This window comes from Lysinibacillus sp. EB271-A1-10B, assembly GCF_058791335.1.
The window spans coordinates 57,672-115,342 of record NZ_JBYTDL010000005.1 but is presented as its reverse complement, the minus strand read 5'-3'; the positions used below and the strand labels follow the sequence as shown (position 1 = coordinate 115,342).

Below are 57,671 nucleotides of genomic sequence, written 5' to 3'. Positions count from 1 at the left end.
TAGTGTCAGATAGGAGAAAGAAGTTATAGGCTCAGACAGCTGTCATAGAATCGGAAAGGTGCTTGTTGGGACATGAGATGTATCAAACTACCCGAGCATATACCAAGTTGTTCGATCATGCTCGTAAGGAAAAGTATGATGATTGGATGGAAAATAACCTTTTATATGAAGAGGGAGAATTGTTTAAAGGAGGGTGTTTTCTCAAAGATTGTTGCTGTTAAAACTAAAAAGACAGATTTAATCTACGAAACGGTAGTGACCCCTTAAAGTTAGAGTTTTCATGAATCGAAAATTTAACTAAACTTCCGTTAGTTGAATAGGAAAAGAATACTTATTCCATAATCGCGCCCTTTTGTTGAACAACGTTATTGAAGTAAAGCGCCGTTAGTTTAATCCTCGCTTTTTATTCTTTCCAAAGCTTGTTCAATGGTTTCATACTTAATGTTATCGTATTCCCATTTCAAAACAGGAAATGTATTTTTTCGAAGCCTGAGGAATAAGTTTGATTATATCGTCTCGGAGAGGATGTTGTACGTGTTTTCTTATCATTCGGGAGAAAATCAAATTCCAAATTCTGATTACCAGTTTGTGCCGCAGGGACAATATTGTAATCCTTATTCCAAAGCAGGCTGGTTGTGGGAGCATTATCCCATAGAATCGGAAGGAAGTTTTAGGCATTCTCAACGGCTCACTTTTGTCCTCGTGCATGGTTCCTGGGCTGATGTTCACTTTTGGGATGGCGTAGCTACGGTACTGCGTAGTCAAGGGAACATAGTTTACACTCCAGAATACGCAGGCCATGGAACTGATCCAAATAAAAATGTCACTCATGCAATGATTACAAAATCAGTCGTTGATTATATTAGACACCTGAACTTGTACGATTTTATTCTCGTTGGGCACAGCTTTGGTGGAACAGTCATCCAAAAAGTTGCTGAACAGATACCTGATCGTATTAAACGTTTGGTCTTCTGGGATGCGTTTGTATTAAAAGACGGAGAATCGCTTGTTGATGAGTTACCGCCTCAAACGAGAAAAGGTTTTGAACAGCTTAGAGCCATGTCCAATGACGACACAATCATGCTTCCGTTTGATTTGTTTCGAGCTTTGTTCGTAAATACTGCCACCACCGAGGATGCTAAACTTTTTTATAAAAGTGTAGCTCCGGAGCCGGCTAAACCGCTTTTCGAGAAACTGGATCTTAAAGCGTTCTATGCGCTACAAACCCCAAAAAGCTACGTATACTTCTACCAAGATAATGTATTGCCTCAAGGGGAAGGCTACGGTTGGAATCCCCATATGTCAATACGACTGGGTCTGTTCCGCCTGATCGTTGGCGATGGGGACCACTTTACAGATACACGCACAAGACCGGCTTATTTGGCACAGAAGCTTTACGATGCAAGTCGGGATTGATTCACTCAAGCGTAAATATGCTTGAGTCTTTTTTTGCCAAGGAATATGCTATTCTGCCTCGTTAGCTCAATTAACTTAATGCAATAAAATGGCCCGATTGTTGAACACAAGTTAAACAACGCTATTCAACTAACCTGCTCAGTTTAGTTGAATAACAGTAAACCGCTAAATCTGTTTAAAAAGCATCTGATGAAAAGTTAACTCTTTCAAATCTCTAAATGCATCTTCTGGGAGATAATTTAAATATGTATAATATCTATTTCTTAGGCAATCGTAAAAAGAAAAAAAGCAGCTAGTTTATCTTTGCAAATAGATGTTACCTATACATTAAAAAAATAGCAGCACCGTCAAATGAATAAAATGTGTATGAAGGTTAAATTATGTATTAGCGGGATAGCGTAGTGCAATAGCAAATTGGGGCGATGCAATGCAACAGATTGCTATCCCAAAACTAATATATGTAATGGTATTTAAAATATTTATAACACTATAAAAATGTGAGAAAAGGATTAAAAAGAGAAAAAGAAATGGCTGAATAGTAATTTGGGTGTGATCGTAATAGAGAGACTGAAAAGCTTGTTTGCTAAACACGACTATAACTATGTTGAAATTATAGTTTTGTATAGTTGATGGACCTGGAAATTAAAATAAAAAAGCCGCATAAAATCGCCGTGTTCATACGGTAACGGCTAACTAACCAAAACGATGTCCTGTGGCATTACCGAAAGGAGAGACATCGTGACGGCCCTCATACAGGCCTAAGCACAATGTCGATTCAGGATGAAATTATATCGAGACATAATTGATAGAATCATTCAATTTGCCATTGGTTTTGGTAAAGGTATCGAAAAAGGCTGTCTCGAAAATATTCGGAGACAGCCTCTAATTGCTACTTTACGGTATTAATGATTTTAACATACTCTTTATTGATGTAGGCTGGTTGTGGGTGGGGTTTATCAGAAAGTACCTCATACCAACCATTAACATTCGTATCGGTTACAATAACGGGCATACCGCTTTTATTAAATGTGAAAAGTGGACTTTGACTTGTTGATGCGTCTGGACGAACATTCAGACCTGCTGTTGTCGTACGGGCAATTTTGTATGGATTCTTTGCATCTTTAAAGCCTAAAGCTTTTTCAGTACGGTAGTAGTGTCCAGCAATTTTAGCACCCCAAAATGGATCAGATGCATACTTCACGTTAAAACCGACTTCTTTAGAGCCAACCACTGCACCATTCGTGTAAGGACCACCTGGTGTAATGTAATTCGGCTGCAAGAACTTTTCAACAAGCTCATTAATATTGTCAGCAACACTATCAAACTTTTTATTTAGTGGATTCGTGTCATATACATATAAACCAAATAAGTTGTTGAGATTTTGAGCATGGTCACTCATACCATATGCACTCTCATGCTGGGCAAGCGATAAAATAAGCATGGCATTAATGCTAGAATTTGCTTCTACCTCTTTTAATACTTTCCCTAAACCGATTAACTTACTTTTCTTTGTCGCATTTTTATAAAGACTAGCCCCTGAACTTTCAATCTCAGCTAACTTTTGCATAATGTAATTATCTAGTTCTGCTGCAGTATATTGAGTTTGGGCACGTGCAGGTAAAAATTGATAGTAATTATAAGCTTCACCTTTTGAAGAGCCACTAGCATTTGTGAAATTAATGCCATTCCAGCTAAAGTACTTTTCGCCCTGCTTCATGAAGTCGGGAGCTTTTCCATACACATAGCTAGAAGAATATTTATTTGATTTATAATCATATAAAGTATGTTTTATTTCACCATTCTCGTTTGAATAGTAAGAACGACCCTTACTTAAAGCAGATGGGATTAATGTAACATCGGCATGTTTTAAATACCCAACCTGACCTGCTAAACTAACTTTTACTTGTGTCGCATCACTGCCTAAATACTGCATTTCTGTATTAGCAGCAACAGCGATTTGATCTTTAATTGTTTCAGATTTTAGGGCTACATAATTATTGGTTACAACATACCCAGATGACATTTTCATAATTTTATCATTTAGCGTAATGACAAGTGTATTTTTTGACAAAGCTTTTTCAGCAGCATCGAAACTAGAAAAGGCTTCATTTCCTACAAGATTGCCATTAGAAATTTCTTTTACGATGAACTTAGTAGAGTTACCATTACCAGTTTCACCATTGTTGTTACCGTTATTGCCGTTATTATTGTTGTTACCGTTGTTGCTGTTATTATTAGTATTACCACCATTATTTTCAACATCGTCCGCTAGAAGTATTAAGCGAAGTACAAATGTTGAGGCCTCGCCAATTGTGGCATTATCTTTTGGTAAAAACATTCCATTGGAGCTACCTTTAATAAGTCCTAAATCTGCTCCGATAGCGATGTCTTGGCGGAAGTCTTTAAAAATAGCTGCATTATCCATAAAAGTAGTGGATGGCGTACCTTTTGGGATTTTTAAATAATCAACAGCTCTAATTAGCATGACTGCCATATGCTCTCTTGAAATACGGGCATTTGGTTTAAACGAACCATCTGTATAACCTGTGATAATCCCAGCAGTAGCAGCAAGCTTAATATCCGTTGCAAATAAATATGTATCTGGGACATCTGTGAAACTAATATTATCTTTTTTCTCAAGGTTTAAAGCCTTTGCTATGTAAGTAGCAAATTCACCGCGCGTGACAGTGTCGTTTGGACGATAGCTTCCATTTGCATCTTGCAGTAATGCATCTTTGGAAATTAAATAGCGTAAACCACTTTCATGCATATGTCCTGAGAGCTCATCAGCATATGCCATGTTCGGTTGCCAAATAAGCAAGCTAACAAGTGCCATTAACACCACCGTTAACATTGATAGTTTTTTCATATTTATAACCCTCCTAAGCTTCTATTATTTTACCAAAGTTGGAGAATTAAGATAAGGGTCAAATGTTAGAAATAACATAAAATATGCCAACCTAAATTTACCAACGTTATACTTTTGAGCTATGTTAACTTCCTTCAGCAATTGTTTTTCGTACCGTAGCGAAACTACAGGTACAGATTCTTAAGCTATTTTCCAGCGGATGTCCAAATATCTGCTGAAAGAAGTTAAGCCTCCGGCGGATGTCACGGAATCAGAAAGGAGTTCTTTGTGCGGGCACAAAGCAGATTCCGGACGCAATTATGCCGAGGCATAATTGATTGAAATAGTTGGATAGACAGTAAGGTGAAGGACATTTGCGTATTGAGGATTGGTAAAGTATTTGAAGAGTGAGACGTTAGTGTGTATATCTTCAGGCAGTAATTTTAATGCAAGAATAGAAAAAAACCTCCCACCGACATTAAGTAATGAAACTACTTAAATGGTGAGAGGAATTTTTTATTTTTTCATTATTATACGCTGATAAAAACCTTGCTGCGCTTTGTTAGCATTTTGTGTTTTTGGATGTACAAGGATCATATATTCTCGCCCAGCAGATAAAGGTTTTGATGGGGTTACGATTAATGAACGACCCTCTACTTTTGCTGTCATAGGCACTTCATTACCACCTAAAGCAATTAGCTGAACCTTATCCTCAGCCATTTGTGAAGAAAGTGCAGAAGGAACTTTCACTGTTAAACTTTTAGGATCCGCAACATTTTTTAAGCTTGCCAGCTCTTTATATTTTGTATATTGAGCTTTTATAGCATCATAATGTGCCTGAAAAATAGGGGCAGTCTTTGTTTGAATGTCTGGTTTTACACCGACCTCATTAATTGTTTTCCCTAAAGGACCTGTAAAATTACCGATCGTAAGCTTTAAATAGCTACCATCCTGCAGTTCAAAAAAGCCCTGCATACAGCCTTTTCCGTACGTAGTTTCTCCATATAAAATAGCAGCTTGCTGATCTTGCAATGTTGCTGCTAACATTTCAGAGGCGCTAGCACTATAGCGGTTTACAAGAATACGTGTATCAGCAGGTAATTTTTCGTCTTGATAGACTGCACGCACTTTATAATTGGCATGCGCTTCTTCCAGTAAAAAGGCGATTTTTGCTTTTGGGAAAAACCCTGTAATCTCCTGAGCCGTTGTTACATAGCCTCCACCGTTGTTTTGCAAATCCAAGATAAAAGAAGTTGCACCACGCTGTTTTAACTGAATTAGTGCTTTCTTTACAAGCTCTGCACCGTCTTCAGAGAAGGATGACATAGAAATGTATCCAACATTCCCAAATAGTAGTGCAGATTCTACATTCGGTAATGTGAATTTTTTTCGTGTAATCGTTGTCGTAGTAGTTGTACCATCTGCATGTTGGAGTGTCACGCCTAATTTAGTATTTTCATCACCAGTTAATAGGGATGAGACTTCTTGCGTGGAGCTTCCTACAACGGATTGTCCGTTAATGGCAGTAATAATGTCTCCAGCAACGACACCTGCATCTGATGCGCCGCTACCCTCAAACACTTGTAAAATATGAATGCCATCTTCATGTTCTTCGAGAATCACACCAACCCCAATTGTTGATAGATCGATGCTATTGATAAATTCCTCGAATTCCTTTTTCGTAAAATATGTAGAATAAGGATCTAGCATTTCAATGATTTCAGGAATCGTTTTAGCCTTTTGCAAATTTCCATGGATAGTTCCCACATAATTTTCCGTAATAATTTCCTTGATTTCCTTTACAAGCTGTTGTTCATTGCTTGCAGCAGAAGCATTTGTTAACGGAAAGATGAAAAAGCTTAAAACGAATACAAATGACCACAATATTCTTTTCATAGGACACCTCTTTTCAAATATATAGTATACATGATTTTCCATATAACTGTAATAGGGCTTATCACCAAAGTTGTAGGTGACATTTTTCCTTCTTCGCGCAATGGACGGGATTTCCTACAAAAAAAGAATCTGCTAGCTTTTTGCGAAAAAGTAAAGGATACAAGATTCTTAGACAGTCATTGTCTAAAATCTTATTCGCAAAAAAAGCAAGCAGATTCTAGTTATCTTATAGATGAAGATATTTTATTTTTTTGTTAGCTTATGAATAATAAAGCCGAGAAGCGCACCGACTATTGCAGGTACAAGCCATGCCAGACTTTGTTCATATAATGGTAAAGTTTTCAAAATGTTCACATACGGTGTAATAGTAATCTCCATTTGCTTAAAACCATCATTCAGACTAACGAAGAATGTAGGAATTAATGCTAAAATGTAAACGATTTTTCCACCTTTAAAGAAGTTATCGAAAAGTGACAGAACCATTAACACCATCGCTAGCGGATAGATAATTAATAATACAGGTAGTGATGCACTAATAATTGTTTCAAGACCAACGTTTGTAATTGCTGCACTGAATATTGTGAAAATTACTAAAAACGTTTTATACGAAACACTAGGAAATAGTTTATTGAAAAATTGAGCATTGGCAGTCAATAAACCTACAGCAGTAGATATACACGCTAGTAAAATTGTGGCAGATAATATAATAGTCCCAAGTGTACCAAAAAGAGCTTCAGCTGACTTCGCTATAATAGTACCGCCATTATCAAAAGCGCCTATTGCATTAATACTAGTGTTACCAATTTGTCCAAGTGCGATATAGACAAATGATAAGCCAATAGCGGCAACAATTCCAGCGAAAATTGTCGTTTTGACTTGCTTCTTAGTATCTGACATACCCATGTCGCGTAATGCTTGCAAAATAACGATTCCGAATACTAATGCACTAAGTACATCCATTGTTAAATAGCCTTGAACAAAGCCTTCAGTCAATGGTGACGAAGTGTATTTTCCTATAGCTGCCCCTGGTTCACCCATTGGGGAAATAAAGCTTTTAATAGCTAGTAATAGAATAACACCTAATAGAACAGGCGTTAAAATTTTCCCAACGCGATCAACAAGCTTTGAAGGGTTAATTGCTAAGACTAGTATTAAGGCGAAAAATATAACAGAAGTAATCAAAAGTGGTGCCCAATGATCTGCTGCTCCCTCTGGAAGAAATGGGACAATCCCGATTTCATAGGAAACAGAACCCGTACGCGGCACTGCAAAAAATGGACCAATTGCTAAATAAACAATTGATGTAAAAATAATACCAAAGGTAGCACCAACACGGTTTGCTAGTATTTGTAGATCGCCACCCGCCTTCGCAATCGCAACGATGGCTAATAGTGGTAACCCAACACCTGTTATTAAGAAACCAATCATTGCTGACGTTATATGCTCACCAGCTTGTTGACCTAATAATGGGGGGAAGATAATATTTCCGGCGCCTAAAAACAAGGCAAATAATAGTAAACCTACTGCTAAATTCTCTTTGATGAAAAGCAAAATGTTTTTCATAAAAATTAAAACTCCTTTAAATTTGAAAAGATTAAACTTTCTAAAAATTTTAAATACAGAAGTGTATGTTATCATACGAATACTATTCTTGCAATCAATAATCTCTTATTATTTGTCAGAATATGTCGGATTCATTAAGATTCATAAATTGTTTGAAAAATAGTCAGTTTTTCCGATTTCTGATTACTAAAATATCTAGTATGATAGACACACAAGGAAATATTTTAGCACGAATGGAGGCAAATTGGTATGAAAAAAACAAAAAAATTAAGAATCCTTGCTTTAACTACTATTGCTACTTCTTTTTTAGCATTACAGACCGCAGAAGCAGCTACTTATACCGTACAAAAAGGAGATACTTTATCTAAAATCGCTACAAACCATAAAGTTACAGTACAAGACATAAAAACATGGAACAATTTAAAGAATGATATGATTTATGTCGCACAAAAGCTTGAAGTTTCAAAACAAACGACTAACGAAACGGTAAAACCTTCAAATCCATCAACAACAACACCATCAAAACCTACAACTACTTCCCATACAGTAGTTAAAGGCGATTCCTTATCCAAAATCGCTAATCAATATAATTTATCAGTAAAGGAAATCAAAGACTGGAATGGGCTTGCGACAGACACGATCTACATTGGACAAGTGTTAAAATTATCTGCGGGAGCTTCAGTACCTGGGAATGAAACAGTACATAATAACGGATCTTCAGGTGCAGGAACATCAAAAGATCCTACTGCAAATGGACAAGCTATCAATAAGAAAACAGTAGAAGTAGCTAATTCATTAGTAGGGACACCATATCTCTACGGTGGCAACACACCTGATGGTCTAGATTGCAGTGGCCTTATTTACTATGCCTTTAATCAAGGTGGATTAAAAATAGGCAGACACAGTAGCGAAGGCTATTTCGGTAATTCAACACAAGTTAATAATCCGGTATCAGGCGATTTAGTATTCTTCGAAAATACGTATAAACAGGGTATCTCTCATATGGGTATTTATATAGGCAACAATAAATTTATCCATGCAGGGGCAGACGGTGTTGAAGTCTCAGACGTTACATACTCTTACTGGTCTACAAGATTAGTAGCTTATAAACGTTTCGACGCTATAAAATAAAAATAAAGCGATTTTTTGCATATACAGCAGAAATCGCTTTTTTTTTATGCGCGGAAGGAAGGGGAATACCCGCGGAAGGAAGGGGAATACCCGCGGGAGGAGGGGAATACCCGCGGAAGGGAAGCGAATACCCGCGGAAGGGAGGCGAATACCCGCGGAAGGGAGGCGAATACCCGCGGAAGGGAGGCGAATACCCGCGGAAGAGAGGCAAATACCCGCGAGACGAGCGAGCACCCACACGAAGCAGAAACACCTGCACAAGGCAGATCAAAAAAATCCCTTCTTTTTTAAAAAAGAAGGGATTTCGATAGTTTATTGTGTTACGCGTGCTGTCCAACGAGATAGGTCGGCGTCTTTTGCATCAACAAGTTCTGCAGGGAAGACGAATGTCCAAGGTTTCGTTGAGTTTGGTTGTACAGTTAATACTGGATCCATGTTGAATGAACCATTAGCAATTTGTTTACCTGTAGCATCTACAATTTCTAGTGGTAATTGTTCTAGATTAATAGCTTTATTGTGTCCGTTTCGGATGAAAATCGATACATTTAGGTTGCCGTTATCAGCTAGTTTTGCTTGTAGGCCGGTGAAGTTTACTTCAGTTTCACCTAGTTTTGGTAAAGTCTCGACGATTTTTGCTAGCTCTTCTTTTTGAGCTGCTGGTAGTTGTTTTTCCCATGATGGGTCAAGTTCTAATTGGTGGCCGCGAAGGGACACGAGGTTGAAGGCAATTTTCCAGCCATCTTCAGGGATTTCGTCTACTTTAATTGCAGATTTATCGAATTCAAATACCCATGGGCGAGCGCTTTCTGCTGGAATTGTGCCAAGTGCTTTGAAATCGAATTTTTTAGATGCTACTAGCTCGTCATTTTTATCCATGATGAAAAGCTCGATTTCTCCTAGCTCGATTGCTTGTGGTAAAGATGAGCGGAAAAATGCGCGAACATGCCATTTACGTTTGTTTTCTTCAATACTAATAGAAGAAAGAGATAATTGATTTGGTTTTAATGGTTCGAGTTCGTTTGCTAGGAAGTTGAAAATGTATTTTTGCTCCTGTGGTACATCCCAATCTGGATGGAATGAAAGCTTTGTTTCAACATCGCGATTATCGCCTGTATTTGTAGAAGCTTTTCCTAGTAAGTCTTTTGAGTCAATTGTGTTTTCTTGAACGATTTTGTCTGATTTTTTAAAGAATGAGAATAAGCCCATTATTGTACCTCCTGTTGTGCGTCAATTTTTTTCATGAAGCCGGTAATTTCTATAATAATCGAACGACGTAATTCTTGGAAATTTTTACCGAACAACTCAAGTCCCTCGCGTTGGTAAATTCGCATTGGATCTTCTTGCTGGTAATGACGTAAGCCAATACCTTCTTTTAAATGAGCCATTACTTCCAAGTGTTTCACCCAGCCACTATCGATGAAACTAAGCATGATTTGTGGCAGAACTTCTAGTACTTGTTCATTTTCAGCGAATTTCTCTATATGATTGAGCAGTTCTTGTTCAGAAGGTTTAATGTCTTCTAAAATTTGTTTTACTCTGCCCACTTCTCGGTTAATTGTGACAGGTGTAATGAATAGTGAGTTAAGAGAACTCTCCATTTGATCATAATTCCATTCAACAGAATTTACTTCTTCTGGTGCAGCGTCAAGAACAGCAAATTCAATCGTTTCACGAAGCATTTTTTTAAGCTCGCCCATCAAGTCATTTTCAGCTAAGATTTTGTTACGTAGACCATAAATAACTGTACGTTGGTCATTGATAACATCATCTAATTTTAGGTTGTATTCACGCATACCGTATTGGGAACCTTCAACAATTCGTTGTGTACGGTCAATGAGTTCTTGAGCATCTTTATTTTGAATAATGCCTTGATCGTTGACAACCATTTTTGCAGAGAATTTTTCAACTTCTTCTTTTGCGTAGCGACGGAACATATCATCTTCAATAGAGAGAATGAAGCGACTTTCACCTACGTCGCCTTGACGACCTGAACGACCACGAAGCTGATTATCTACACGACGGCTTTCATGCTTTTCGGTACCGATAACATATAGACCTCCAAGTGCATGAACTTCTTCGCCTAACACAATATCTGTACCACGGCCAGCCATATTGGTAGCTACTGTAACACGCCCTTTTTGACCTGCTTGAGAAATCAGCTCAACTTCTTGCTCAACTGTTTTAGCGTTTAGCAATTGGAATTTTAAGCCTGCTTTTTTCAAGCTATCGGCAACTGTTTCAGATTGCAGTATGGACGTTGTTCCGATTAAGACGGGTTGTCCTTTTTCGTGACGACGTTTCGCTTCAGCGGCTACATACTTATATTTATCTTCTTGCTTGTTGAAAATAACATCAGGCTGATCGACACGTTGACGTGGACGATTGGTTGGAATTTGAATAACTTCCATGCCGTACACTTCTCGAATTTCTTTTTCCTGTGTTTTCGCAGTACCTGTCATCCCTGAAAGCTTCGGATACATACGGAAATAGTTCTGAATTGTAATTTGTGCCTGTGCTTTATTTTCATCGGTAATCGTTACATTTTCTTTTGCTTCAATCGCTTGATGTAAGCCATTAGATAGTGAACGACCTTCTAAAATACGACCTGTGAACATATCAACAAGCTCGATTTTGTCATCCTTTACGATGTAATCAACATCACGTTCAAACATGACATGAGCACGAACGGCTTGGATAACATAATGGAAAAGTGATTGGTGCTCTAAGTCATACAGATTATCTATATTGAATGCAGCCTCAACTTTTTCAATACCTTTATCTGTTAGAGAAGTAGCTTTTGTTTCATCATCAAAATCATAATCTTCATCTACTTTGAAACGTTTTGCTAACATAGATGAGATGCGATGTAATTCATCGTTAGATGGCATTTTACCAGCGATAATCAGTGGTGTTTTTGCCTCATCGATTAGTACACTATCTACTTCATCAATAATGGCGAAGTGATAAGGACGCTGTACTTTATCAGCTAAGCTGTATGCCATATTATCACGCAAGTAATCGAAACCGAATTCAGTTCCAACACCATATGTAATATCTGCATTGTAGGCTTCCTTTTTCTCGTCTGCTTCCATCATTGGTAAATTCAAACCAACTGTTAAACCAAGGAAACGGTGAATCTGTCCAACTAGTTCAAAGTCACGTTTCGCTAAGTAATCATTGACGGTAATAACATGAACACCTTTGCCTTCTAATGCACGTACATAAGAGGGAAGGGAAGCAACTAGCGTTTTACCTTCACCTGTAGGCATTTCAGAGATATTGCCTTCAGTTAAAACAAGACCACCAATAAGCTGTACATCAAAATGACGCATTCCTAATACACGTTTTGAGGCTTCGCGTACAACCGCAAATGCATCTGGGATGATGGATACAATAGGCTCACCTTGTTGTAAGCGATCTTTGAAAATAAAAGTCATTTCTCTTAATTCTGCATCTGACTTATTAACATATTTTTCTTCGAGACTATTAATTTGTTCTACTATTTTATAGTAGCGTTTTAATTGACGAGCACTCGTTTGCTCTTTATTACTTTTGAAAATTGAGAACATGAAATATACGCTCCTTTAATGTTGTCTAACTGCTAGACACTACATTATTCTATCAAATTTTACGTATGGTGACTACATTTGGCATACAGCATTCTTCCAATCTGCAAAAGATGGAAAATATTTGTGAAATGGTGGAAAATAAATAGAAAAAGTATATTTCGGCGCCGGTTCGTGCTATAATCAATTTGGATTTAATGTAGATTATTTTTTGAGGAGGAGAGACATGCTCTACGTGTCTATAATAGCAGCATTTGTTGCTTCAATATTGTTAACTCCACTAGTTAAACGATTAGCGTTCAAAATAGGTGCTGTCGACGCACCAAACTACCGAAAAGTACATGCACGAATTATGCCAAGACTCGGGGGATTGGCGATCTTCCTTTCTTTTTTAATAGCTGTGGCTATATTTCAGCCGATTTTGATAATCAATGAAAATGGTAGTAACTTTTTACTGGCAATTATTATTGGTGCTTGCATTATCGTAGCAACAGGTGTCGTAGATGATATGCGTGAAATTTCCGCAAAGGCCAAATTAGTTGGCCAGCTTATTGCGGCACTTATCGTTATCTTTGTAGGTGGCATTCAAATTGATATGATTACCCTACCATTTGTAGGTGAATTAAACTTTGGATTGCTAAGTATTCCTTTAACAATTATTTGGATTGTTGGTATTACCAATGCCATTAATTTAATCGATGGCTTAGATGGTCTAGCGGCAGGCGTTTCAACGATCGCCCTTATAACTTTAGCTGTCATGGCAATTATTATGAACAATATGTTCGTATTAGCGATCGCAGCCATTTTAGCAGCAGCAACATTCGGATTTTTATTTTACAATTTCCACCCAGCGAAAATCTTCATGGGAGATACAGGAGCCTTATTCCTTGGCTTCATGATATCGGTGCTCGCATTGCTTGGATTTAAAAATGTTACAGTCGTTTCATTAATTATCCCAGTTATCATCCTAGGTGTGCCGATTTCTGATACATTCTTTGCGATTGTTCGTCGTGTACGCATGAAGAAAAAATGGTCTGATCCTGATAAATCACATTTACATCACCGTTTACTAGATATGGGCTTTACACATCGACAAACAGTGCTCATTATTTATGGGATTGCAATAATGTTTGGTTTAGCAGCAGTTATTTTCTCTATGGCAAAAGTATGGGGTGCAATTTTACTCGTAGCAGTTATTTTAACAGCAATTGAAATATTGGTTGAAGTCATTGGACTCGCGGGTAAAAACTATAAACCATTATTGAATTTTGTACGGATATTTAATAAATAATAAATTGAAAGCAATCATACATTTTGTGTGATTGCTTTTTTTGTCGACTTTTTTGGCACGATTTTACGTGAATACCCGCGAAAGGGAAGCGGATCCTGGGGCGAGGAAGAGATGCTCGCGGAAGAGAAATAAATCCTTGGATGAGGAAGAGATACCCGCGGAAGGGAAGTAAATTCCCGCGGGGGAAGGTGAATACCCGCGGGAGGAAGGTGAATACCCGCGGAAGGGAAGTAAATACCCGCGGAAGGAAGGTGAATACCCGGGGAAGAGAGGCGAATACCCGCGAAAGGAAGGTAAATACCCGCGGAAGAGAAGCGGATCCCCGCGAAAGCAATACTCCATAGGATTCCATAAAAAAAGCCTTCCCACGAAATGAAAGTGGAAAGGCTATAAGTTAAGCTAGTTATTTACTGAAGATTCTTCACTTGAATCGCTGTCAGTATCGTTATTTGTGAGGCTTGTTGAATTTTCATCTAAGCCAAGGTGGTTTTGCAAAGTTTCTTTTACTTCATTAACTGACGCAGGATCTAATTGGTAATAATATACGCCAGTAGACATATCATCAGTGCCTTCTAAATTTAAAGTATCGATGCGTGGTACACCTTTTGTTAAATAAGATAAGAAGGATTTCATTTCATCATATTTCATATTTGTTTTCATGTTGTCGCTAATTGCCTTAATGACATCATCGTATTTTGATATCGAACCAACAGAAGCAACTTTGTTGATAATAGCTGATAGAATTTCTTGTTGACGTTTACCACGTTCAATATCGCTATCTTGTTTACGTGTTCTTGCAAGTGCAAGTGCTTCACTACCGTTTAAATGCTGCATACCTGGCTTCAGGTTGATTGTAAACTTATCGAATTCGTCTAACTCGTGTAAAGCGTAAGGTACTTCAGCTTCAATGCCACCTAAAGCATCAACTACGTCAATAAATGCATTGAAGTTCATTCGTACATAGTAGTCAATTGGGACATCTAATAATGCTTCAACTGTATCCCTTGTTGTCGTTGTACCACCCATAGCATGTGCATGGGTAATTTTATCTTTATAGCCTACTTTTGGAATATAAACGTATGAATCACGTGGAATGCTTAGCATTTTAATCGTATGCGTTTTTTTATTTAATGTCGCTAATACTAGTGCATCGGAACGTGAATGATCAGAACCTTGCCCACGATTATCACTATCGTCAACGCCGACAAATAGGATAGATACATTATCCTTTATCGGCTCTACTTTACTTTCGCGAAGTGCAGAAACTTCGCGGCCATCTAAATTTTCATATGCTGAGTCAGCTGCATGTTTTACTTGTTTAGTAAGATAAACACCATAAGCAGTAACACAGATTGCCAAACTAGCAATGAGAAGTAAAGATACTTTTATAATTAAGGAAGCTTTAGAAGACCTCTTTTTGTACTTTTTATTTTTCATTTATATTCTCCTCTAAGTTATGGGGATTATACTACGATTAAACTAAAATTTATGCAAATACATGTAATAAATAGGCAGTTTATAAAATAGCTTAACGTTAAAATTATACTATGCATAAATAGTTTCGGCAATTAAAACTATTTATCTACAATAAATTCAATAAATTGAGCATTCTCAAACGTAATGTTCGCCTGTCCGTTTGTCATTTCTGTTACCCAGTTTCGGAACTGTTCTTCCTCCTCTTTTAACACGGATACAATAATGTCGACGCCTTCCAAATAGCGAATTTCCTCTAAAGTATACGAAGAACCTCGAATTTCATTTTCCACTTTGCCAAGCCATGTGTAATCAACGGAAATTTTCATAAAATGATGAAGCTTTCGTTCGACAACCTGGGCAGCGAGTAAACCTTCTGTTGTCGCTTTTCCGTAAGCACGAATGAGACCGCCACCGCCAAGCTTAATGCCACCAAAGTAGCGTGTGACGACAACGACCGTATCTTTTAATCCTTGTTTTTTTAGGACTTCTAACATAGGGACGCCAGCTGTGCCACTAGGTTCCCCATCATCATTTGCTTTTTGAATATGATCATGCTCACCAATCATATAGGCTGAACAATTGTGTGTCGCATTATGATGCATTTTTTTTATACGTTCAATAAAAGAAATTGCATCCTCTTCCGTTTCTGCGCGTTCTATATAAGTAAGAAAGCGAGATTTAGAAATAACAATTTCGCTTTCGCCGTATCCTTTTACTGTTAAATAGTTTTCTCTCATCCGTACCAATCTCCTTTTAGGTAGAGTTCTATTTGACTTCTATTCTATAATTTTCATAAAGAAAAAGCATTAAATTTTAACAGTGGGATGATATAATGGGTGTAGACTATGTAATTGGTCTATTGAAATGGTAAGTAATCATAAGACATTAGACTGGGGAGTATACTATGTTTTCAAATGATACCTTCGATTTAAAGTCGCTTGATGACATATTTAATCGAATGTTAGAAACAATCATGAGCTCAAAGGACGATATCTTTATTATAAGTGAGCAAAGCCGTAGAAGCTTCGAAGATATGCAAAGAGAGCTAGAAATTGTTCGAAAACAAGTTTCAATTGTTATTGATGAAGGCGATGCTTTAGAAAAAAGCACACAGCTTGCCAAGCAAAGACTTGTGTTAGTGAGTAAAGCTTTTGATAATTATACCGAAGAACAAGTTAGAGAAGCGTATGAAACTGCACAGGATTTTCAAGTGAAGCTCTCCGTTATTAGAACACAGGAAAAGCAACTACGTGATAAACGAGATGATTTGGAGAGAAGGTTAAGAGCATTACTCGATACGATTGAACGTGCAGATCATATTGTCAATCAGGTAAATGTCGTTTTGAATTACTTAACTTCAGATTTAAAAAATGTTGGTTTAGCACTTGAACAAGCAAAAATGAAACAAGATTTTGGTATACGTATCATTGCGGCGCAGGAAGAGGAGCGCAAACGTCTATCTAGGGAAATCCATGATGGACCTGCTCAGATGCTCGCAAATGTACTAATGCGCACTGATTTAATAGACAGAACGTATCGTGAAAAGGGCATTGAATATGCTTTGGCAGAAATTGCTGATTTAAAGAAAACGGTGCGTAATGCATTATCAGAGGTGCGACGTATCATCTATGATTTAAGACCAATGGCACTTGATGATTTGGGAATTGTTCCGACATTAAAAAAGTACTTATCAACAGTGACTGAATATAATCCGGGTGTTGAGGTTCATTTCCAATCAAGAAGCACCGAAAAGCGTATACCATCAAACTATGAAGTATCTATTTTCCGCTTAGTGCAGGAATGTGTAACGAATGCCATGAAGCACGGAAAATGTAAGGATATTTGGGTCAAGCTTGAGTGGTTGAAAGATGCCGTAAATATCGTTGTAAAGGACGATGGCATAGGTTTCGATTCCCAGAAAGTTAAAGACCATTCCTTTGGGATTTTAGGTATGAAAGAACGTATTGAAATTTTGGATGGGACAATCTCAATTACAAGTGAGATAAATCGAGGTACGACGGTTGTATTTAAAATTCCGTTAGAAGTAGAATAAAACGATTGTTTGAGGAAATTTAGGGGGTAAAGACAAATGACGAAGATTATTATTGTAGACGATCACCAGCTATTCCGCGAAGGAGTAAAGCGTATTTTAGATTTTGAAGATACGTTTGATGTGGTAGCAGAAGGTGATGATGGTACGGATGTAGTATCTTTATATGCTGAAAATCAACCTGATGTTGTACTAATGGATATTAATATGCCGGGGAAAAATGGCGTAGAGGCAACAGCAGATTTAATTAATGAGTACCCAGATGCAAAGGTTATTATGCTTTCTATCCATGATGATGAAACATACGTAACACACGCACTAAAATCTGGCTCACTAGGCTATATGCTGAAAGAAATGGATGCGGATGAAATTGTTGAAGCTATTAAAGTAGTTGCCAATGGTGGATCTTATTTACATCCAAAAGTAACTAAAAATTTAGTAGCGGAATTCCGTCGCCTTTCTGAGCATGAAAATAAAGGTAACTTCCATCAAACAGAAATTCGTCGCCCATTCCATTTGTTAACAAAGCGTGAATGTGAAGTGTTACAATTATTAACAGATGGACAATCAAACCGTACAATTGGTGAGACGCTATTCATTTCTGAAAAAACAGTTAAAAACCACGTTTCAAGCATTTTACAAAAAATGAATGTAAACGACCGTACACAAGCTGTTGTTACAGCCATCAAAAATGGCTGGGTTGAAGTACGCTAATAGCATATATTGTATGTAACTTCTTTCAGGAGAATTGTAAGAAGTTAGAGCCTCTGGTGAATGTCACGGAATCGGAAAGGAGTTCTTTGCCCTAGCACAAAACCGATTCCGGACGCAATTATGCCGAGGTATAATTGATAGCTGTTTTTAAAGGCTACTATATTATTTAGTAGTTTTTAAAACAGTTTTTTTTATGGGAATGAATTGTCGAAAAATGTAACAATTTATACATAGAGAACGATAAACTACTTTCAGCATTCATCTCCTACCTCTATATGTGGTGAGATGAATGAGGTTTTAAGTTACTTTTCAGTGGGTATCTAAACATCCGCTGAAATATAGGAACTCAGTCTAAGAACGCCACGTCCTGTGGCAACGACTGAGTGACCAACATCACGTTGGCCCAAAGCTCCGGCGGATGTCACGGAAATCGGAAAGGAGTTCACATAGGATGTTAGCCTAAAACCATCGCATCCATGCGATAACGGCTAACTGACCTGCATCGTGCAGGCCCAAGCACAAAGCCGACTCCGGACGCAATTATGCCGAGGCATAATTGATTTAGTGCAACATTTTATAAGCGTGGGCGTCATAAGGAAGATATAGCACCTAAATGTTGAAAATACACAACAAAATTCCTACAACGGGATTTATATGCTACAATATGCGCGGGAGGTTTTTTGATGTTAAAGAAAAGTTTTCTAGCAGTTCTTACTTTATTAATGTTAACTGCCTGTGGTAATAAAAAAGATGAAATGAATGCAGAAGAACGACAAAAAATCATTGATGATGGAACCGTCGGATTTGAAATGAATGGTGGGCAAATAACGAAGGCAGAAAATGTCCCTGCTAATGAAGGAAAAGCAATTTTACTAGCCTTTAATGAATATATTGAAACTTTTAATTCAAAAGATATTGATCGTTATATGCAAACGCTCTCGAAGAATCCAAAAGGTTTCGACTATGATGAAGAAAAAGAATTCACGACAGAAGTATTTAAAGAGTCAGACGTTAAACGAGATGCTAAAGATACGACAATCATAAAATATAACGAAAATGAAGCACAGGTCCATTCCAATATAACATTACATTTAGTGCAAACTAAAACAAATGTGAAGCATGAAAGTGCAGGACAACAAGTTACAGTACTCGTCAAAGAAGATGGGGACTGGAAGGTCACTAGCGTCTTTTATATGGACGACACGAAATCAAGTACTGGCAAATAAAAATGAGGATCTCTTCATTCAGGCTAATCACTAAAAGTTGAGGTTGGGCGATTTCCTGGGCATTAGCGTCAAAGACAAGCCCCTAGAGCGAGCGCAGTAGTAACGATGGCAAAAAGCATCACGCCTAACTGCTTATTGGACTTGCTTCATAAGAAAGGAAATCAACCCCTCTTTATGGTGATGAGCCTTTTTTTATTCAAAGAAGGATTAATAGGGTGGAAATCAACCTCGTTTGGTTATGGGGAGATTTATATATAAGAAATGAATGTGAAATGAATGCTAAGTTAAAGCTTCGGACCCAATTATGCCGAGGCATAATTGATTAATTTAGCAGTTGTCTAGAATGTTGAAAGAGTGAAGCGACTTCCTCCTATTCGACGCTTAGACAAGATTACGTTATGTCGTAATTCATTTCATATTCATTTCTTTTTATCTTCTCAACAATTGCGTCGAGGCGCAATTGATTGTAAACTAGTTAGAATAGGAGAGTGGACATGGATGAGGACAGCAATCGTAACAGATAGTACTGCATATATTTCGGCTGAGGAACGAGCACGCTTAAACATTCATATGATTCCGTTAAGTGTAAATATCTCAGGTCAACTTTTTGAAGAAGAAGTAGATATCACGGCATCTGAATTTTATGATAAAGTACGTGGGGCAAAAGAATTCCCGAAAACAACCCAGCCTCCAATTGGAGAATTTGTCGCTCTCTTTGAAGAGCTGGCAAAAGAGTATGATGAGGTAATATCTATTCATTTATCTAGTGGTATCAGTGGTACATATCAGGGGGCCATTCAAGCTGGCGATATGGTGGAAGGCATTGATGTGTCCGCTTTTGATAGTGAAATATCCTGTGCGGTGCAGGGTTTTTACGTTCTACGAGCAGCTGAATTGGCGGTTCAGGGCTTGTCTGCAAAAGAGATTCACGCTTCGTTGGAGGACATGAAGCAATCAGTTCGTGCTTACTTCATTGTAGATGACTTAGCGCACTTACAACGTGGGGGACGTCTGTCTGCAGCAGCGGCATTAATCGGCGGCTTATTACAAGTAAAACCGATTCTGCATTTTGCGGACAAGGTCATTGTACCTTTTGAAAAAATTCGTACACGTAAAAAAGCATTAAAGCGTGCGGAAGAGCTACTAGCTGAAGATGCTAAAAAGTATGAAGCAATGGACGCTGTTGTAATCCACGGGAATTGCCTGGCTGAAGCAGAAGAATGGCTAGCACAACTAGCAGCAACCTACCCGAACGTTAACTTTAAAATGAGCTATTTCGGTCCCGTTATTGGCACACACTTAGGTGAAGGCTCAATGGGTCTAGGTTGGGCAAAAAAATAATAGTAAGTGAGACAGTCTCTACAGGAAATGTGTAGAGGCTGTTTTTTTTATTTAGAAACTTTTTACCGAAAAAAACGACATGAAAGGGAGCGAAGCGATGACATACAAAGGTTGGTTGTTGCCACCTGCATTACGAGATTTCCATGAAGGACGTATTTGGTTGAAGGAGCATGCCCCATTTTCCAAGGAAGATATTGAGAAATCAATCAAGAATAAATACTTCCATATAATAGAAGGAATTCAAAAAGAGCTACATGTAAAATGCAATCGTTGCCATAATGAAGATCTTCAGCAATTTACAACGTTTGATTGTTCAAAGTGTCTGCAGCAATGTATATATTGTAGGCATTGTCTGAATATGGGCAGAGTGAGTAGTTGTACACAATTGATGATTTGGACAGGCCCTCGCGCAATTAGGACAAAAAAGCATTCACTCGAGTGGGCGGGGCAATTGACAGTGCTTCAACAGAGGGCGGCAAATGAAATGCTAGAAAGTGTGAAGGGAAGGAGCTCCCATCTTTTGCATGCGGTATGTGGGGCGGGTAAAACAGAGCTACTTTTCCCGACTGTTCATTATGCGTTAGAGCAAGGCATGCGAGTATGTATCGCTACGCCTCGTACAGATGTAGTGTTAGAGTTATATCCACGCTTTCAAAAAGTTTTCCCGCAAACGATAATCCATGCATTATATGGTAAATCACCAAAGCAGGAGGGCTACGCCCAGCTCGTGTTGGCGACAACACACCAGCTTTATCGATTTGACCGAGCGTTTGACGTCATGATTGTTGATGAAGCTGATGCCTTTCCGTATACATTTGATGAAACGTTGCAAAATGCAGTCCAACAGTCAAAAACAGAAAGTGCGCCACTATTGTTGGTCACGGCAACCCCTTCTCCTAAACTACTTACTCAGTATCAAAATGAAAGCTATTCATTTATCCCGAAGCGCTATCATGATCGTCCATTACCAGTCCCTCGATTTCATTCCCTATGGCGCTATGAAAAAAGCTTGAAACGAGGGAAAATTCCTCGAAAGCTAAAACAATGGACAGAGGAGCGCCTTGCACGCAAAGAGCCATTTCTATTATTTTTTCCAAAAGTAGAGTTAATGAAAATAGCAACACCTCTTTTTCAATTATTAGATGACAGCATCATGGCAGTACATGCGGAAGATCCGGAGCGTAAAGAGAAGGTGCTTAAACTACGTGATAAAGAAGTGCCAGGTTTACTGACTACGACTATTTTAGAAAGAGGGATTACGATCAAGAATGTACAGGTTGCAGTGATTGGGGCAGAATCGACCATTTTTACTTCAAGTGCACTCATACAAATCGCAGGGCGAGTTGGCCGAAATGCTGATTTTGCAGAGGGAGACGTCGAATTTTTTCATCATGGGATTACGGCTGAAATGGATGATGCTCGGACAAAAATTCTTTATTACAATAAGAAAGGATTTTTATCATGAATAAAATTGAAACACTGTGCTTATTATGCTCACAGCCTTTGCAATCAGCAATCTCATGGAAACTACTTTTAACAAAACAATTTCAGCCAACTATCTGTGATAGGTGCTCTGCTCAGTTTGAATATTCCTCAACAGCAACGGCACTTTACCAATATAATGATGCGATGAAAGACTTTTTACACCAATATAAATTTCTTCAGGATGTTGCACTTGCTAAAGTATTTCGGCAGGAGCTACATGCACGATTGAAGCATGAAAAAGTAACCATTATACCGATTCCTATGCACCCCGTTAAGCAAAGGGAACGTACATTTTCGCATATGGAGGAGTTATTGAAGGCTGCGAATATTCCTTTTATACAACTTTTAGAAAAGACGACGACAGAAACGCAAAGCTCCAAAAATAGAGAGCAGCGAAACCAAGTCGCATCTCTTTTCCGTCTGATGGATGGAGCCCATGTAGAGCATAAAGAATACTTTCTTTTTGACGATATAAAAACGACGGGGACGACTTTAAGGCATGCTACTGAGGTTTTATTAAATGCAGGCGCCGAAAATGTCAAAAGCTTCACACTAATTAATGGATGAAAATGCTAATGCATTGTGTATAATAGATTACGAGTAAATAAGGTTCGTTTAGCTGTTATTATCTTCATTCAGACACTTACTGAATGAGGAACTCAGTCTAAGAACGCCACGTCCTGTGGCAACGACTGAGTGACCAACATCACGTTGGCCTAAAGCCTCCGGCGGATGTCACGGATTTTGAAAGGAATGAATGGTGCCCGGCACAATTCAAAATCCAGACGGAATTACGCCAAGGCGCAATTGATTTAAGAGGAGGAAGAAAGATGGCAGAGGTTCGCAATTGTCCGAAATGTAATGAGTTTTTTAATTATATAGGGGTCAGAGAAGTATGTCATAAATGCGCTCAATCAGAAGAAGAATTATATCAAATCGTTTATCGCTTTTTACGTAAACGTGAAAACCGTGCGGCGACAGTAGAACGTATTGTTGAAGCAACAGGAGCTGAAGAGGAACTGTTGTATAAATGGGTACGCAAAGGACGCTTACAGCCTGCAATGTTCCCGAATCTTGGCTACCCATGTGATAACTGTGGTCACTTAACGACAACAGGCAAGCTTTGTACAAAATGTCAGGATGAATTGAAGGCGGATTTACGTACATTTGAGGCAGCGAAGGAGTTCCGTGACAGTGTGGCAGATCGTGATCGTGTAACCTATCATGCAGACCGAAAACGTTAACTTATTTCAGTGAGTGTCCAAACACCCGCTGAAATAGAGGAACTCAGGCTAAGAGCTTCACATCCTGTGAAAACGCCTGGAATCGGCTTTGTGCGTGATCCAGGTCAGTTAGCCGTTATCGCCTGGAAGCGATGATTTTAGGCTGATATCTTATATTGCAATTATACCGAGGCATAATTGATAGGTCTAAAGTGTGTTAATTTTAAACAAAATTAGCACACTTTTTTCTATTTGAAAACTTAACATTATGTGAGACAATCCGAAATAATAGTAAGATAAGCTTTTAGACAGGGGGGATTACATGAAAATTACATCATATGGTATTAATGCAGTGAACGCCTATAACAATCAGGTGCGCAATGTAAAATCAAGCACTAACAAGGCATCCTTCACAGATAAAATCGAAATTTCAAAGACTGCACAAGAGATGCAAGGGATTTCAACATATAACACAGAGCGTGCAGACCGCGTAAAACAATTAAAAGAAGATATCGCATCTGGTGAATACAAAGTAGACGCTCGCAAAGTGGCAGAAGATATGCTGAAATATTATCGTTTCTAAGGAATTTCAGAAAGGGTGCTTCGCAATATGTCTGTAGAAACGATTTGTTCTACACTAACAAAACTAGAAAGAATGCATAAAAGCTTACTTGAATTAGCTATAAAAAAAACTGAAATCATTACAGCTGGCGATATTGAAGCACTGGACCAAATGCTCAAGGATGAGCAGGCACATGTAGCAGCCATCGATAAGCTCGAGCAACAGCGTCAGAAACAGGTAACGGATTACCTTGGGGCAAAAGGATTTGCTTCAACTGACAAAGCAACTGTCGCTGATGTCATCGAGGCCGCTGAACAACAGACTGAAAAAGACACGCTCTCAGCTGTTCGCAATCGATTATTGCAAATTGTCAATGACTTAAAAAAACAAAACGATTTAAATCAAAAACTCGTGTTCCAATCACTACAATTTGTCAATCTGACAATGGGTTCCTTACGACCTCAGAACGAGCAAATGAACTACTCTGGTAGTGAGATACGTGGAACAAATAAGGTTGCTAAAAAATCATTTTTTGATTCTCAAGCTTAGTTTCTTGCGCCCATGCAAGAAACATTTGCTTGGAATTATAAATGTTCATAAAAAGGAGGAAAAAGAATGCGCTCAACATTTATGGGCTTAGAAGCTAGTAAACGCGGTTTATTTACACAACAAACAGCTCTATATACAACAGGACATAATATTTCCAATGCAAATACATTAGGTTACTCTCGCCAACGAGTAAATATGCAAGCAACACAAGGTTTCCCACAAGCTGGTTTAAATCAACCTAACTATCCAGGGCATCTAGGAACTGGGGTTGAAGCGGGATCGATTCAACGTATGCGTGATGAATTTGTTGATCGTCAATTCCGTCAAGAAACAAACAAACTAGGCTATTGGGAATCACGTTCAAATGCGATTTCTCAAATGGAAGATATAATGGACGAACCGTCTCAATATGGTTTAAACGCAGCATTAGAACAGTTCTGGAAAGGTCTTCAAGATGTCAGCACAAACCCAGAAAATACAGCCTCCCGTAAAGTAGCGATACAACGTGCTGACCACCTAGCTGAATCATTTAGATATATGGACAAGCAGATAAAAACAATTCAAGGCAATTTAGGAAATGAAATTAATGTAGCGACGAATCGTATTAATTCGCTCTTAAAGCAAATTGCTGCCATCAATAAACAAGTGCAGGAAGTAGAACCGAATGGTCATGTACCGAACGACTTATACGATGCACGTGATGTTCTAATCGATGAATTAAATAATTACATACCTGTATCCATTAAACGTGTCGAATCTGGCGGAAATGCTAGTGCTGTGGCTGAAGGAAGCGTGACAGTTGTATTCAAGCCATATGGTACAGATAAAGAGATTGAGCTAGTGAATGGTAGAGACTTTGCTACTATTGAAGTAAATGGCACTGTCGCAGATCCAAGTGGTTCCAAGCAAATTAATGGCAACGACTTGTCCAATGTGTTCTCATCTATTCAAGTAAGTGGACTTGGTACATCAGAAACCATTACATATGACCAGTTAGAACCAGGTAAAGGGAAAATGTTATCTCTTATTGATTCGTACGGATACGATAGTCCAGGTGGACCAAAAGGGTATTACGTCGAAACATTAGCTGACCTTAATAAATTGGCAGTTAAATTTGCTGAAGCCTTCAATAAAATGCATAAGCAAGGTTATGATTTAACAGGTGTTCAAAATGGTTTAGATTTCTTTACTACGGAAGATGGATTACCAATAACTGCAGGCAATATTAAGGTAAATGATGAATTTTTAAAAGATCCTTCTAAATTAGCTGCATCTGATGCGGCAAATGAAGAAGGAAATGGTAAATTTGCACTTGAACTCGCTAATCTTCAATCAAAAAGCCAAGCCGATTTAGATGGTGCGACGTTTAACTCCTTCTATCAAGGGATGATTGGAAAACTAGGAACTGATGGTGAAGAAGCTTATCGCTTAAACATGACTTCTCAAAAATTATTAGTAACACTTTCAGGTAACCGTGCTTCAGTAAGTTCTGTGTCCCTTGATGAGGAAATGACAAATATGATTACGTTCCAACAAGCATATAATGCCAACGCACGTATGATTACAGTTGTCGATGAAACATTAGACAAAATCATTAACGGCATGGGCCGTGTAGGACTATAGGAAATACTCTAGCATTAAGATAGAAAGGGGCTTTTAAAAATATGCGCGTAACACAATCCATGTTATCCAATAACATGCTTTTAAACTTAAATAATAGCTACAGTAAAATGTCTAAGCTGCAAGATCAAATCATGTCAAGTTCTAAAATTACTCGCCCTTCTGATGATCCTGTAATAGCAGTAAAAGGAATGGGCTATCGCCGTGATTTAGGTCAAGTTGAACAATATACACGTAATATGAATGAGGTTAATAACTGGTTAGACACAACAGACGAATCGCTCAACCAAGTTGGTGAACAGATGAAGCGTGTTCGTGAGCTCGTTATTCAAGCGGCTAACGATACGAATACACCGGACGAGCGTGCGAAAATCAAGTCTGAAATTGATCAAATTCGTCAGCAAATTCAAGATGTAGGAAACACAAAGATTGCCGATCGTTATATTTTCAGCGGAACACGTACTACTCAGCCGTTGTTTGAAAATGGTAAAATTGATCCAACAAAAGTAAACTCAGAAGATGTAGTTATTGAAGTTTATGATGGTATTCAGATGAAAGTGAATACTCCTGGAGCTGAACTTTTTCAAAATGTTGATGACATGATGGGGAAAATTTCAGATCTTTTAGATCCTAATCGTGCTGGTGGGCCAGCTACTGGTGAAGAAATCGGTAATGCGCTTGGAGGAGTAGCGGAACAAAGTAAAGGCGATGATATTACAGCGATGCATAATAAAATTCTCGAGGCTCAGGCTGATGTTGGGGCACGTCAAAATCGTGTAGAGTTAATGGAGAATCGCCTTTCTATCCGTGAGGTAAGTGTAACAAAGCAGTTGTCCGATAATGAAGATGTTGATTATGCGAAGGCTATTACGGAAATGGTTACTAGTGAATCAATTCATCAAGCTGCACTTTCTGTTGGTGCGAAAATTATTCAACAAACATTGGTAGATTTTATTAGGTAAAATAGTTTTACCTATTTAAATTCGACAATAGATCTTAACGAATAAGATTAAAAGAAGCGTTTGGACATTTTGTTCAGACGCTTTTCTTGAAAGGAGAGAAGCAGATGAGACTCCCACAAATTCAAATTTATACAACAGATGCAAAATTAGATCTTAATATATCAAAACCACAACAATCTATTAAACAACCAAAAGCAACACAGCATATTGAACAGCCAGCCGCTATTTTAGAAATTCGTACGACTAAAGGCATTTTAAAAATAGACTCTTCTCAGGCAAGAAGGGATATTGGGATGATAGGTCCATTAGAATCAAGTGCCAACTACGCAGAAAAAGGAAAACAAGAGAATCTACAGGGAATGGCACGTAGAGCGAGAGAGGGACGTCAAATGATGGTCAGCGCTGGTAAAGACCAAGGCCGTGCAACTATCCAAAATATCGCTAAACAAAATCATGGTCCACACCGTACCCCATTTAATATTAAATTTGTACCATCAGTAGGTTCTGTGAAAATAGACTATATACCAGGTACAACTGATGTCAATATTCAGCGGAGAGAGCCAATAATTGACGCAAAAGTGAACAAACCAATACACGAATACACGCCAGGAAAAGTAACTGGTACAATGGTACAAAGACCGGATGTTGATATCAATGTCGTCATTTAAAGGAGCGTATAAAAGAATGAAAATTGCTACTAAATTTTTAGGTGAAATCGAAATTGAGGAACAGGACATCTTAAAATTTGAACATGGTTTACTTGGATTAGAGAATGAAAAAAATTTCGTATTATTGCCTATAGATGCAGATCTTCCTTTAGCGATACTGCAATCTATTGATAATGTGGAAATTGGTTTTGTAGTTGCCTATCCATTCGCCTTCAAAAAAGATTACAGCTTTGATATATGTGAAGATGATCGTAATCAGCTACAAATTGAGAAGGAAGAGAACGTACTTACATACTCTATAGTAACAATGAAGGAAACTTTCCAAGAATCGACGATTAATTTACTGGCACCTATAATCATTAACATGGATAAAAAATGTGGTAAACAAATTGTCCTGCAAGATAATAAATCCTATCCATTGCGCTACCCAATGCAAACAATGGAAGGAAGTGCAAAATAATGCTAGTGCTTTCTCGAAAAAAAGATGAATCTATCATGATAGGCGATCAAATCGAAATTAAAATATTAGCTGTCGAAGGCGAACAAATTAAAATCGGCATTGTCGCGCCAAAAACAGTTAAAGTACACCGTTCCGAAGTTTTTGAAGCTATTCAAGCGCAAAATAGAGAAGCTTTAACAGCATCTTCAAGCTTCTTGGAACAGCTAAAGAAAAAATAAAGTCTATGTTTTTTAGTGATAATTTTAAGTTAGTAATCTATTACATAAAAAAATAAAAAAACTTTCGAAAAACTATTAAACATTTCCAACTAAATACGATATATAAATTGTAAGGGGCAGGAAGTACATACATACTACCTAATCCGAAATTCCACACGGATGTGGAATAACAAAACAAACATTCAAGGAGGAATTCCAAATGAGAATTCAACACAACATTTCAGCTTTAAACACACACCGTAACCTTACTTTTAACAACACTCAAGCTTCTAAAAACCTTGAGAAATTATCTTCAGGTTACAAAATCAACCGCGCTGGTGACGACGCTGCTGGTTTAGCAATCTCTGAAAAAATGCGTGGACAAATCCGTGGTCTTGATATGGCTACTAAAAACGCTCAAGACTCAATCTCTTTAATCCAAACTGCTGAGGGTGCACTTAACGAAACTCACTCAATTCTACAACGTATGCGTGAATTATCAGTTCAATCTTCGAACGATACAAACGTATCTTCTGACCGTGCTGCACTTCAATTAGAAATTAACTCTTTAGCTGAGGAAATCACTCGTATTTCTACAGATACTGAGTTTAACACTCAAAAATTACTTAACGGTAAATTTGGTGGTAAAGTTGGGGATGCTGGTGCATACGATATCAATAACGCTACTGCTGACGGCGGTAAAGTGTTCCACATCGGTGCTAACTCTGGCCAATCAATCAACTTAAGTATTAGTAACATGTCAGCTACTTCACTTGGTGTAAACTCTGCAGCTAAAGCTGATGATGTAAAAGAGTTAACAGCAACTGATAAAATTGGTACAACAGGTATTAATATCTCTACTCAAACTGCAGCAGATAACTCAATTACTATTATCGATAAAGCATTAAACCGTGTATCTGAAACTCGTGCATCTTTAGGTGCGGTTCAAAACCGTCTAGAGCACACTATTAACAACTTAGGCGCAACTTCTGAAAACTTAACAGCTGCTGAATCACGTATCCGTGACACAGATATGGCTAAAGAGATGATGGGCTTCACTAAGAACAACATCTTAATGCAAGCTGCACAATCTATGTTAGCTCAAGCTAACCAACAACCACAAGGCGTTCTACAATTATTAGGTTAATTTTAAACGCTAAACCTCTAGCTTTGGCTAGAGGTTTTTTTAAATATTTAAATCAATGTTGATAGAAGTATTGAGGTGATACGTTTTGAGTATAAATGTTGAGTTCATGCAAGCTAAAAATGGTGATGAGACATTAAAAATAAATGAGTATTTTATACATAGTAAATATAACCCTGTTAAAGAAGCTGAACAATTAGTAGATCGCCAATATACACCACATCACACTCATATCATTTTTGGTTATGGATGTGGTTATATTGTAGAAGCGTTATTAAATCGTAGATCATTTGAAGAAAATATAATCGTAGTAGATCCTTTATTTAATAACCAAACTTTAGAACTTAAACACCAAGCATCTAATCTATTTGCGTTTAATAGTACGGTTATTCCTATATTCGAGCTTTATATAAATGAGATTGCTGCAAATACACGTGTATCATTTAAAACGATATGTACTCCAAATTATGAAAAAGTATTCCCAAATGAGTACAAAGAATTGCTGAAAAAAATAGTTGATTTACAATATAAAAATAGAACAAATGATTATACGTTAATACGCTATGCGAAAGAATGGCAACGTAATTTTATTGAAAATTTACGTAATCTTAACGAAGATTGTACAATTGAGAAATTACATAAACAATATAATTGCCCTGTAGTGATAGCTTCTGGGGGCCCTTCTTTAACGAAACAAATACCTTTATTAAAAAAATATAGAAATAATATGATATTAATTTCAGCTGGCTCAACGACTAATTCATTATTAAGTAATGATATTGAGCCTGATTATGTTGTAACAATAGATGGTGGCGAACCAAATTATAACCATTTTAAACAATTGGACTTAATAAATGCTGAAATAATTTATAGTATGCAAAATCACTATAAGGTTAGAGAATCTTTCTCGCAAAGAGGATATTTAATTGGAACACATAGTTTCAATAAATTATCAAATTACCTTGAAAAAGAGTTAAATTTAAAATTGCCTACTTTAGAGTATGGCGGCAGTGTGGCACATGCTGCTTTTAATATCGCCCATTATATTTCGTCTGGGCCAATTGCATTAATCGGTCAGGATTTAGCGTATACCGATAATTTAACACATGCTGCAAACAATAAAAATGCTAGAAAGATTGATGAAGCATTTATTAAAGAACAAGAAGCTTTTCAAGTTGAAGGGTTTTATGGAGAGCCTGTTTGGACAAACCCTGTCTTCCAATCAATGAAATTAGATTTTGAAGCCCTTATCATGGTAAGAAAGCCAGATGCACCTTATTTTAATTGTACTGAAGGCGGTATTAAGATAAATGGATTTGAGCAGCTAACTTTCGAAGGATTTCTAAAGAAATTTGCAAGTGATATAGAAATATCTAAAGTAACAAAAGTAAATGATACTAGCGTACACTTGGATATTCATGATAAATTAAAAAAAATTCTTATTAATTTAAATGAACTAAAAGAATTATTAATTAAAGGGTTAACAATTGTAAAAAAAATAGAGTCATTAAATCAGATCGATCAAAAAGCTCTAAAGAAATTAGATAGTATAGAGAAGAAAGTTAATAAACTTCTTGATAAAATTCCTATGGAGCCAATGACTAATTCTATTACAATAGATATTTTAAACCATTATTTACCAACCGAGAATGAAACTACAATAGAAACTTATAAACGAGTTAATAGGCAAACTAAAGCATTATATTCACAGCTACAAGATGCTATAAATTATACAGAGCAGTGCATCAAAAATGTATTAGACAATAGTGAGGTTGAAAACAATGAATGAAGTAATTGAAGTAATTAATAGTTACAATGAATATATTTTAAAAGTATCTTCAGGAAGTATTCAAATTGCAGAACATTTACGTAAAGATGAAGTACCAGAAGCTATGCAAATGATTTTACAGTTTTCAGAAGGAATGGGCTGGTTAGTAGAAGCGAGTGATTTACTTTCTAAAAATAAAGTAACAGTGCACTTACCAGTAGAACAGATTCATGAGTTTTTAAATGAAATTAACAGTGGGTTAGAACTGCAAGATTATGTATTAGTTGCAGATATGTTTGAATATGAAATCGCACCATTTTTTGAACAACTATCGCCAATTGAAGGGTTTGAAAACTAATGAACTGGGAAGTTGCTACCGCAAAAAATGGAGAAGCAACATTAACGTTAAATAACTATACGATCTATAGTAAATATAGTCCTAGGGAAGATGCATGGAAGTGGATAGATAGTGAATTTGAAGATTCCATGGAACAGTATTTTTTAATAGGTCTAGGTCTTGGCTATCATGCGGAAAGATTAGCACAATTAGCAAAAGGTAAAAGAGTCATTGTATATTTCTTTGAAAAATTAGAATATGAATTATTTTTGAATAACAAAGAATCTGATGATTTACTATTAAAAATAGAAGTTATTCATGATTTGAAAGATTTTATATTGAATGAAAAGACCCAGGTGCTGATTTCCGGTAGTTGGATAAAAGCAATTGGACAAGACCATCCACTATTTACTTATTTAGAAGATATAAAAATTAATCAAGTAACCTATAAAAGATCTGCTGATTTGATGGAAAATAATTTTAATTGCAACATGCACATTTCTCCAGAAATACGAAATTATCCAAAATATAAAAAGAAAATTGCATGTATTGTTGCATCAGGACCATCACTTAATAACACAGTAAGCTGGTTAAAGGAGATACAGGATAAAGTTGAGGTATTTGCAGTAGGCTCTGCATTAAAATTATTATTACTAAATGGAATAACACCCACAGCAGCTGTAATTTCAGATGCAAAGTCTGACATTATTAAACAAATTGAAGGCTCAGGATATCTAGGGCCATTATATTTTTTAAGCACTGCTAATGCCGAAACTGTTATCCAACATGAGGGAGACTCTTATATTATATTTCAACAAGGGTATCCTTTGGCCGAGGTAGCTGCAGAAAAGCATAAAAGGCCTTTGCTTGAGACGGGGGGCTCTGTATCTACAGTTACTATTAGTTTACTTGAATATTTGGATTTTGAAGAGATTATTTTATTTGGACAAGATCTAGGTTTTGTAGGCAATCAAACTCATGCCAAAGATTCTACATCGGGACGGGCAGTCAGTGGTGATTTGAATATAAGAGAAGTTCTTGCAAACGATGGCTCATTAGTTTATACGACACCGAATTTGCAAGTTTATACAAGGTGGATGGAAAATAAGGCTAAACGAATGTCGAAAAAACTTTATACTACATCAAAACAAGGTGTGTTTATACCTAAAGTACCATATATAAACCAAAATGAACTGAATAGAATTGTTAATTCAAATTAAAAGCCTACTGATATGTAGGTTTTTATTTATTATTGAGGAATTTTGTCGATATATATAGATAGAAGTTGGTTATATAATAAAATACATAAAATGAATGAATTAGAATGGAGATATACGCACTATGAACGTATTAAAAAATAAAACAGTTCTTGTAACAGGTGGAACAGGTTCCTTTGGAAAAAAATTTATACATAAAGCATTAACACTAGGTGTAAAAAAAATAATTGTTTTTAGTCGAGATGAATTAAAACAATATGAAATGAAACAAGATTTTGATGATGAAAGACTTCGTTTCTTTATCGGGGATGTTAGAGATAAAGATCGTCTATATCGAGCTTTTAACGGTGTAGATATTGTTATTCATGCAGCAGCAATGAAACATGTTGATGCCTGTGAATATAATCCATTTGAAGCGGTCAAAACAAATATACATGGTGCACAAAATATTATTGAAGCAGCTATAGATTGTGGAGTAGAAAAGGTAATTGCTCTTTCTACAGATAAAGCATGCAGTCCTGTAAATTTATACGGAGCGACGAAACTAGCTTCAGATAAATTATTCGTAGCTGCTAATGCCTATGTTGGAGATAAAAAAACAAGCTTTGCCGTTGTTCGTTATGGCAATGTAGCTGGTAGTCGTGGTAGTGTGGTGCCTTTCTTTAAAAAGATAAAAAAGACAGGGACATTGCCAGTTACAGATGAACGAATGACAAGATTTTGGATAACATTAGATCAAGGTGTACAGTTTGTGCTCGATAATTTAGAGCGCATGCATGGAGGAGAAATTTTTGTTCCTAAAATTCCAAGTATGAGAGTTATAGATTTAGCAAAAGCCATTGCACCAGAGTGCAAAATAGAGATTGTTGGTATTCGCCCAGGAGAAAAATTACATGAAGCGATGATTATGGAAGATGATGCTCGTCATACGGTGGAGTTTGATACATACTATGTTATTCAGCCTGAGTTTCCTTGGTGGTCAAAGACGTTTGCAGAAGGAGGTAAAGAATTACCTATGGGGTTTGCATATACGAGTGATAAGAATAAGGAATGGTTAACGATTGAAGAATTGCATGAATTCATGGAGGGCATGTTATAGTGAAACGGATTTTAGTAACAGGCGGAGCAGGCTTCTTAGGGTCACATTTAATTGACAGATTACTTGAACAAGGGCATGAGATTGTTTGTATCGATAACTTAAAGACAGGTTCTCTAGATAATATTGAGCATTTTCTTTTTAATGAGCGAATTACATTTATCCAACATGATGTTACGGAGTCATTCCCTGAACTTGGTCATTTTGATGAAATTTATAATTTAGCATGTCCCGCGAGTCCAGTACATTATCAATCTGACCCGATACATACATTTAAAACGAGTGTACTTGGAGTATTACATTTACTTGAACTTGCTCGAAAGACAGGGGCAAAAATTTTCCAAGCTTCTACATCGGAGATTTATGGTGATCCATTAGTGCACCCACAAACAGAGCATTACTGGGGAAATGTCAATCCGATTGGTATTCGTAGCTGCTATGATGAGGGGAAACGTGGCGCAGAAACTCTATTTTTTGATTATGCGAGAATGTACGATATCGAAATAAAAATTGCCCGTATTTTTAATACATATGGACCACGTATGGATGTAAAAGATGGACGTGTCGTAAGCAACTTTATCGTACAATCATTACAAAATAAGCATCTTACTGTATATGGTGATGGTCAACAAACACGTTCATTTTGCTATGTGGATGATCTTATAGAAGGCTTCTTGCTCTTAATGGAAACACCAAAGGAAATCACAGGACCTTTAAATCTGGGTAATCCAAATGAATTTACAATGTTACAGTTAGCAGAGAAAGTAATGAGATGGACAGGTAACGATACAACACTACAATTTAAGCTACTGCCCCAAGATGATCCGAAGCAGCGCAAGCCAGTTATAGATGAAGCAAAAAGACTGCTGAATTGGGAGCCGACTGTCATGCTTGATGAAGGGCTTCAAAAAACAATTGCCTATTTTAAGGAGCGGGTGTAAATGCAAAAAGTACGGAAAGCGGTAATTCCAGCTGCTGGGCTAGGCACACGCTTTTTGCCAGCAACGAAGGCGCAGCCGAAAGAAATGTTACCAATTGTAGATAAACCGACAATTCAGTACATAGTAGAAGAAGCAGTTGCATCTGGGATTGAAGATATTATTATTATTAGCGGCCGTAACAAGCGTTCCATTGAAGACCATTTCGATAAAACCTATGAGCTGGAAGAACTACTGATAAAAAAGAGAAAATGGGACGAACTTGAGCAAATCCAAGCGATTTCAAATTTAGCGAACATTCATTATATCCGTCAAAAAGAGGCGAAAGGCCTTGGTGATGCAATATATTGTGCACATCGTTTTATTGGTGATGAACCGTTTGCCGTACTATTAGGAGATATTATTCTACAAACAGAGAAGCCTGCATTGGCTCAACTCATCGAAACGTATGAAAAGGAACAAACTTCAGTAATCGGTGTACAAGCAGTAGGCATGGACGTAGTCAATCAATATGGTGTCATTAATCCAGATGGTGAAGTTGTAAAAGGCAAAGCTATAGAGGTAAAAGGCTTCGTCGAGAAGCCAAATGCTAAGGAAGCTCCTTCAAATCTAGCGATTATGGGGCGTTATGTGTTAAAACCAACCATTTTTAATGCATTGAAAGTAATTCAGCCTGGTACTGGAGATGAGATTCAGTTAACAGATGCAATTGAGCTACTCAATCAATCGGAGCGAATCGTGGCACATGATGTAAAGGGGATGTTATATGATTGTGGCAGTAAGTTTGGATTTGTACAGGCGACGATTGACTTTGCATTAGAGCGTGAGGATTTAAAAGAGGACGTTTTAACATACTTAAAAGAAGTTGTACAAAAGGTGGGACAATCATGATGAATGTAGCGGTGATTGGTACTGGATATGTAGGCCTTGTAACAGGCGTAGTACTTTCTGAGATTGGTCATACAGTTACTTGTATTGATATTGATGAAAATAAAGTGAAATCTTTAAAGTCAGGCAAGTCGCCAATTTATGAGCCAGGGTTAGATGATTTAATGATGAGAAATATTGGGAAAAATCGATTATCTTTTACAATGAGCCATAAAGAGGCGTTTAAAGAGGCTGAAATTGTATTTATTGCAGTTGGGACACCACAAAGTGAAAGTGGGGCTCCAGATTTAAGTTATATTAAGCAAGCAGCTAAGGACATCGCTTTAAATATTATACGTGACACAATTGTTGTTGTAAAAAGCACTGTGCCAGTCGGAACGAATGATTTAATAAAAACAATAATTGAAAAGCATCTCATAGTGAATGCATGCGTTGATATTGTTTCCAACCCAGAGTTTTTGCGTGAAGGCTTTGCGATTCATGATACATTTCATGCCGATCGAATCGTCATAGGTGCCGAATCAGAAGTAATTGGTGATAAAATAGAGCAATTGTATAAACCACTAAAATTACCAATCATTCGAACAAATCGTCGAAGTGCAGAAATGATTAAGTATGCAGCAAATGCGTTTTTAGCAGTAAAAATTAGTTATATTAATGAGATTGCAAACCTTTGCGAAAAAGTTGGTGTTAGTGTATTAGATGTGGCAGATGGAATGGGTATGGACCATAGAATAGGCCGTGCTTTCTTAAATCCCGGTCTAGGATATGGAGGTTCATGCTTCCCGAAAGATACAGAAGCAATTGCTTATTTAGGAAGAGAAAATGGCAATCCTATGACAATTATAGAATCTGCGATTAAGGTAAACTTTAGACAACAACAGCTATTTTTACAAAAGGTACTAGATTATTTTAATGATGATGTAATTGGTAAAGCAATTGGTATATTAGGACTAGCATTTAAACCAAATACAGATGATTTACGTGAGGCTCCATCGATTTATTTAATTGAAGAATTGAAAAAACGTGGGGCACTTGTGAAAGCATATGATCCTGTTGTAAAACATTTGCCCTGCTGTGTAGACTCAGTGAATGAAGTCATTGAAACTTCTGAAGTTATATTATTGGTTACAGAGTGGAATGAATTTAAAGAGATAGTTAAAGAAATATCTAACGAAATGGTAGTATTTGACGGAAGATATATGTTGAAGAAATAATACGAAAGTAGTTGAGGTATGTGATGGAAGTATCTGTGATAATACCCGCATATAATGCTGAAGAGTATATTCAGGAAACAATAGAAAGTGTTCTTAACCAAACTAAAAAGTGTAAAGAGATTATTGTCATTGATGATGGAAGTGTTGATAAGACATTAGATATTGTTAGGAAATTACAGGTAGAAACAGAATGTATATACATGTATTCCCAAAAAAACTCAGGAGCTTCGACAGCGCGCAATTTTGGAGCAACAAAAGCTAAGACTGATTGGTTATTCTTTTTAGATGCAGATGACAAATGTGATTCAGAACTATTAGAAATATATGAAGCTAATATAAATAAAGAATTTTCAGCGATTTATTGTCAATTTCAGCAAATTGATTCACATGGTAAAAAACTGACAGGCTTAAATACAGGTCAAACATTAAATGGGGTAATAGGGTTCTTAGAGATGATTAAACGTAACCCGATTATTTCACCATCAGGTAGTTTGGTAAAGAGAAGTGATTTTTTAAAATTAAAGGGGTTTGATGAATCAATAAAATATGTAGAAGATGTGGACTTTTGGTTAAGGCTATTATTAAGTGGGAGGAATATAGAATATATAAACCAACCTTTAACTTATATTAGAAGACATGCAAATAATTTAACATCAAATATTGGGACAACAGATACTGGAGAAAAAACTTTATTAAAAAAATATAATTATCATTTTATTAAAGAGTCAATTGAAAAAAATGTAGCATCGAAAGAAAAAGTAAATTACCTTTTAGATTTTCAAATAAGATTTAATAGATGGAATGAAGCAAAAAAAAGCGCGGGGAATTTAAATAATGAAAATACGAGCATATCTGAGTTATTTTTAAAAGCTTTAGTAGAATTACATTTTAACAATTATTGTGAAGCAGAAGAATTATATAAAAATATTTTAAAAGTAAATCCTAAACATGGTGCTTCTTTAAATAATTTAGGCATAATTCAAGCGCAAAAAAACAACTATGAAATGGCGCAAAAATTATTTGAAACTGCATTAGAATATAATCCAGGGTATTTTGATGCAAAACAAAATTTGATGAAATTAAAAGAATTTAACTCCAAGCAAGAGTATAAGTTTACACTGAGGGAATTAAGAGAAAATTTGTTGCAATATAAATAAGGAGAACTTTATGAAAAATGTGCTTTTTTTAACATATTATTTCCCACCATATACAGATAGCGGTGTTTTTAGACCGTTGAAATTTGTTAAATATTTAAAGAAAAATAAAAATTGGAATCCAATTGTTGTTACTTTAAATCCAGATATTTATCCTGAAAGACCTAGAGATAATAGTTTGTTGAAAGATGTTCCAGAAGACTTAGAAATTCATTATGTTAATACGCTTGAACCAACAGCGAAATCAAATGAGGAATATTTAAAATGTTTTTATGAAGTGCAAACACCAGAAGCACCGGTGGGATCATTAATGCATTTTCTATTTAAATCATTAGAAATAATTAATTCTAAAAAGATAGATTTAATATTTGTAACAATTCCACCATATACGTTAGGAATTGTGGGTACGTTGTTAAAACAAATTACTCAAATCCCTCTAATAGTAGACTATAGAGATGGATGGACAAGGAAAAATGAAAATAATAAGTTTAGAACATTAGAAGGAAGAATGATAAATGAATTATTTGAAAAGAAAGTAATTGAAAATGCTGATAGTTTAGTAACTGTGAATAATGAGTTAAAGAGCATGCTTTTGCAAATGGGAGCAGGTTTAGAAAACATACATGTTATAGAGAATGGTTTTGATTACGATGACTATAACTGTAAAGAGGTAGAACCATATTATGAATCTGCAAAAACTTTAGTATGGTGTGGGAAAATATATCCTGCATATTACAGCTACTTTGAAAAAATTATAAATGCTTTAAAAGAAATAAATAAAGATGAAATAAAACTTAAATTTTTAATTTTCGGTGATGGAATAACAGAAAAATTCAAGTTATTATTTGAATTTGATTTTATAGAATATGGTGGATATATAAATTATCTAGAAGCAATTCGAATGAATCATGCTGCTACTATTAATTTACTTATTAACAACCTTGAAGTTGGGGGAACTAGTAAACTATATAATTTAGTGGCTGCAAAACGTCCAATTTTCTCGATAGTAAACGATGAAAATAATTTTGTGAAAGAGTTTTTAAAACCTTATAAAGATTCTATTGTAGTGAACCATAGTTCTTCAATTCATGAAATACTTGGGGGTTTTTCGAAGTTATTGAAGAATGAAAAAAATGGTGTTAAAGAAGAATATTTAATTTCTTATGATAAATATTCTAGAGAATTTCAGACAAAACAACTGGAAAATGTATTCAATAGTATAAATTTAGTAGGAGACACTTTATGAAAGAATTAATGTTAAAAAAGATAAAATCTCGAGATTTTAAAATAGCAGTTATAGGTTTGGGATATGTTGGACTACCTTTGGCAGTTGAAAAAGCAAAGGCAGGATTTAGAACAATTGGTTTCGATATTTTACAAGATAGAGTTGATATGGTAAATCAAGGTGTTAATTATATTGGAGATGTTGTTGATGAGGATTTAAAGCAGCTTGTTGAAAATAAAATGCTTACAGCAACAAATGATTTTACCTGTATTAAAGACGTGGATTTTATAGCAATCTGTGTTCCAACTCCTTTAAATTCTCACCAAGAGCCAGACATCAGTTATGTAGTAAATTCTGCAAAATCAATAGCCAAGCATTTAAAACCTGAAACTATTGTTGTCTTAGAATCAACAACATATCCTGGTACAACAGAAGAAGTATTAAAACCTATTCTAGAAGAAGGTTCCGACCTTATCTGCGGAAAAGATTTTTATTTAGGTTTTTCTCCAGAACGAGTTGACCCTGGTAATTTAATATATAAAACAAAAAATACACCGAAAGTTGTAGGAGCAGTGGGAGAAGAAGCTGCTGAAGTAATTGCGACTGTATATAAAACGGTTTTAGAAAGTGATGTACATATTGTTTCAAGTCCGGCAGTAGGAGAAATGGAGAAAGTTTTAGAAAATATTTATCGAAATGTCAATATTGCTGTAGTTAATGAGCTAGCGATGTTATGTGAAAAAATGAATATAGATATTTGGGAAGTAATTGATGCAGCTAAAACAAAGCCTTATGGTTTTCAAGCTTTTTATCCTGGTCCAGGTGTCGGAGGGCATTGTATTCCACTAGATCCTTATTATCTTTCATGGAAAGCTAAAGAATATAATTTTCATACAACATTAATAGAAGCTTCAATGACAATAAACCATAAAATGCCAGAATACTGTGTAGAGCGTATGAGTAAAATACTAAATAAATTTAAAAAACCACTTGCAGACTCAAAGATCTTGTTATTAGGTGTCGCTTACAAGGGGGATATATCGGATTATCGTGAAAGCCCTGCATTAAAAGTGGTCGAAGAACTTGAAAAGCATGGTTCGATAGTGAATTATTTCGACCCATATGTTGAATCTTTTAATTTGAATAGTGTAGAACATAAATCTGTACAAGAATTATCTATAGAATTATTACAGTGTCAGGATCTTGTAATTATTACTACAGCACATTCAAACATAGATTATAACTTTGTTCAAGAAAATTCCAAGTTTATTTTTGACACAAAAAATGCAATGAAACATGTATTAAACCGTAAAAATATTGAACTAATGTAAGGGGATAGTTAAATGAAATATGCAATAATTGGCTGTGGAAGAATTTCTCCAAATCATATTGCTGCAGCATTAAAAAACGAAATTGATATTGTAGCAATTTGTGATTTGATTGAGTCAAAGATGGACGAGACAATTGAGAAATTTAACCTTTCAAATGCGAAAAAGTATACAAATTATGAACAGATGTTAATTGAACAAACCCCACAATTAGTAGCAATATGTACAGAAAGTGGTTCTCATGGTCAAATTGCAATGAAATGTCTTGACTACAATTGCCATTTAATTATTGAAAAGCCAATTGCACTTTCATTAAAAGAAGCTGATTTAATAATTGAAAAAGCACAAGAAAAAAATTTGAAAGTCAGTGCATGTCATCAAAATAGATTTAATAAATCTATACAAAAGACTCGCGAAGCTATGGAACAGGGTAGGTTTGGAAAACTTTTACATGGCGCTGCGCATATTCGTTGGAATCGTGGTGAAGATTATTATAAGCAAGCACCTTGGCGTGGAACATGGGAGCATGATGGTGGTGCGCTTATGAATCAATGTATACATAATATCGATTTACTTCGATGGATGATGGGAGATGAAATAGTCGAGGTTGTAGGTATGACAGATACTTTAATGCATGGCTATATTGAGGCAGAAGATTTGGGTTTAGCTCTTATCCGATTTAAAAATGGTAGCTACGGTATTATTGAGGGAACAACGAATATATATCCTAATAACTTAGAAGAGACTCTTTATATATTTGGTGAAAAGGGAACAGTTAAGGTTGGTGGAAAGTCTGTTAATTTAATAGAGGAGTGGAATTTTTCGGATGAAATTGATAATCCGGAAAATATAAAAGAAAACTATAAAGAAAATCCACCCAATATTTATGGTTTTGGCCATTACTTGTTATATACAGATGTTATAGAAGCAATTGAGCAAGATAGACAGCCATATGTAACAGCTAAAGATGGAAGAAATGCATTAGAGCTTGTATTGGCAATTTATAAATCATCTAATTCTAAACAAACTATAAAGTTGCCTTTGATAAATTATTCAACTTTAGATTGTGCAGAAGGTGAGGTAACAAGGTGAATTATTCAGTGCATGAAAGTTCATATATTGATAATGATGTTACTATAGGTGAAGGGACAAAAATTTGGCATTTTTCACATATTCAATCGTATTCGAATATTGGGGAAAAATGCGTTATTGGTCAAAATGTAAATATTGCTTGTAATGTACAGATAGGAAATGGAGTAAAAATTCAAAATAATGTTTCTGTCTACGAAGGTGTAACGTTGGAAGATAATGTTTTTTGTGGTCCGTCAGTCGTGTTTACTAATGATTTAAATCCAAGAAGTAAATATCCAAAAGGTTCATCAAAATATGTGAAAACGTTAGTAAAAGAAGGTGCTTCTTTGGGAGCAAATTCGACAATTGTATGTGGTATTACAATTGGAAAGAATGCAATGATCGCAGCTGGAGCTGTTGTTACAAAAGATGTCCCAAACTATGCATTAATGGTTGGATTACCAGCAAAACAAAAAGGTTGGATTTGTGAATGTGGTACTCAATTAGACTCTTCACTGGTGTGTACTAATTGCAATAGAAAATATAGCATAAAAGAAGAAGATTTAGTTGAAATCTAAGGTGATTATATGACAATAGAATTTCGAGATTTAAAAAGGCAATATCAAACTTATAAAAGTGAAATAGATCAAGCAATTGCTGATGTATTAAAAAGTGGTACTTTTGTTGGGGGAGAGCCGGTAAAAGTATTAGAAAAAGAACTGGCTGATTATGTTGGTGTGAAGCATTGTATTACATGTGCTAATGGTACAGACGCATTAACACTTGTTTTACTGGCTTGGGGAATTGGTGAAGGAGATGCAGTGTTTGTACCTGATTTCACCTTTTTTGCAACAGCAGAAGTAGTGGCTTATGCAAAAGCGACACCAATTTTTATAGAAGTAGATGAAAGAACATTTAATATGGACCCACAAAAATTAGAAAAAGCTATTAAGGAAGTAATTTCAGAAGGGAAATTAAATCCTAAAGTGATTATTCCCGTAGATTTATTTGGTTTGCCTGCAAATTATCCTGAGATTGAGCAAATTGGGTTGAAATATGAATTACTTGTTTTAGAGGATGGAGCACAAGGATTTGGTGGACATATTAATGGAAAGCGTGCATGTAGTTTTGGACATGCCGCCACTACGTCATTTTTCCCTGCTAAGCCATTAGGATGCTACGGAGATGGTGGGGCTATATTCACAAATGATGATGAGTTGGCAGAGTTATTAAATTCTTTAAAGGTACATGGTAAAGGGAAAGATAAATATGATAATGTCCGTATTGGGATGAATTCTAGACTTGATACCATTCAAGCTGCTATTTTACGAGTAAAATTAAAAGCGTTTATAGAACACGAAGTGGAAGATGTAAATAAAATTGCTTCTATATATAATAGAGAATTAAATGGAATTGTTGAAACTCCATATATTCCTGAAGGTTATTATTCAAGTTATGCACAATATACAGTTAAATTGCACAATAAAGAAGAGCGAGAAAAGCTACAAGACTTTTTGAAAGCCCTAGAAATACCTACAATGGTTTATTATTCAAAAAAAATAAGTGAACAAACAGTGTTTATTAACAAAATGAAAGAGTATGAAACAGATAACTTAACTGATAGAGTTTTGTCATTACCAATGCATCCATATTTAAAAGATGAAAATCTACATGAAATATTAAAAAATATACAGCTGATGCTGAAATAGAAAGTTGGCAAGTATTCATGAAAGAATTATTAAAAAAAATTAAGGGTAAACGGATTTTTATCACTGGTGGTGCAGGTTTTATAGGTTCAACTTTAGCAAAAGTGTTGCTACAGGACAATAAAGTAGTTATTTATGATTCTTTTGCAAGAAATGCTATTAAAAATACAGAATTACTAGATCACCCCAATTTAACATTAATAGAAGGGGATATACTTGATTTAGAATTCTTAACACAAAGCATCCAGGGCTCTGAATATGTAATCCACTGTGCTGGAATTGCTGGAATAGATACAGTAGTGAAAAATCCAGTGAAAACAATGCAAGTGAATATGATTGGTTCAGCTAATCTGTTAGAAGCCGCAAATACATTAGAAAATTGTAAAAGAGTCGTTTGTTTTAGTACAAGTGAAGTATTCGGTCAAGTTGCTTTTAAATCAGAAGAAATTACACCTACAGTCTTAGGTGCAGTCGGTGAAGCAAGATGGACTTATGCAGTTAGTAAATTAGCTGAGGAACATATGGCGTATGCATACTATAAACAATATGGATTACCTACAGTAACTGTAAGACCATTTAACGTTTATGGACCTAACCAAGTGGGTGAGGGAGCCTTAAAAGCCTTTATTGAGAATGCTTTACAGAATAAAGATATTCAAATACATGGAGATGGAAGCCAAATTAGAGCATGGTGCTATGTAGATGATATGGTTGAAGGTGTGATTCGAACATTAGTATATGATAGTGCTATTGGAGAATCATTTAACATTGGAAATGCCAAAGCAGTAACTACTATTTATGGATTAGCTAGTACGATTGTCCGTGTTTTAAATTCAAAATCTGAAATTAAATTTGTTCCAAAGACTTCCGCTGATATTGAATTACGTATTCCGAAGGTTGATAAGGCAAGGGAATTATTAGGATTTGAAGCAAAAGTCGATTTAGAACATGGGATAACTAATACTGCTAAATTTTTCGAAGGTGTTTTAGTATGATCAAATTAACTCGACCAAATATACCTAAGGAAGCAATGCAAGAAGTTTGTAAAGTTTTAGAATCAGGTATGTTAGTACAAGGTGAAAAAGTTCTAGAGTTTGAAACAGAATTAAAAAAATACATTAATGTGGATTATGTATCTGCTGTTTCAAGTGGAACAGCTGCATTACATTTGGCATTAGAGGCATTAGAGATTGGGCAAGGGGATGCGGTTCTTGTACCTGATTTTACGTTTGTAGCGACTGCAAATGTAGTTGAAATTCAAAAGGCAAGAACTGTATTAGTTGATGTTGATCCATCTTCCTATAATATGTGTCCTGATAAATTAGAGGAAACAATTTCTAATTATAATTATAAAGAACAGCTAAAAGCAATTATTGTTGTACATGAGTTTGGTGCTCCAGCAGATATGACTAGAATTATGGCTATTGCAAAAAAATACAATCTCTATGTTATAGAGGACGCGGCGTGTGCTTTAGGAGCGTATCATAATGAGCAACATGTAGGAACTTTTGGTGATATAGGTTGCTTTTCATTTCATCCAAGAAAATCAATTACTACTGGTGAAGGTGGAGCATTAATTACTAATAAAGAAAAGATAGCTAGGAAAGTAGAGTTATTGAGAAACCATGGTCTAAAACGTGATGAAAATGGATTAATTGACGTTGTTATTCCTGGATATAACTATCGAATGACTGATTTCCAAGCGGTTTTGGGGATAGCTCAATTACAAAATTTTGAAGAGAATTTGAAGCGAAGAAAACAGAATGTTGAAAAATATTATGAATACTTAAAAGAAATAAATGAAATTTCTTTACCTTTAAAAATAGATGGACATTCATGGCAAAGCTTTATGATTGTTTTAAATGGCTCTATCAACAGAGAAGAAGTTATTTATAAATTGAAAGAATATGAAATTCAGTCAGGTGCTGGGGCTCAAGCTATATCAAATTTATTACATTATAAACAACGGTATGGGGTTCAGAAACTTAATATTTCAACAAGGTTGTATAATTATGGACTAGTTTTACCTCTAGACTCACAATTAAACTTCAATGAGATTCACTATATCTTTAATAAATTTAAAACTATAGTAAGAGGTTTATAGTAATGAATATTATTAGGATAAGTTCAAGTAGTGAACTCGAAGAATGGTATTATAACATTAATGATTTTTTTATAGCAAAAGAGAAAGTGATCCCCCAAAATAATCCTTTTTGGGGAAGAATTTTAAATAAATTAAATAAGTATCAATATGAAGTGTTAATAGCCTATGAAAATGGGGAAATATTGGATTACATTTCTTATGCTATTTATAAAGGAGAATACGGAAATGTTATGATTTCCAATCCGTTAATTGGGTATGGGGGATTTGTAGGTGAGGATGAAAATGTGTGGGATGCTATTATAAAAGAATTAAGTCTTGTTGCTAAGCGAAATTCATGTGTAACTATGACTATTTCTACTCCTCCTTACCAAGAAAATTTGATTAAGCAATATTTAAAAAGTTTTAATCCAGATTATGTATTTGAAAATTTTTATCAATATTCAACTTTAAATGAAAACCATCTTTTAAATCAATTGGATAAAAAGAAAAGAGACAAAATAAAGAACTCAATTAATAAAGCGTCCAGAGACGGTAGATTAGATGTTAGAATTCTTACAAACTTAGATGATTGGAATTTGTGGATTGAAATTTATAAAGATAGATATAAAGAAATTGGTGCTTTAGAATACCCAACGGAATTCTTTTTAAATATTTTTAATTTCTCCAGTAGGAATAATTTTAAAGATGCTAAGCTTTATGGGCTATTTGAGGATAATTTTCTAATAGGTGGAATTTTGGTTATTTATTCTGCTTTTAGTGCTGATTATTTTTCTTCGGCATTTATTTCCTCTAAGAGTTATTTAAATGGAACTACTTTTACTTTAAATTATATATTTAATGAATTAAATGAAAAAAAAATAGCGAAATTTAATTGGCAATCAAGTCCTGGGAAGTTTGGAGTTTATAATTATAAGAAAAGTTGGGGAGCTATAGAGGGAAAACATATTTATTTAGTAAAAGTTACAGGTGATTTGGATGATTTAATTAGCACTCCTTTAAAATTAATTAAAGAAGAGTATAAAGGAATGTATATTTTACCTTATGATTTATGGAAGGAGTATACAAATTGAAGATTGGATTCCTTGTGGGTAATGACAGAGAAAAATGTTTATATAGGTGCTTAGGGGCCGGAATAAAGGTTGAATTTGTTATAGCAAATCAATTGCATAATAGTAGGTTGGATTCTTGGAAACGAGCTTGTGAATTATTAGACATTCCACTCTTTATTATTGAAACAAATCAGTTAGAAAGTATTATAAATGAATTAGCTCCACATGTAATTATCTCAATAGGTTATCCTAAACTTATAGATCAGTCGATTTTATCATTAGTTGACACTGCATTAAATGTTCATCCAACATTATTACCTAAATATAAGGGCGCGCATTCAGGATGGTATATTTTAGCTAATGGTGAAACGGAGAGTGGAGTAACTATTCATGAATTAGATGAAACACTTGATGGAGGGGATATTGTTATGCAAGAAAAATTTGAAATAGGCCCTTTTGACAATATATTATCTCTTTATGAAAAAAGCAGAGAGTTAGAATCGAGGATGTTAGTTAAGGTACTTCAAAAAATTATTAAAGGTGAGCGATTAGTTAAAAGAAAACAAGATAAAATTGAGGAAACTATATATATAAGATTAAGGACACCGGAAGATTCAGAAGTTGATCCGAAGCAGTCTTTGATGGACCTTATAAATCCAATTCGAGCATGTCATCCAGAATTGTATCCCGCATTTTTTAAATATAAAGGTAAGAAAGTTTTTGTTAAATTATGGGTAAGGAATGAAGATGATTAAGGTCATAATTTAAAATTATTTAATAACAAGTTAATTAAAGTACAGATTGAAGGGATACATATTGAATAAATTGATACTTCATTCGAAACCTCTTTATGAAGAGGATGACTATAAAAGATTGAATGCATGTTTGGATTGCTTTTATACAGCAAGTGGCGGGCATAATTCAGAAGAATTAAAGAATGTACTTATGCAGTACTATTCAACAAAAGAAGTAGAATTAACGTCTTCAGGGGCAACAGCAATGTTATTAGCTCTAATTATAATTGGTTTGAAACCTAATGATAATGTGTTATTACCTACATACGTATGTAAAGAGGTATTTGAATCTGTTAAATTTTTGAATTTAAATCCTATCTTAGCAGATATAGATGTCAATAATTATACGTTGTCTTATGAAAAGGTTGAAAAAATTATAAAAAAATATAAGATAGATGCTATTATTTTCCCCCATTTATTTGGTATTAGTGGAGATATAAAATCTTTAAAAAAATTGGAGATTCCTATAATTGAAGATATTTCTCAAGGTTTAGGGGCAACCATTGATTCGCAACCAGTAGGGAGCTATGGAGATATATCAATTATGTCTTTTAAATCCATAAAAATGCTAGGAGGTAGTGAAGGTGGAGCAGTTCTCATTAATAATAAAAAATATTTAGATACTTATAAAAGATATATGATGGGAGAAAATGTTTATTATTCTCTGTTTAACTTTCCAATGTCTGAAATAGCAGCCAGTTTATCGTTAAGTCAGTTTTTAAAATTGTCCAAATTTCTAAATAGAAGAATGGAAATATCTAATATCTATAATAATGAATTTTTATATTTGAAGAACGCTACTATTATAAAACCTAAAAATAATGATGCTAATTATAGATATCTATTGAAACTAAAAAATCTTAATATTGAGTATGTTAAAGCTAGATTTGAAGAAGAAGGAATTTTAATAAGAAAACCTGTAGATGCATTATTACATCAAATTTATAATGTTTCAGGTGATTTTTTGAATGCAGAGAATATATTTGATTCTGTAATTTCTATTCCTATATATCCAGCATTAAAAGATTATGAAATTGAAAAAATAATATCTATTACAAAAACTATTTTAAATTAAGTTTAGAAAGGGATTTTTATGAGAATTCTGCATACTCCTATTGAAATAGCTGGACAGTTAGGTTTAACCGTTGAAGGTTTAAGAAGAATAGACTTAAAAGCGGATAGTTTAGTATATAAACATCCCTTTGGATATCAAAATGATTTTTACTTTGAATTTTTTGAAAGTCAAGAAAAAAGAAGACAAAGTAGAAGAGATAAATTGAACTTTATAAATGAAAATTATGATGTTATTCATTATAGTTATGGTATGCCTATCCTTCATGACTATGAAGATGTTGAATTTTTTCTTAATGAAAAGAAAAGGGTATTTGTTGAGTTTTGGGGAAGTGAAGTTAGAATACCTTTAATTGAAAGTAAGAAGAATAAATACTACATAAATAGTTATAAAGAAAATGAACATGAAAATATTGAAAGAATGAAAAGATGGTCAGAATTTACTAATGGAGTAGCAATTTTTAGTGATCACACTTTTAATGATTTTTTGGCACCATATTTTGATAAAATTCATATTATTGGACAAAGAGTTGATACGGATTTTCTGCAACCTGTTTATCCAAATCTTGAGGAAAAAAAAGAACTGATAATAGCTCATGCCCCTAGTCAACAAGCATTTAAAGGTACAAAATATGTGCTTAAAGCAATTGAAAATTTGAAGTGTAAGGGCTATAAATTTAAGTTTATTCTAATAGAAAATAAATCACATAATGAGGCAATTGAATTATATAAAAAAGCAGATATAATTATTGATCAATTATGTGGTGGGGCACACGGAGTATTTACTTGTGAGGCTATGGCTCTAGGTAAACCAGTAATTTGTTATATTTTAGATGAACATTTAGAGGGCTATCCAAAAGGATTCCCGATTATTAATGCAAATCCAGATAATATTGAGAACGTCCTAAAATATTGGATAGAAACTTCACCTGAAGAAAGATATGAACTTGGTACGCGTAGTAGAAAATATGCTGAAGAAGTACATGATATTAAAGTTGTAGCAAGAAAGTTGGAAAAGATTTATTCTAAAAACTAATTTTAATTTTGAAGGGATTAATATCTTATGTGTGGTATTTCTGCTCTATATTCTAAAAACAAAATAAATAGTGATATTATTGAAGCAATGACAGATGTTATTGCTCATCGAGGACCTGATGGAAAAGGTTATGAGAATTTTCTTAATGGCTCATTATGGTTTGGACATAGGCGACTATCTATTATAGAGTTAAGCAGTTTAGGTCATCAACCAATGAGTTATCATAATAAAGAATATTGGATAACTTTTAATGGTGAAATATATAATTACATAGAAATCAGAGAAGAATTATTAGATAAAGGTTATAAATTTTCGACACATTCAGATACCGAGGTTATTCTAGCTGCATATTGTGAATGGGGAGAGGAATGTCTACATCGATTTAATGGGATGTGGGCATTTGTTATCTACGATGTAAAGAGAAATAGAATATTTGCTAGTAGAGATCGATTTGGTGTAAAGCCATTATATTATTGGTTTTCTGAAGATGGAATGTTAGGATTTGCATCTGAGATAAAACAATTTACTGTATTACCAGGATGGAAGTCCTTAATTAATGGTTCCCGTACATATGATTATTTGTATTGGGGACTATTCAATCATACGAATGAAACTATGTTTAAAAATGTTTATCAATTAAAGGGTGGACATTTTTTAATATTAGATTTAAATAATGAGAGCATGGATAAAGAGAATTTAGAAATCAAAAAATGGTATTATCCTCCTGAAGAGAATTTTAAAGGAACGTATGAAGAGGCAAAAGCAAAGATAAAGGATTTGTTTATTGAATCAATTCAATTACGATTGAGAGCTGATGTTGAAGCAGCTTTTTTACTTTCAGGTGGAATAGATTCGTCTTCTATTGTGTGTGCAGCAGATAAGCATCTGTTAAAAGAAAAATTTCAAACTTATTCTGCTTGTGCCCATGAAAAAAAATATGATGAAAGTGAATACATTCAATTTGTATTGAATGAAACAAAGGCGAAGCCAAATTATACGTTTCCAACGTTAAAGAATTTATTAGAGTCAATGGATAGTCTAATATGGCATCAAGATGAGCCTTTTGGATCGACTAGTATTTATGCTAGCTGGGAAGTTTTCGAAATGGTTAGTAAGGAAAATAAAGTAGTTCTTGATGGACAAGGTGCAGATGAATTGTTAGCAGGTTATGGAACGTATTTTGGAGCACATTTAGTTGGACTTATTAAAGATGGCAATTTAGATAAATTATTAAGCGAAGTTGATGCATTGAACAATATTCATAATGTAAGCAGAGACTTAGTCGTAAAAAAGTTTAATGAAATTATTAATCCTCAACTTACTGAAAACGTGGAAATTTATTACCCGTCTCCTGTATGGTTGGATTTAGAAAAACTAGGTGTTAAACATAAAGATCCGTATCTTCAGTTGGGTGGAAAAGTTATTACTGTAAATGAACTGTCATATGCACAATTATTTAGTACTAATTTACCTGAATTGTTACAGTATGCAGATCGTAACTCTATGGCCCATTCAGTGGAATCTAGGTTTCCTTTTTTAGATTATCGTTTAGTTGAATTTATTCTAAGTTTACCTGCTTCATTTAAAATTAATAATGGTATTACAAAAGCAGTTTTTAGAGATGCAATGTACGATATTTTACCGGAGCAGATACGAAATCGAAACGATAAAATGGGATTTGTTACTCCTGAGGAGATTTGGTTTAAAAAAGAGTCAAAAGAAGAAGTAATAGAGATTGTTAAGAAAGCTGTTGAAATATCTCACGGTATTTTAAACGAAGATATAATTTTAGAAGTCCAAAAAATATTAGATGGTGAAAAGCCTTTTAACTTTTTAGTTTGGAGAATTATTTGTTTTAAAATTTGGGTGGAGACATTTTCATGTGAATTAGATTAAGTTTTTAGCACAAGCGCTCTTGAAAAACAGTCGAAAAGGTTTGCGCCTAGTTTTGGGGACGAAGGGGAAAAATTAGGCGGATTATTCGGCAAATTCAGCTTGTGCGAGAGCCAATAATTTTGTCCATCATGCAGGCATATAAGGCATCTTTTCAAGCGTTGGGATATTTGCCTTCAAGTGAGTCTTGTGGGCGTAAGAAATTGAAATAAGCCTCAAAATCATCGACGATTAACTTGCGATATTCTTTATTTATAGGCTGTTCCGGATGTGCTTCAACAGCTCGATCAAGAGAAATAATTAATAATTGAGTAATAATTAGTTTTTGGTACTTGATTATTTGGAATAAACACACTAATAATTGGAGGTATAAAGCTTGTCACTTCCTTTTTATTAGTTGGTGTTGTGTCGTAACTACATCAAACACCAAATTAAGAGGGGTGGCTTGCTTTTTTTATGCAGACGCATGGAACTCAAAGTTTTATTAGCGATTTATTATATATTTTTTGACAATACGTCAGATATTAAAGGAGGTTCTAAATGATTCGTTTTATTAAACTTAGAGAAGAACATCTTGAGCAAGTATTGGAGTGGCGGACTAAGGAAGATGTTACTCAATTTATGAATACAGATATTGATAAAGATATGGAGAAACAAAAAGAGTGGTTTAGAAAAATCTCAAATTCTACAACAGATTTTTATTGGGTAATTGAAATAAAAGAAAAACCTGTAGGGGTGATTTCTTTAAATAATATAGATTATGTGAATAAAAGAACAAGTTGGGGCTTTTATATCGGTGAGGAAAAATATCGATTATACGGTGGTATTATTCCACCATATTTTTATAATTACATATTTTCGAAATTTGACTTCCATAAAATCACTGCAGAAGTGATGGAAGGAAATGATAATGTCCTTAAGTTGAATTTATTTCATGGCTATCGACTGGTAGGAATGTATAAAGATCATATTTTAAAGAATGGTTCATACAGGGATTTGAATTTATTAGAGCTATTAAAAGAAGATTGGCTACAATTAAATAAATATCAGAAATATATAGGCGAATTTGAAGAGTAAAACGAATGGAGAATGAGCAATGGACCAATTATTATTAATCATTAATGAAATGCGAGAAGAAGATGGGCGTGCGCCACTTGAGACTTTAGAGGACTCAATGGATTTACGAGAGGATCTTGTATTAGATTCTTTAATGTTAGCAGAATTAACAGTTCGAATTGAAAGCGAGTTTAGTGTGGATATTTTTGAAGACGGCATCGTTCAAACAGTTGGTGAAATTATAGCTAAAATTGAAGGTAAATAATATGGATAAGATTTTTTTAGTATATAATGACACCGTTTATACATATGACCAATTGTTAATGGACTTGAACAGTAAGGACGCAGGATATTCATACTTATATGTGAAAGACAACCATCCGTATGAGGTTTTTTTAGGGATTATCCATAGCTTGATTTTTGATTATCCACTCGAAATATTAGACGGGGATTTTTCGAAGCAAGAGATTAGTGAACTAGGTGTCGATACAAATCTATTAACAACAAAAGTACTGAAACATGAGCGTCTTCAATTTCGAAATATGGATGAAGTGATGCGGAGAATCTACAAAATAGAGCAATGGATGCTAACTCTCTATACATCTGGTACAACAGGACGTCCTAAAAAGATGGGCCATACTTTCGATACACTGACAAGAAATGTAAAGGTGCATGCAAAGTTCGAACACTGTGTTTGGGCATTTGCATATAACCCTACACATATGGCTGGTATACAAGTTTTTTTTCAGGCATTTCTTAATCAAAATCCATTAATTTATATGTTTGGTAAGTCTATGAGTAATATAAAAATATTGATGGAAACGTATCAAATTACACATATTTCAGCAACGGCAACATTTTATCGTAATATCCTTCCATATCTACAAGGAACAACATATCCAATAATGGAAAGAGTTACATTTGGTGGGGAAAAATTTGATTTGCTTTTAGAAGAGAAAATCAAGAATGCTTTTCCTAATTCAAAAATAACAAATGTATATGCATCTACAGAGGCTGGGAGCTTGTTTGCGGCAAAAGGTGATGTTTTTGAAATTAGCCCAGAATATAAGCAATTGGTAAAAATCACTGCACAGAGGGAATTATGTATACATCGTACTTTACTTGGAAAGACACACTCATTAGAAAATGAATGGTTTCAAACGGGCGATTTTGTTGAAACCATTGATGAAACACATTTTAAATTTCAATCGCGCCAATCGGATATGATCAATGTAGGGGGCTACAAAGTAAATCCAATAGAGGTTGAAAATCTACTTATGCAAGTACCAGGCATCATAGATGTTGTAGTGAAGTCGAAAAAAAATAGTGTAACGGGAGAAATGCTTGTTGCAGATGTAATTAAGTACGAGGAATTGGATGAAAAAGAGTTAAAAAAAGAAATAAAGCAATTTGCTACAACTCATTTACAAGCATGGAAAGTACCGCGCATTATTAAGTTCGTGGATGAGCTACTGATTACACGAACTGGAAAGAAGGTTAGAAAATGAAATGGATTATTGTAACAGGTGATTCAAGAGGTGTCGGAAGAGAGATTGTTCAACAAATCCTATCTGAAACAGATTTTGGTGTAATCGGTATTAGTCGTTCAAGCGAAGAAGCAGCAGATGAACTGTTAGCAAAATACCCAAATCGTTTCAAAGCACTTTCTTATGATTTAACAGATGTAGATGGAATTAAGCAGTTGTACATGGATAAGATTCGTAAAATAGGACCAATTCATGGGCTTGTTAATAATTCAGCAATGGCTTATGACGACATTGTTTCTAATTTAAATGTGCAACAATTGCAGCAAATGTTCCAAGTGAACGTATTTTCAGCTATGCATCTATCAAAATATGCAATCAGAGATATGTTATTGCATAAAACACAGGGTTCAATCGTGCATATTTCTTCAATCAGTGCTCATACAGGATATAAAGGTTTGAGCATGTACGCAGCATCAAAGGGAGCAATAGAGGCATTTTCAAAAAATACGGCTAGAGAATGGGGAAGCAAAGGAATTCGTTCTAATTGTGTTGTACCAGGTTTTATGGAAACATCAATGAGTTCGACATTGACAGACGATCAAAAGGCACGTATTTATCAAAGAACCTCTTTAAAAAAGGAAACGGATGTTTCGAGTGTAGCAAGTACCGTACTATTTTTACTCTCAGATCAAGCTAAGTCTATTACGGGAACAGTAGTGCATGTCGATAATGGAACGATTTAGGTAGAAGATTTCTATGTGAACTTAGGATGTGATTTTTTGAAAACAATTGTTATTATTCAAGCTAGAATAGGTTCTACTCGACTTAGAGGAAAGATATTAAAACCTGTAGGAGATTCGAATGTACTGATGTATGTTACAAGGCGCTGTTCACAAATAAAAGGTGTGCAAGAAGTAATTGTTGCAACGACTTCAATGCCTCAAGATGATGCGATTGCAACTTGGTGTTTAGAAAATAATATTCGGTGCTTCCGAGGTTCAGAAAATGACGTCCTATTCCGCTTTGTAGATTGTGCAAAGGAGTACGAGCCAGACTATGTTATGCGTGTAACGTCTGATTGTCCATTTGTTGATTATGAAATGGCGAGTGAAATCGTTGAATTAATGACAAACGAGAAGAAGGATATTGTTCTTATTGATGGAGAACAGCCACGCGGACTTGCAGTAGAACTAATTTCTTACCAGGCACTATTACATATTAATGTAGCAGGTAAGGAAGAAAGGCATCGCGAGCATGTAACGTACTATGCCTATGAATTTGAAAATGAATTTGAGGCGGTGATCTATAAAGCACCTACCAATCGTAATGCGCCACACTTAAGGATTACATTAGACACAGAAGAAGATTATGCACTTATTTATAATGTAGCAAAGCATTTCAACAATCCGCTTGTATCGAGTGTAGATGTCATACAATACTTAAATGATCATCCCGAAGTAGCTAATTTGAATGCCCATATTGAGCAAAAGCCGGTGATATAAGTGAAAGTCATAATTCGAGCAGATGCTTCAATTGAAATTGGTAGCGGTCACGTGATGCGTTGCCTAACTGTTGCTAAGAAATTCCGTGAAGCAGGCTGTCATGTGGCATTTTGGATGGAGCCTTTACCCGGAAATATAATAGATTTTGTGGCACAAGAAGGCTTTGACAATTTGAAACAAGCAGATTACGCGGATCTTTATATTATTGATCATTATTCGATCGGTAAAGAATGGGAACAAGCAATCCGAAAGTATGCAAAACAAATTTTTGTGATAGATGATTTGGCTCGTTCACATGAATGTGATGTACTGTTGGATCAAAATATTATACCAAATTATGCAACACGCTATGACGGGCTTGTACCTGAGCATTGTATAAAGTTATTAGGACCGCAGTATTTAATTGTAAGAGATGAATTTATTAAAGTACGGCAACAGCAAAGGGAACGCGGGGATATAGTGAAGCGTTTACTTGTCTTTATGGGAGGAAGCGATCCAACAAATGAAACAATGAAAGTATTACAGGCTCTTGATTATTTTATTTTTGAGCATGTCGATATCGTTGTTGGTAATGGCAATCCGTCAAAAGTACAAATCGAATCTATCTGTAACAAGCGAGGGTATCATTCTCATTGTCAAATTGACTATATGGCAATACTCATGCAACAAGCTGATTTTGCCATTGGTACTGGAGGAGCAACGATGTGGGAACGATGCTATGTTGGGCTCCCTTCAAGTGCAACGATTGTAGCAGATAATCAACGAGAAACAACTGAGTACGCAGAGAAGCTTAGTATTGTGAACAATTTAGGTTGGCATGAGGAAGTAACCGAAGATACATATAAGTATTTGCTAAGTAGCCTTACAGTTAATGAAATGGGGGCTAAGGGGCTTGCATTAACTGCAAACAAGCAACCAAATGCTTGGATGTACAAAATAATGGAGTTGATGAAATGATAAAAATAGGGCATAAAGAGATTGGTCGCCATACAAAACCGTTTATTATTGCAGAAATGTCAGGCAATCATAACCAATCATTGGAACGTGCATTACACTTAGTTGAACTTGCCGCTGAGGCGGGGGTTGATGCATTAAAGTTACAAACGTACACTCCGGATACGATTACACTAGATGTACATACAGGAGAGTTTTTTATTCAGGATAATATCAATATCTGGAAAGGTAACTCTTTGTACAATTTATATAAAGAGGCATATACACCGTGGGAATGGCATCAAGAGATTTTTAATAAGGCGAAAGAGTTAGGATTACTCGCTTTCAGCTCTCCATTTGACGAAACAGCAGTAGACTTTCTAGAAACTCTTGATGTACCTGCTTATAAAATTGCATCCTTTGAAAATGTGGATATTCCATTAATTCGAAAAGTTGCTCGCACTGGTAAACCAATTATTATTTCGACTGGTATGGCCACTGCAGCAGAGCTTGATGAAGCAGTTCGAGCTGCCAGAGCAGAAGGGAATCATCAAATTGTATTATTAAAATGTACAAGTACATACCCTGCTACACCAACAAACTCTAATTTAGCTACCATACCTCATATGCGTGATCTATTTGGTACTGAGGTTGGTTTATCAGATCATACGATGGGTGTTGGCGTATCGGTCGCTGCAGTAACGCTTGGAGCAACTGTTATTGAAAAACATTTCACTACCTCTCGTGCTGATGGAGGAGTTGATTCTGCATTTTCAATGGAGCCACAGGAGTTAAAAATGCTTGTAGAGGAAACTGAACGAGCGTGGCAAAGCTTAGGGCAAATTCAATATGGTCCAACAGAAGCTGAAAAGGACTCAACTAAATTCCGACGTTCATTATATATAGGGGAAGACTTAAAAGCAGGTGACTTTTTAACAGAAGAGAATCTTCGAAATGTTCGACCAGGTTTGGGTCTACCGACTAAATACTATAAATTAGTACTTGGAAAGACTATTAAGCAAGATGTGAAGAAGGGAACACCTTTAAGTTGGGAGTTATTACTGTGAATGAATTAAAAGAAATGGACGAATTGTTTGATCGACTTTTTCCAATAATGCGTAGTATTACAGGAGAGGGTGTTCGAGAAACAATTCGTATCCTACAAGAATATATTCCACTTGAAATGGAAGGAATTCCAACAGGTACAGAAGTATTTGATTGGGAAATTCCAAAAGAGTGGGTTATCCGTGAAGCTTGGATTAAGGATGAGCATGATGAGACAATCATTGATATAAAGGATTTAAATTTACATGTTATAAATTATAGTGAACCTATAGATATGTGGCTTTCTTTAGAGGATTTAAAGAAACATGTTCATACCCTTCCCCACTTACCAGAAGCCGTGCCCTATGC

Annotated in this window: 53 protein-coding genes (1 of these 53 only partly in view); 46 read left to right on the top strand and 7 right to left on the bottom strand. The window is 35.4% G+C overall.

Annotated features, from left to right (window positions below; all coding sequences use genetic code 11):
- Nucleotides 1-534 precede the first annotated feature (534 nt).
- Nucleotides 535-1,416 carry an alpha/beta fold hydrolase gene (locus AC3WSK_RS09430; protein ID WP_492411836.1) on the top strand — a complete coding sequence of 294 codons (882 nt, stop codon included), beginning with the start codon at nucleotides 535-537 and terminating at the stop codon, nucleotides 1,414-1,416.
- Nucleotides 1,417-2,305: 889 nt separating this feature from the next.
- Here the strand turns inward: AC3WSK_RS09430 and AC3WSK_RS09425 are convergent.
- The 3 genes from AC3WSK_RS09425 to brnQ form a co-directional block, all read right to left on the bottom strand.
- Nucleotides 2,306-4,285: an S-layer homology domain-containing protein gene (locus AC3WSK_RS09425; RefSeq protein WP_492411834.1), complete on the bottom strand. Its 1,980-nt coding sequence runs from the start codon at nucleotides 4,283-4,285 to the stop codon at nucleotides 2,306-2,308.
- Between the two features lie 495 nt (nucleotides 4,286-4,780).
- Nucleotides 4,781-6,160, bottom strand: coding sequence for a S41 family peptidase (locus AC3WSK_RS09420; protein ID WP_492411832.1), 1,380 nt, complete (start codon nucleotides 6,158-6,160; stop codon nucleotides 4,781-4,783).
- Between the two features lie 243 nt (nucleotides 6,161-6,403).
- Nucleotides 6,404-7,723: a branched-chain amino acid transport system II carrier protein gene (gene brnQ, locus AC3WSK_RS09415; RefSeq protein ID WP_079559463.1), complete on the bottom strand. Its 1,320-nt coding sequence runs from the start codon at nucleotides 7,721-7,723 to the stop codon at nucleotides 6,404-6,406.
- Nucleotides 7,724-7,972: 249 nt separating this feature from the next.
- Here brnQ and AC3WSK_RS09410 point away from each other — a divergent pair, with 249 nt between their 5' ends.
- Nucleotides 7,973-8,854, top strand: a complete 882-nt coding sequence (locus tag AC3WSK_RS09410) for a C40 family peptidase (RefSeq protein WP_427481728.1) — start codon at nucleotides 7,973-7,975, stop codon at nucleotides 8,852-8,854.
- 312 nt (nucleotides 8,855-9,166) lie between these two features.
- Here AC3WSK_RS09410 and AC3WSK_RS09405 read toward each other — a convergent pair whose 3' ends face one another.
- Nucleotides 9,167-10,060 carry an accessory Sec system S-layer assembly protein gene (locus AC3WSK_RS09405; RefSeq protein ID WP_079559465.1) on the bottom strand — a complete coding sequence of 298 codons (894 nt, stop codon included), beginning with the start codon at nucleotides 10,058-10,060 and terminating at the stop codon, nucleotides 9,167-9,169.
- Nucleotides 10,060-12,423 (bottom strand): accessory Sec system translocase SecA2, encoded by a 2,364-nt coding sequence (secA2, locus tag AC3WSK_RS09400; RefSeq protein WP_492411829.1) that lies wholly within the window; start codon nucleotides 12,421-12,423, stop codon nucleotides 10,060-10,062. The genes AC3WSK_RS09405 and secA2 overlap by 1 nt, the downstream gene beginning before the upstream one ends.
- A 223-nt stretch (nucleotides 12,424-12,646) precedes the next feature.
- On the opposite strand from secA2, the gene AC3WSK_RS09395 reads away from it, so the two are divergent.
- On the top strand, nucleotides 12,647-13,711 hold the full coding sequence (locus AC3WSK_RS09395; RefSeq protein WP_079559467.1) for a glycosyltransferase family 4 protein: 1,065 nt from the start codon (nucleotides 12,647-12,649) through the stop codon (nucleotides 13,709-13,711).
- A gap of 399 nt (nucleotides 13,712-14,110) precedes the next feature.
- On the opposite strand, the gene AC3WSK_RS09390 is transcribed toward AC3WSK_RS09395, so the two are convergent.
- Both AC3WSK_RS09390 and AC3WSK_RS09385 read right to left on the bottom strand, forming a co-directional pair.
- Nucleotides 14,111-15,148: an LCP family protein gene (locus AC3WSK_RS09390; RefSeq protein WP_492411827.1), complete on the bottom strand. Its 1,038-nt coding sequence runs from the start codon at nucleotides 15,146-15,148 to the stop codon at nucleotides 14,111-14,113.
- A gap of 137 nt (nucleotides 15,149-15,285) precedes the next feature.
- Entirely contained in the window at nucleotides 15,286-15,924 is a 639-nt protein-coding gene (locus AC3WSK_RS09385; RefSeq protein ID WP_492411825.1) for a YigZ family protein, read from the bottom strand.
- Between the two features lie 167 nt (nucleotides 15,925-16,091).
- Here AC3WSK_RS09385 and AC3WSK_RS09380 point away from each other — a divergent pair, with 167 nt between their 5' ends.
- From AC3WSK_RS09380 to AC3WSK_RS09170, 43 genes are all read left to right on the top strand, one after another.
- Entirely contained in the window at nucleotides 16,092-17,240 is a 1,149-nt protein-coding gene (locus tag AC3WSK_RS09380; protein ID WP_079559470.1) for a sensor histidine kinase, read from the top strand.
- A gap of 36 nt (nucleotides 17,241-17,276) precedes the next feature.
- Nucleotides 17,277-17,951 carry a response regulator gene (locus tag AC3WSK_RS09375; RefSeq protein ID WP_079559471.1) on the top strand — a complete coding sequence of 225 codons (675 nt, stop codon included), beginning with the start codon at nucleotides 17,277-17,279 and terminating at the stop codon, nucleotides 17,949-17,951.
- A 683-nt stretch (nucleotides 17,952-18,634) separates the two neighbouring features.
- Nucleotides 18,635-19,177 carry a nuclear transport factor 2 family protein gene (locus tag AC3WSK_RS09370; RefSeq protein WP_427481737.1) on the top strand — a complete coding sequence of 181 codons (543 nt, stop codon included), beginning with the start codon at nucleotides 18,635-18,637 and terminating at the stop codon, nucleotides 19,175-19,177.
- A gap of 498 nt (nucleotides 19,178-19,675) precedes the next feature.
- Complete coding sequence (locus AC3WSK_RS09365; protein ID WP_492411822.1) at nucleotides 19,676-20,518, top strand: DegV family protein; 843 nt, start codon at nucleotides 19,676-19,678, stop codon at nucleotides 20,516-20,518.
- Between the two features lie 79 nt (nucleotides 20,519-20,597).
- Nucleotides 20,598-21,983, top strand: a complete 1,386-nt coding sequence (locus tag AC3WSK_RS09360; protein ID WP_492411819.1) for an ATP-dependent helicase ComFA — start codon at nucleotides 20,598-20,600, stop codon at nucleotides 21,981-21,983.
- Nucleotides 21,980-22,570, top strand: coding sequence for a ComF family protein (locus AC3WSK_RS09355; protein WP_427481742.1), 591 nt, complete (start codon nucleotides 21,980-21,982; stop codon nucleotides 22,568-22,570). Before AC3WSK_RS09360 ends, AC3WSK_RS09355 begins: the two co-directional genes overlap by 4 nt.
- A 263-nt stretch (nucleotides 22,571-22,833) precedes the next feature.
- Nucleotides 22,834-23,247 carry a TIGR03826 family flagellar region protein gene (locus tag AC3WSK_RS09350; protein ID WP_197139767.1) on the top strand — a complete coding sequence of 138 codons (414 nt, stop codon included), beginning with the start codon at nucleotides 22,834-22,836 and terminating at the stop codon, nucleotides 23,245-23,247.
- 301 nt (nucleotides 23,248-23,548) lie between these two features.
- Nucleotides 23,549-23,809, top strand: a complete 261-nt coding sequence (gene flgM / locus AC3WSK_RS09345; protein ID WP_079559477.1) for a flagellar biosynthesis anti-sigma factor FlgM — start codon at nucleotides 23,549-23,551, stop codon at nucleotides 23,807-23,809.
- Between the two features lie 27 nt (nucleotides 23,810-23,836).
- The gene (locus tag AC3WSK_RS09340; protein ID WP_079559478.1) at nucleotides 23,837-24,337 is read left to right on the top strand and encodes a flagellar protein FlgN; all 501 of its coding nucleotides are present in this window, start codon (nucleotides 23,837-23,839) and stop codon (nucleotides 24,335-24,337) included.
- A 66-nt stretch (nucleotides 24,338-24,403) separates the two neighbouring features.
- Nucleotides 24,404-25,960 carry a flagellar hook-associated protein FlgK gene (gene flgK / locus AC3WSK_RS09335; RefSeq protein ID WP_492411816.1) on the top strand — a complete coding sequence of 519 codons (1,557 nt, stop codon included), beginning with the start codon at nucleotides 24,404-24,406 and terminating at the stop codon, nucleotides 25,958-25,960.
- A gap of 41 nt (nucleotides 25,961-26,001) precedes the next feature.
- A complete protein-coding gene (gene flgL, locus AC3WSK_RS09330) occupies nucleotides 26,002-26,919 on the top strand; it encodes a flagellar hook-associated protein FlgL (protein WP_427481745.1) in 918 nt (305 codons plus the stop codon).
- 104 nt (nucleotides 26,920-27,023) lie between these two features.
- Complete coding sequence (locus AC3WSK_RS09325) at nucleotides 27,024-27,587, top strand: DUF6470 family protein (RefSeq protein WP_492411814.1); 564 nt, start codon at nucleotides 27,024-27,026, stop codon at nucleotides 27,585-27,587.
- Nucleotides 27,588-27,603: 16 nt separating this feature from the next.
- Nucleotides 27,604-28,047, top strand: coding sequence for a flagellar assembly protein FliW (gene fliW, locus AC3WSK_RS09320; RefSeq protein ID WP_492411812.1), 444 nt, complete (start codon nucleotides 27,604-27,606; stop codon nucleotides 28,045-28,047).
- Nucleotides 28,047-28,265: a carbon storage regulator CsrA gene (csrA, locus tag AC3WSK_RS09315; protein WP_323645554.1), complete on the top strand. Its 219-nt coding sequence runs from the start codon at nucleotides 28,047-28,049 to the stop codon at nucleotides 28,263-28,265. The genes fliW and csrA overlap by 1 nt, the downstream gene beginning before the upstream one ends.
- Before the next feature lie 199 nt (nucleotides 28,266-28,464).
- Nucleotides 28,465-29,391 (top strand): flagellin Hag, encoded by a 927-nt coding sequence (gene hag, locus AC3WSK_RS09310; RefSeq protein WP_492411810.1) that lies wholly within the window; start codon nucleotides 28,465-28,467, stop codon nucleotides 29,389-29,391.
- An 85-nt stretch (nucleotides 29,392-29,476) separates the two neighbouring features.
- Entirely contained in the window at nucleotides 29,477-31,177 is a 1,701-nt protein-coding gene (locus AC3WSK_RS09305) for a motility associated factor glycosyltransferase family protein (protein ID WP_492411808.1), read from the top strand.
- Nucleotides 31,170-31,514 (top strand): DUF8042 domain-containing protein, encoded by a 345-nt coding sequence (locus tag AC3WSK_RS09300; protein ID WP_492411806.1) that lies wholly within the window; start codon nucleotides 31,170-31,172, stop codon nucleotides 31,512-31,514. Before AC3WSK_RS09305 ends, AC3WSK_RS09300 begins: the two co-directional genes overlap by 8 nt.
- Nucleotides 31,514-32,713 (top strand): motility associated factor glycosyltransferase family protein, encoded by a 1,200-nt coding sequence (locus AC3WSK_RS09295; RefSeq protein ID WP_492411804.1) that lies wholly within the window; start codon nucleotides 31,514-31,516, stop codon nucleotides 32,711-32,713. The genes AC3WSK_RS09300 and AC3WSK_RS09295 overlap by 1 nt, the downstream gene beginning before the upstream one ends.
- A gap of 121 nt (nucleotides 32,714-32,834) precedes the next feature.
- The gene (gene pseB, locus AC3WSK_RS09290; protein ID WP_492411803.1) at nucleotides 32,835-33,809 is read left to right on the top strand and encodes a UDP-N-acetylglucosamine 4,6-dehydratase (inverting); all 975 of its coding nucleotides are present in this window, start codon (nucleotides 32,835-32,837) and stop codon (nucleotides 33,807-33,809) included.
- Nucleotides 33,809-34,747 carry a UDP-glucuronic acid decarboxylase family protein gene (locus AC3WSK_RS09285; protein ID WP_427481761.1) on the top strand — a complete coding sequence of 313 codons (939 nt, stop codon included), beginning with the start codon at nucleotides 33,809-33,811 and terminating at the stop codon, nucleotides 34,745-34,747. Before pseB ends, AC3WSK_RS09285 begins: the two co-directional genes overlap by 1 nt.
- Complete coding sequence (gene galU, locus AC3WSK_RS09280) at nucleotides 34,748-35,635, top strand: UTP--glucose-1-phosphate uridylyltransferase GalU (protein WP_492411800.1); 888 nt, start codon at nucleotides 34,748-34,750, stop codon at nucleotides 35,633-35,635.
- A complete protein-coding gene (locus AC3WSK_RS09275; protein ID WP_427481765.1) occupies nucleotides 35,632-36,849 on the top strand; it encodes a UDP-glucose dehydrogenase family protein in 1,218 nt (405 codons plus the stop codon). Before galU ends, AC3WSK_RS09275 begins: the two co-directional genes overlap by 4 nt.
- A gap of 23 nt (nucleotides 36,850-36,872) precedes the next feature.
- Nucleotides 36,873-38,006 (top strand): glycosyltransferase, encoded by a 1,134-nt coding sequence (locus AC3WSK_RS09270; protein ID WP_492411798.1) that lies wholly within the window; start codon nucleotides 36,873-36,875, stop codon nucleotides 38,004-38,006.
- Nucleotides 38,007-38,016: 10 nt separating this feature from the next.
- A complete protein-coding gene (locus AC3WSK_RS09265; RefSeq protein WP_492411796.1) occupies nucleotides 38,017-39,249 on the top strand; it encodes a glycosyltransferase in 1,233 nt (410 codons plus the stop codon).
- Nucleotides 39,246-40,559: a nucleotide sugar dehydrogenase gene (locus AC3WSK_RS09260; protein WP_427481768.1), complete on the top strand. Its 1,314-nt coding sequence runs from the start codon at nucleotides 39,246-39,248 to the stop codon at nucleotides 40,557-40,559. Before AC3WSK_RS09265 ends, AC3WSK_RS09260 begins: the two co-directional genes overlap by 4 nt.
- Nucleotides 40,560-40,571: 12 nt before the next feature.
- Nucleotides 40,572-41,648: a Gfo/Idh/MocA family protein gene (locus tag AC3WSK_RS09255; RefSeq protein ID WP_427481770.1), complete on the top strand. Its 1,077-nt coding sequence runs from the start codon at nucleotides 40,572-40,574 to the stop codon at nucleotides 41,646-41,648.
- A gap of 8 nt (nucleotides 41,649-41,656) precedes the next feature.
- Complete coding sequence (locus AC3WSK_RS09250) at nucleotides 41,657-42,205, top strand: acyltransferase (protein ID WP_492535017.1); 549 nt, start codon at nucleotides 41,657-41,659, stop codon at nucleotides 42,203-42,205.
- A 9-nt stretch (nucleotides 42,206-42,214) separates the two neighbouring features.
- Nucleotides 42,215-43,336, top strand: a complete 1,122-nt coding sequence (locus tag AC3WSK_RS09245; RefSeq protein ID WP_427481774.1) for a DegT/DnrJ/EryC1/StrS family aminotransferase — start codon at nucleotides 42,215-42,217, stop codon at nucleotides 43,334-43,336.
- Between the two features lie 17 nt (nucleotides 43,337-43,353).
- Complete coding sequence (locus tag AC3WSK_RS09240; RefSeq protein ID WP_427481775.1) at nucleotides 43,354-44,328, top strand: NAD-dependent epimerase/dehydratase family protein; 975 nt, start codon at nucleotides 43,354-43,356, stop codon at nucleotides 44,326-44,328.
- A complete protein-coding gene (locus tag AC3WSK_RS09235) occupies nucleotides 44,325-45,437 on the top strand; it encodes a DegT/DnrJ/EryC1/StrS family aminotransferase (RefSeq protein WP_492411792.1) in 1,113 nt (370 codons plus the stop codon). The genes AC3WSK_RS09240 and AC3WSK_RS09235 overlap by 4 nt, the downstream gene beginning before the upstream one ends.
- Before the next feature lie 2 nt (nucleotides 45,438-45,439).
- Nucleotides 45,440-46,507 carry a GNAT family N-acetyltransferase gene (locus AC3WSK_RS09230; RefSeq protein WP_492411790.1) on the top strand — a complete coding sequence of 356 codons (1,068 nt, stop codon included), beginning with the start codon at nucleotides 45,440-45,442 and terminating at the stop codon, nucleotides 46,505-46,507.
- Nucleotides 46,504-47,241, top strand: a complete 738-nt coding sequence (locus AC3WSK_RS09225; RefSeq protein WP_492411788.1) for a methionyl-tRNA formyltransferase — start codon at nucleotides 46,504-46,506, stop codon at nucleotides 47,239-47,241. The genes AC3WSK_RS09230 and AC3WSK_RS09225 overlap by 4 nt, the downstream gene beginning before the upstream one ends.
- A 61-nt stretch (nucleotides 47,242-47,302) precedes the next feature.
- Complete coding sequence (locus AC3WSK_RS09220) at nucleotides 47,303-48,355, top strand: DegT/DnrJ/EryC1/StrS family aminotransferase (RefSeq protein ID WP_492411786.1); 1,053 nt, start codon at nucleotides 47,303-47,305, stop codon at nucleotides 48,353-48,355.
- 18 nt (nucleotides 48,356-48,373) lie between these two features.
- The gene (locus tag AC3WSK_RS09215; protein WP_492411784.1) at nucleotides 48,374-49,387 is read left to right on the top strand and encodes a glycosyltransferase family protein; all 1,014 of its coding nucleotides are present in this window, start codon (nucleotides 48,374-48,376) and stop codon (nucleotides 49,385-49,387) included.
- Nucleotides 49,388-49,414: 27 nt separating this feature from the next.
- Nucleotides 49,415-51,283 carry an asparagine synthase (glutamine-hydrolyzing) gene (gene asnB, locus AC3WSK_RS09210; RefSeq protein ID WP_492411782.1) on the top strand — a complete coding sequence of 623 codons (1,869 nt, stop codon included), beginning with the start codon at nucleotides 49,415-49,417 and terminating at the stop codon, nucleotides 51,281-51,283.
- A gap of 537 nt (nucleotides 51,284-51,820) precedes the next feature.
- Entirely contained in the window at nucleotides 51,821-52,357 is a 537-nt protein-coding gene (gene pseH, locus AC3WSK_RS09205; protein WP_492411780.1) for a UDP-4-amino-4,6-dideoxy-N-acetyl-beta-L-altrosamine N-acetyltransferase, read from the top strand.
- A 19-nt stretch (nucleotides 52,358-52,376) separates the two neighbouring features.
- Nucleotides 52,377-52,601, top strand: a complete 225-nt coding sequence (locus AC3WSK_RS09200) for an acyl carrier protein (RefSeq protein ID WP_427481789.1) — start codon at nucleotides 52,377-52,379, stop codon at nucleotides 52,599-52,601.
- A 1-nt stretch (nucleotide 52,602) separates the two neighbouring features.
- Nucleotides 52,603-53,844: an AMP-binding protein gene (locus tag AC3WSK_RS09195; protein ID WP_492411778.1), complete on the top strand. Its 1,242-nt coding sequence runs from the start codon at nucleotides 52,603-52,605 to the stop codon at nucleotides 53,842-53,844.
- Entirely contained in the window at nucleotides 53,841-54,566 is a 726-nt protein-coding gene (locus AC3WSK_RS09190; protein ID WP_427481792.1) for an SDR family NAD(P)-dependent oxidoreductase, read from the top strand. Before AC3WSK_RS09195 ends, AC3WSK_RS09190 begins: the two co-directional genes overlap by 4 nt.
- Before the next feature lie 36 nt (nucleotides 54,567-54,602).
- Nucleotides 54,603-55,325, top strand: a complete 723-nt coding sequence (locus AC3WSK_RS09185) for a cytidylyltransferase domain-containing protein (RefSeq protein WP_492411775.1) — start codon at nucleotides 54,603-54,605, stop codon at nucleotides 55,323-55,325.
- Nucleotides 55,326-56,282 carry a UDP-2,4-diacetamido-2,4,6-trideoxy-beta-L-altropyranose hydrolase gene (gene pseG, locus AC3WSK_RS09180; protein WP_492411773.1) on the top strand — a complete coding sequence of 319 codons (957 nt, stop codon included), beginning with the start codon at nucleotides 55,326-55,328 and terminating at the stop codon, nucleotides 56,280-56,282.
- Entirely contained in the window at nucleotides 56,279-57,325 is a 1,047-nt protein-coding gene (gene pseI, locus AC3WSK_RS09175) for a pseudaminic acid synthase (protein ID WP_492411771.1), read from the top strand. Before pseG ends, pseI begins: the two co-directional genes overlap by 4 nt.
- A protein-coding gene (locus AC3WSK_RS09170) for a DUF4910 domain-containing protein (RefSeq protein ID WP_492411769.1) crosses the window boundary here: on the top strand, nucleotides 57,322-57,671 show its 5' end (the start). The gene runs 991 nt beyond the window's last position; the window shows 350 of its 1,341 coding nt (coding positions 1-350); it begins with the start codon at nucleotides 57,322-57,324; its stop codon lies beyond the right edge, outside the window. Before pseI ends, AC3WSK_RS09170 begins: the two co-directional genes overlap by 4 nt.

Excerpts from the sequence above, each read along its gene's own strand:
- AC3WSK_RS09425 (WP_492411834.1), bottom strand. The coding sequence starts at position 4,285 with ATGAAAAAACTATCAATGTTAACGGTGGTGTTAATGGCACTTGTTAGC.
- AC3WSK_RS09420 (WP_492411832.1), bottom strand. The coding sequence starts at position 6,160 with ATGAAAAGAATATTGTGGTCATTTGTATTCGTTTTAAGCTTTTTCATC.
- brnQ (WP_079559463.1), bottom strand. The coding sequence starts at position 7,723 with ATGAAAAACATTTTGCTTTTCATCAAAGAGAATTTAGCAGTAGGTTTA.
- AC3WSK_RS09410 (WP_427481728.1), top strand. The coding sequence starts at position 7,973 with ATGAAAAAAACAAAAAAATTAAGAATCCTTGCTTTAACTACTATTGCT.
- AC3WSK_RS09405 (WP_079559465.1), bottom strand. The coding sequence starts at position 10,060 with ATGGGCTTATTCTCATTCTTTAAAAAATCAGACAAAATCGTTCAAGAA.
- secA2 (WP_492411829.1), bottom strand. The coding sequence starts at position 12,423 with ATGTTCTCAATTTTCAAAAGTAATAAAGAGCAAACGAGTGCTCGTCAA.
- AC3WSK_RS09395 (WP_079559467.1), top strand. The coding sequence starts at position 12,647 with ATGCTCTACGTGTCTATAATAGCAGCATTTGTTGCTTCAATATTGTTA.
- AC3WSK_RS09390 (WP_492411827.1), bottom strand. The coding sequence starts at position 15,148 with ATGAAAAATAAAAAGTACAAAAAGAGGTCTTCTAAAGCTTCCTTAATT.
- AC3WSK_RS09385 (WP_492411825.1), bottom strand. The coding sequence starts at position 15,924 with ATGAGAGAAAACTATTTAACAGTAAAAGGATACGGCGAAAGCGAAATT.
- AC3WSK_RS09380 (WP_079559470.1), top strand. The coding sequence starts at position 16,092 with ATGTTTTCAAATGATACCTTCGATTTAAAGTCGCTTGATGACATATTT.
- AC3WSK_RS09375 (WP_079559471.1), top strand. The coding sequence starts at position 17,277 with ATGACGAAGATTATTATTGTAGACGATCACCAGCTATTCCGCGAAGGA.
- AC3WSK_RS09370 (WP_427481737.1), top strand. The coding sequence starts at position 18,635 with ATGTTAAAGAAAAGTTTTCTAGCAGTTCTTACTTTATTAATGTTAACT.
- AC3WSK_RS09365 (WP_492411822.1), top strand. The coding sequence starts at position 19,676 with ATGAGGACAGCAATCGTAACAGATAGTACTGCATATATTTCGGCTGAG.
- AC3WSK_RS09360 (WP_492411819.1), top strand. The coding sequence starts at position 20,598 with ATGAAAGGGAGCGAAGCGATGACATACAAAGGTTGGTTGTTGCCACCT.
- AC3WSK_RS09355 (WP_427481742.1), top strand. The coding sequence starts at position 21,980 with ATGAATAAAATTGAAACACTGTGCTTATTATGCTCACAGCCTTTGCAA.
- AC3WSK_RS09350 (WP_197139767.1), top strand. The coding sequence starts at position 22,834 with ATGGCAGAGGTTCGCAATTGTCCGAAATGTAATGAGTTTTTTAATTAT.
- flgM (WP_079559477.1), top strand. The coding sequence starts at position 23,549 with ATGAAAATTACATCATATGGTATTAATGCAGTGAACGCCTATAACAAT.
- AC3WSK_RS09340 (WP_079559478.1), top strand. The coding sequence starts at position 23,837 with ATGTCTGTAGAAACGATTTGTTCTACACTAACAAAACTAGAAAGAATG.
- flgK (WP_492411816.1), top strand. The coding sequence starts at position 24,404 with ATGCGCTCAACATTTATGGGCTTAGAAGCTAGTAAACGCGGTTTATTT.
- flgL (WP_427481745.1), top strand. The coding sequence starts at position 26,002 with ATGCGCGTAACACAATCCATGTTATCCAATAACATGCTTTTAAACTTA.
- AC3WSK_RS09325 (WP_492411814.1), top strand. The coding sequence starts at position 27,024 with ATGAGACTCCCACAAATTCAAATTTATACAACAGATGCAAAATTAGAT.
- fliW (WP_492411812.1), top strand. The coding sequence starts at position 27,604 with ATGAAAATTGCTACTAAATTTTTAGGTGAAATCGAAATTGAGGAACAG.
- csrA (WP_323645554.1), top strand. The coding sequence starts at position 28,047 with ATGCTAGTGCTTTCTCGAAAAAAAGATGAATCTATCATGATAGGCGAT.
- hag (WP_492411810.1), top strand. The coding sequence starts at position 28,465 with ATGAGAATTCAACACAACATTTCAGCTTTAAACACACACCGTAACCTT.
- AC3WSK_RS09300 (WP_492411806.1), top strand. The coding sequence starts at position 31,170 with ATGAATGAAGTAATTGAAGTAATTAATAGTTACAATGAATATATTTTA.
- AC3WSK_RS09295 (WP_492411804.1), top strand. The coding sequence starts at position 31,514 with ATGAACTGGGAAGTTGCTACCGCAAAAAATGGAGAAGCAACATTAACG.
- pseB (WP_492411803.1), top strand. The coding sequence starts at position 32,835 with ATGAACGTATTAAAAAATAAAACAGTTCTTGTAACAGGTGGAACAGGT.
- galU (WP_492411800.1), top strand. The coding sequence starts at position 34,748 with ATGCAAAAAGTACGGAAAGCGGTAATTCCAGCTGCTGGGCTAGGCACA.
- AC3WSK_RS09275 (WP_427481765.1), top strand. The coding sequence starts at position 35,632 with ATGATGAATGTAGCGGTGATTGGTACTGGATATGTAGGCCTTGTAACA.
- AC3WSK_RS09270 (WP_492411798.1), top strand. The coding sequence starts at position 36,873 with ATGGAAGTATCTGTGATAATACCCGCATATAATGCTGAAGAGTATATT.
- AC3WSK_RS09265 (WP_492411796.1), top strand. The coding sequence starts at position 38,017 with ATGAAAAATGTGCTTTTTTTAACATATTATTTCCCACCATATACAGAT.
- AC3WSK_RS09260 (WP_427481768.1), top strand. The coding sequence starts at position 39,246 with ATGAAAGAATTAATGTTAAAAAAGATAAAATCTCGAGATTTTAAAATA.
- AC3WSK_RS09255 (WP_427481770.1), top strand. The coding sequence starts at position 40,572 with ATGAAATATGCAATAATTGGCTGTGGAAGAATTTCTCCAAATCATATT.
- AC3WSK_RS09245 (WP_427481774.1), top strand. The coding sequence starts at position 42,215 with ATGACAATAGAATTTCGAGATTTAAAAAGGCAATATCAAACTTATAAA.
- AC3WSK_RS09240 (WP_427481775.1), top strand. The coding sequence starts at position 43,354 with ATGAAAGAATTATTAAAAAAAATTAAGGGTAAACGGATTTTTATCACT.
- AC3WSK_RS09235 (WP_492411792.1), top strand. The coding sequence starts at position 44,325 with ATGATCAAATTAACTCGACCAAATATACCTAAGGAAGCAATGCAAGAA.
- AC3WSK_RS09230 (WP_492411790.1), top strand. The coding sequence starts at position 45,440 with ATGAATATTATTAGGATAAGTTCAAGTAGTGAACTCGAAGAATGGTAT.
- AC3WSK_RS09215 (WP_492411784.1), top strand. The coding sequence starts at position 48,374 with ATGAGAATTCTGCATACTCCTATTGAAATAGCTGGACAGTTAGGTTTA.
- asnB (WP_492411782.1), top strand. The coding sequence starts at position 49,415 with ATGTGTGGTATTTCTGCTCTATATTCTAAAAACAAAATAAATAGTGAT.
- pseH (WP_492411780.1), top strand. The coding sequence starts at position 51,821 with ATGATTCGTTTTATTAAACTTAGAGAAGAACATCTTGAGCAAGTATTG.
- AC3WSK_RS09200 (WP_427481789.1), top strand. The coding sequence starts at position 52,377 with ATGGACCAATTATTATTAATCATTAATGAAATGCGAGAAGAAGATGGG.
- AC3WSK_RS09195 (WP_492411778.1), top strand. The coding sequence starts at position 52,603 with ATGGATAAGATTTTTTTAGTATATAATGACACCGTTTATACATATGAC.
- AC3WSK_RS09190 (WP_427481792.1), top strand. The coding sequence starts at position 53,841 with ATGAAATGGATTATTGTAACAGGTGATTCAAGAGGTGTCGGAAGAGAG.
- pseI (WP_492411771.1), top strand. The coding sequence starts at position 56,279 with ATGATAAAAATAGGGCATAAAGAGATTGGTCGCCATACAAAACCGTTT.